Source organism: Actinomadura madurae, assembly GCF_900115095.1.
Lineage (GTDB): Bacteria > Actinomycetota > Actinomycetes > Streptosporangiales > Streptosporangiaceae > Spirillospora > Spirillospora madurae.
In genome coordinates this window covers 1-56,745 of sequence record NZ_FOVH01000025.1, presented here as the reverse complement: position 1 = coordinate 56,745, position 56,745 = coordinate 1, and the positions used below count along the sequence as shown (strand labels likewise).

At 69.9% G+C, this 56,745-nt stretch carries 52 protein-coding genes, 2 tRNA genes and 4 pseudogenes (1 of these 58 only partly in view); 22 read left to right on the top strand and 36 right to left on the bottom strand.

From position 1 onward, the window contains the following. Positions 1-241: the 5' end (the start) of a nitrilase family protein gene (locus BM339_RS42925; protein WP_075024566.1), read on the bottom strand. Its footprint begins 644 nt before the window's first position; the window shows 241 of its 885 coding nt (coding positions 1-241); it begins with the start codon at positions 239-241; its stop codon lies off the left edge, out of view. A 10-nt stretch (positions 242-251) separates the two neighbouring features. Beyond that, complete coding sequence (locus BM339_RS42920; RefSeq protein WP_075024565.1) at positions 252-1,613, bottom strand: amidase; 1,362 nt, start codon at positions 1,611-1,613, stop codon at positions 252-254. A gap of 166 nt (positions 1,614-1,779) precedes the next feature. Between BM339_RS42920 and BM339_RS42915 the strand changes: the two genes are divergently transcribed. The 3 genes from BM339_RS42915 to BM339_RS42905 all read left to right on the top strand — a co-directional run bounded on the left by BM339_RS42915 (position 1,780) and on the right by BM339_RS42905 (position 4,680). Beyond that, the gene (locus BM339_RS42915; RefSeq protein ID WP_075024564.1) at positions 1,780-2,832 is read left to right on the top strand and encodes a LacI family DNA-binding transcriptional regulator; all 1,053 of its coding nucleotides are present in this window, start codon (positions 1,780-1,782) and stop codon (positions 2,830-2,832) included. A gap of 92 nt (positions 2,833-2,924) precedes the next feature. Continuing rightward, the gene (locus tag BM339_RS42910; RefSeq protein ID WP_083598499.1) at positions 2,925-4,289 is read left to right on the top strand and encodes a glycoside hydrolase 5 family protein; all 1,365 of its coding nucleotides are present in this window, start codon (positions 2,925-2,927) and stop codon (positions 4,287-4,289) included. A 64-nt stretch (positions 4,290-4,353) separates the two neighbouring features. Then, positions 4,354-4,680, top strand: a complete 327-nt coding sequence (locus BM339_RS42905) for an antibiotic biosynthesis monooxygenase family protein (RefSeq protein WP_075024563.1) — start codon at positions 4,354-4,356, stop codon at positions 4,678-4,680. 100 nt (positions 4,681-4,780) lie between these two features. Here the strand turns inward: BM339_RS42905 and BM339_RS42900 are convergent, their stop codons facing one another. After that, positions 4,781-5,641, bottom strand: a complete 861-nt coding sequence (locus tag BM339_RS42900; protein WP_075024562.1) for a helix-turn-helix transcriptional regulator — start codon at positions 5,639-5,641, stop codon at positions 4,781-4,783. Positions 5,642-5,766: 125 nt separating this feature from the next. Here BM339_RS42900 and BM339_RS42895 point away from each other — a divergent pair, with 125 nt between their 5' ends. Next, positions 5,767-6,762, top strand: a complete 996-nt coding sequence (locus BM339_RS42895; RefSeq protein ID WP_075024561.1) for an aldo/keto reductase — start codon at positions 5,767-5,769, stop codon at positions 6,760-6,762. A 173-nt stretch (positions 6,763-6,935) separates the two neighbouring features. Here the strand turns inward: BM339_RS42895 and BM339_RS42890 are convergent, their stop codons facing one another. From BM339_RS42890 to BM339_RS42870, 5 genes are all read right to left on the bottom strand, one after another. Beyond that, on the bottom strand, positions 6,936-7,556 hold the full coding sequence (locus BM339_RS42890) for a TetR/AcrR family transcriptional regulator (RefSeq protein ID WP_021594118.1): 621 nt from the start codon (positions 7,554-7,556) through the stop codon (positions 6,936-6,938). 130 nt (positions 7,557-7,686) lie between these two features. Further along, the gene (locus BM339_RS42885; protein WP_075024560.1) at positions 7,687-9,663 is read right to left on the bottom strand and encodes an acetoacetate--CoA ligase; all 1,977 of its coding nucleotides are present in this window, start codon (positions 9,661-9,663) and stop codon (positions 7,687-7,689) included. Between the two features lie 94 nt (positions 9,664-9,757). Continuing rightward, positions 9,758-10,741 (bottom strand): cyclase family protein, encoded by a 984-nt coding sequence (locus tag BM339_RS42880; protein ID WP_083598497.1) that lies wholly within the window; start codon positions 10,739-10,741, stop codon positions 9,758-9,760. A gap of 2 nt (positions 10,742-10,743) precedes the next feature. Next, positions 10,744-12,159 carry an amidohydrolase family protein gene (locus tag BM339_RS42875; RefSeq protein ID WP_021594115.1) on the bottom strand — a complete coding sequence of 472 codons (1,416 nt, stop codon included), beginning with the start codon at positions 12,157-12,159 and terminating at the stop codon, positions 10,744-10,746. Between the two features lie 69 nt (positions 12,160-12,228). Continuing rightward, positions 12,229-13,032 carry an SDR family NAD(P)-dependent oxidoreductase gene (locus BM339_RS42870; RefSeq protein WP_083598496.1) on the bottom strand — a complete coding sequence of 268 codons (804 nt, stop codon included), beginning with the start codon at positions 13,030-13,032 and terminating at the stop codon, positions 12,229-12,231. Between the two features lie 135 nt (positions 13,033-13,167). Here BM339_RS42870 and BM339_RS42865 point away from each other — a divergent pair, with 135 nt between their 5' ends. After that, positions 13,168-14,052 carry an oxidoreductase gene (locus BM339_RS42865; protein ID WP_075024559.1) on the top strand — a complete coding sequence of 295 codons (885 nt, stop codon included), beginning with the start codon at positions 13,168-13,170 and terminating at the stop codon, positions 14,050-14,052. 205 nt (positions 14,053-14,257) lie between these two features. On the opposite strand, the gene BM339_RS42860 is transcribed toward BM339_RS42865, so the two are convergent. From BM339_RS42860 to BM339_RS42835, 6 genes are all read right to left on the bottom strand, one after another. Further along, positions 14,258-15,442: an MBL fold metallo-hydrolase gene (locus BM339_RS42860; RefSeq protein ID WP_024934680.1), complete on the bottom strand. Its 1,185-nt coding sequence runs from the start codon at positions 15,440-15,442 to the stop codon at positions 14,258-14,260. A 252-nt stretch (positions 15,443-15,694) separates the two neighbouring features. Continuing rightward, positions 15,695-16,180 (bottom strand): GNAT family N-acetyltransferase, encoded by a 486-nt coding sequence (locus BM339_RS42855; RefSeq protein ID WP_024934679.1) that lies wholly within the window; start codon positions 16,178-16,180, stop codon positions 15,695-15,697. A 59-nt stretch (positions 16,181-16,239) separates the two neighbouring features. Next, positions 16,240-16,989 (bottom strand): methyltransferase domain-containing protein, encoded by a 750-nt coding sequence (locus BM339_RS42850; protein ID WP_075024558.1) that lies wholly within the window; start codon positions 16,987-16,989, stop codon positions 16,240-16,242. Further along, a complete protein-coding gene (locus BM339_RS42845) occupies positions 16,989-17,339 on the bottom strand; it encodes an ArsR/SmtB family transcription factor (RefSeq protein WP_021594109.1) in 351 nt (116 codons plus the stop codon). The genes BM339_RS42850 and BM339_RS42845 overlap by 1 nt, the downstream gene beginning before the upstream one ends. Positions 17,340-17,398: 59 nt before the next feature. Next, positions 17,399-17,812, bottom strand: a complete 414-nt coding sequence (locus BM339_RS42840; RefSeq protein ID WP_075024557.1) for an arsenate reductase ArsC — start codon at positions 17,810-17,812, stop codon at positions 17,399-17,401. Between the two features lie 13 nt (positions 17,813-17,825). Continuing rightward, positions 17,826-18,206: an ArsR/SmtB family transcription factor gene (locus tag BM339_RS42835; RefSeq protein WP_075024556.1), complete on the bottom strand. Its 381-nt coding sequence runs from the start codon at positions 18,204-18,206 to the stop codon at positions 17,826-17,828. A gap of 138 nt (positions 18,207-18,344) precedes the next feature. Here BM339_RS42835 and BM339_RS42830 point away from each other — a divergent pair, with 138 nt between their 5' ends. Then, positions 18,345-18,821 carry an ArsI/CadI family heavy metal resistance metalloenzyme gene (locus BM339_RS42830; RefSeq protein WP_075024555.1) on the top strand — a complete coding sequence of 159 codons (477 nt, stop codon included), beginning with the start codon at positions 18,345-18,347 and terminating at the stop codon, positions 18,819-18,821. A 939-nt stretch (positions 18,822-19,760) separates the two neighbouring features. Next, entirely contained in the window at positions 19,761-19,928 is a 168-nt protein-coding gene (locus BM339_RS50425; protein WP_161790991.1) for a hypothetical protein, read from the top strand. A gap of 18 nt (positions 19,929-19,946) precedes the next feature. On the opposite strand, the gene BM339_RS42820 is transcribed toward BM339_RS50425, so the two are convergent. From BM339_RS42820 to BM339_RS50990, 4 genes and pseudogenes are all read right to left on the bottom strand, one after another. After that, positions 19,947-20,019: transfer RNA gene (locus BM339_RS42820), tRNA-Ala, on the bottom strand. 16 nt (positions 20,020-20,035) lie between these two features. Continuing rightward, entirely contained in the window at positions 20,036-20,209 is a 174-nt protein-coding gene (locus tag BM339_RS52080; RefSeq protein WP_256255797.1) for an HAD family hydrolase, read from the bottom strand. A 44-nt stretch (positions 20,210-20,253) separates the two neighbouring features. After that, positions 20,254-20,754 (bottom strand): annotated as a pseudogene (locus BM339_RS42815) (HAD family hydrolase); the annotation flags it as partial. Positions 20,755-20,776: 22 nt separating this feature from the next. Then, entirely contained in the window at positions 20,777-20,896 is a 120-nt protein-coding gene (locus tag BM339_RS50990) for a DLW-39 family protein (protein ID WP_021592723.1), read from the bottom strand. Positions 20,897-21,114: 218 nt separating this feature from the next. Between BM339_RS50990 and BM339_RS42810 the strand changes: the two genes are divergently transcribed. Together BM339_RS42810 and BM339_RS42805 are read left to right on the top strand one after the other, a co-directional pair. After that, complete coding sequence (locus BM339_RS42810) at positions 21,115-21,324, top strand: hypothetical protein (protein ID WP_021592722.1); 210 nt, start codon at positions 21,115-21,117, stop codon at positions 21,322-21,324. A gap of 17 nt (positions 21,325-21,341) precedes the next feature. After that, positions 21,342-22,133, top strand: coding sequence for an SDR family NAD(P)-dependent oxidoreductase (locus tag BM339_RS42805; RefSeq protein ID WP_075024553.1), 792 nt, complete (start codon positions 21,342-21,344; stop codon positions 22,131-22,133). Positions 22,134-22,179: 46 nt separating this feature from the next. On the opposite strand, the gene BM339_RS52075 is transcribed toward BM339_RS42805, so the two are convergent. Then, complete coding sequence (locus BM339_RS52075; RefSeq protein WP_256255796.1) at positions 22,180-22,374, bottom strand: hypothetical protein; 195 nt, start codon at positions 22,372-22,374, stop codon at positions 22,180-22,182. Between the two features lie 28 nt (positions 22,375-22,402). On the opposite strand from BM339_RS52075, the gene BM339_RS42800 reads away from it, so the two are divergent. After that, entirely contained in the window at positions 22,403-24,049 is a 1,647-nt protein-coding gene (locus BM339_RS42800) for a M64 family metallopeptidase (protein WP_256255795.1), read from the top strand. Positions 24,050-24,329: 280 nt separating this feature from the next. Here BM339_RS42800 and BM339_RS42795 read toward each other — a convergent pair whose 3' ends face one another. From BM339_RS42795 to BM339_RS42785, 3 genes are read right to left on the bottom strand one after another with little or no spacing between them, the layout of a single operon-like run. Next, positions 24,330-25,244: a DMT family transporter gene (locus BM339_RS42795; RefSeq protein WP_075024551.1), complete on the bottom strand. Its 915-nt coding sequence runs from the start codon at positions 25,242-25,244 to the stop codon at positions 24,330-24,332. A gap of 26 nt (positions 25,245-25,270) precedes the next feature. Continuing rightward, positions 25,271-26,179, bottom strand: a complete 909-nt coding sequence (locus tag BM339_RS42790) for a helix-turn-helix transcriptional regulator (RefSeq protein ID WP_021592718.1) — start codon at positions 26,177-26,179, stop codon at positions 25,271-25,273. Then, positions 26,136-26,369 carry a hypothetical protein gene (locus BM339_RS42785; protein ID WP_021592717.1) on the bottom strand — a complete coding sequence of 78 codons (234 nt, stop codon included), beginning with the start codon at positions 26,367-26,369 and terminating at the stop codon, positions 26,136-26,138. The genes BM339_RS42790 and BM339_RS42785 overlap by 44 nt, the downstream gene beginning before the upstream one ends. Before the next feature lie 733 nt (positions 26,370-27,102). Between BM339_RS42785 and BM339_RS42780 the strand changes: the two genes are divergently transcribed. Further along, a complete protein-coding gene (locus BM339_RS42780; RefSeq protein ID WP_075024550.1) occupies positions 27,103-27,453 on the top strand; it encodes a VOC family protein in 351 nt (116 codons plus the stop codon). A gap of 503 nt (positions 27,454-27,956) precedes the next feature. On the opposite strand, the gene BM339_RS42775 is transcribed toward BM339_RS42780, so the two are convergent. Further along, entirely contained in the window at positions 27,957-28,679 is a 723-nt protein-coding gene (locus BM339_RS42775; protein ID WP_075024549.1) for a bleomycin resistance protein, read from the bottom strand. Between the two features lie 2,435 nt (positions 28,680-31,114). Between BM339_RS42775 and BM339_RS42765 the strand changes: the two genes are divergently transcribed. Beyond that, positions 31,115-31,471, top strand: a complete 357-nt coding sequence (locus BM339_RS42765; protein ID WP_024934668.1) for a hypothetical protein — start codon at positions 31,115-31,117, stop codon at positions 31,469-31,471. Positions 31,472-33,533: 2,062 nt separating this feature from the next. On the opposite strand, the gene BM339_RS42755 is transcribed toward BM339_RS42765, so the two are convergent. Further along, entirely contained in the window at positions 33,534-33,926 is a 393-nt protein-coding gene (locus BM339_RS42755) for a VOC family protein (protein WP_024934666.1), read from the bottom strand. Between the two features lie 83 nt (positions 33,927-34,009). On the opposite strand from BM339_RS42755, the pseudogene BM339_RS52905 reads away from it, so the two are divergent. Continuing rightward, positions 34,010-34,282 (top strand): annotated as a pseudogene (locus BM339_RS52905) (hypothetical protein); the annotation flags it as partial. A gap of 301 nt (positions 34,283-34,583) precedes the next feature. After that, positions 34,584-34,874, top strand: a complete 291-nt coding sequence (locus BM339_RS52065; protein ID WP_075024546.1) for a hypothetical protein — start codon at positions 34,584-34,586, stop codon at positions 34,872-34,874. An 86-nt stretch (positions 34,875-34,960) separates the two neighbouring features. Here BM339_RS52065 and BM339_RS52060 read toward each other — a convergent pair whose 3' ends face one another. The 11 genes and pseudogenes from BM339_RS52060 to dnaA form a co-directional block, all read right to left on the bottom strand. After that, positions 34,961-36,103 (bottom strand): maleylpyruvate isomerase family mycothiol-dependent enzyme, encoded by a 1,143-nt coding sequence (locus BM339_RS52060; protein WP_083598495.1) that lies wholly within the window; start codon positions 36,101-36,103, stop codon positions 34,961-34,963. Between the two features lie 204 nt (positions 36,104-36,307). Then, a tRNA-Ile gene (locus BM339_RS42735) sits at positions 36,308-36,384 on the bottom strand. Positions 36,385-36,474: 90 nt separating this feature from the next. Continuing rightward, a pseudogene (locus BM339_RS52900) lies at positions 36,475-36,846 on the bottom strand (DUF3566 domain-containing protein); the annotation flags it as partial. Positions 36,847-37,584: 738 nt separating this feature from the next. Further along, positions 37,585-40,089 carry a DNA gyrase subunit A gene (gene gyrA, locus BM339_RS42725; RefSeq protein ID WP_021592703.1) on the bottom strand — a complete coding sequence of 835 codons (2,505 nt, stop codon included), beginning with the start codon at positions 40,087-40,089 and terminating at the stop codon, positions 37,585-37,587. A gap of 85 nt (positions 40,090-40,174) precedes the next feature. Further along, complete coding sequence (gyrB, locus tag BM339_RS42720) at positions 40,175-42,091, bottom strand: DNA topoisomerase (ATP-hydrolyzing) subunit B (RefSeq protein ID WP_425475849.1); 1,917 nt, start codon at positions 42,089-42,091, stop codon at positions 40,175-40,177. Positions 42,092-42,448: 357 nt separating this feature from the next. After that, a complete protein-coding gene (locus BM339_RS42715) occupies positions 42,449-42,961 on the bottom strand; it encodes a DciA family protein (RefSeq protein ID WP_244938810.1) in 513 nt (170 codons plus the stop codon). Beyond that, positions 42,958-44,100: a DNA replication/repair protein RecF gene (gene recF / locus BM339_RS42710; protein ID WP_021592700.1), complete on the bottom strand. Its 1,143-nt coding sequence runs from the start codon at positions 44,098-44,100 to the stop codon at positions 42,958-42,960. The genes BM339_RS42715 and recF overlap by 4 nt, the downstream gene beginning before the upstream one ends. A gap of 90 nt (positions 44,101-44,190) precedes the next feature. Further along, positions 44,191-44,397 (bottom strand): hypothetical protein, encoded by a 207-nt coding sequence (locus BM339_RS42705; protein ID WP_021592699.1) that lies wholly within the window; start codon positions 44,395-44,397, stop codon positions 44,191-44,193. Positions 44,398-44,478: 81 nt separating this feature from the next. Further along, positions 44,479-45,405, bottom strand: a pseudogene (gene gnd / locus BM339_RS42700) (phosphogluconate dehydrogenase (NAD(+)-dependent, decarboxylating)); the annotation flags it as partial. 106 nt (positions 45,406-45,511) lie between these two features. Then, positions 45,512-46,654 (bottom strand): DNA polymerase III subunit beta, encoded by a 1,143-nt coding sequence (gene dnaN / locus BM339_RS42695; protein WP_021592697.1) that lies wholly within the window; start codon positions 46,652-46,654, stop codon positions 45,512-45,514. 675 nt (positions 46,655-47,329) lie between these two features. Next, positions 47,330-49,369 carry a chromosomal replication initiator protein DnaA gene (dnaA, locus tag BM339_RS42690; RefSeq protein WP_021592696.1) on the bottom strand — a complete coding sequence of 680 codons (2,040 nt, stop codon included), beginning with the start codon at positions 49,367-49,369 and terminating at the stop codon, positions 47,330-47,332. Positions 49,370-49,959: 590 nt separating this feature from the next. Here dnaA and rpmH point away from each other — a divergent pair. From rpmH to BM339_RS42665, 5 genes are read left to right on the top strand one after another with little or no spacing between them, the layout of a single operon-like run. Then, on the top strand, positions 49,960-50,097 hold the full coding sequence (gene rpmH, locus BM339_RS42685; RefSeq protein WP_021592695.1) for a 50S ribosomal protein L34: 138 nt from the start codon (positions 49,960-49,962) through the stop codon (positions 50,095-50,097). Between the two features lie 33 nt (positions 50,098-50,130). Beyond that, on the top strand, positions 50,131-50,478 hold the full coding sequence (rnpA, locus tag BM339_RS42680; protein ID WP_235206353.1) for a ribonuclease P protein component: 348 nt from the start codon (positions 50,131-50,133) through the stop codon (positions 50,476-50,478). Further along, positions 50,475-50,885 (top strand): membrane protein insertion efficiency factor YidD, encoded by a 411-nt coding sequence (gene yidD, locus BM339_RS42675; protein WP_075024540.1) that lies wholly within the window; start codon positions 50,475-50,477, stop codon positions 50,883-50,885. Before rnpA ends, yidD begins: the two co-directional genes overlap by 4 nt. Further along, complete coding sequence (gene yidC / locus BM339_RS42670; protein WP_083598494.1) at positions 50,878-51,921, top strand: membrane protein insertase YidC; 1,044 nt, start codon at positions 50,878-50,880, stop codon at positions 51,919-51,921. Before yidD ends, yidC begins: the two co-directional genes overlap by 8 nt. A 37-nt stretch (positions 51,922-51,958) precedes the next feature. Then, on the top strand, positions 51,959-52,444 hold the full coding sequence (locus BM339_RS42665; RefSeq protein ID WP_024934663.1) for a Jag family protein: 486 nt from the start codon (positions 51,959-51,961) through the stop codon (positions 52,442-52,444). 564 nt (positions 52,445-53,008) lie between these two features. Here BM339_RS42665 and BM339_RS49300 read toward each other — a convergent pair. After that, the gene (locus BM339_RS49300) at positions 53,009-53,473 is read right to left on the bottom strand and encodes a DUF6458 family protein (protein ID WP_021592690.1); all 465 of its coding nucleotides are present in this window, start codon (positions 53,471-53,473) and stop codon (positions 53,009-53,011) included. 148 nt (positions 53,474-53,621) lie between these two features. Here BM339_RS49300 and rsmG point away from each other — a divergent pair, with 148 nt between their 5' ends. From rsmG to BM339_RS42645, 3 genes are all read left to right on the top strand, one after another. Continuing rightward, positions 53,622-54,338 (top strand): 16S rRNA (guanine(527)-N(7))-methyltransferase RsmG, encoded by a 717-nt coding sequence (gene rsmG / locus BM339_RS42655; protein ID WP_177287914.1) that lies wholly within the window; start codon positions 53,622-53,624, stop codon positions 54,336-54,338. Between the two features lie 347 nt (positions 54,339-54,685). Further along, positions 54,686-55,501: a ParA family protein gene (locus BM339_RS42650; protein ID WP_021592688.1), complete on the top strand. Its 816-nt coding sequence runs from the start codon at positions 54,686-54,688 to the stop codon at positions 55,499-55,501. Next, positions 55,498-56,490, top strand: coding sequence for a ParB/RepB/Spo0J family partition protein (locus BM339_RS42645; RefSeq protein ID WP_021592687.1), 993 nt, complete (start codon positions 55,498-55,500; stop codon positions 56,488-56,490). The genes BM339_RS42650 and BM339_RS42645 overlap by 4 nt, the downstream gene beginning before the upstream one ends. Positions 56,491-56,745 lie beyond the last annotated feature (255 nt).

The following is a 56,745-nucleotide window of genomic DNA, read 5'->3' as shown; positions in this document are numbered from 1 at the left end:
CCGTCCACGCCCGCGTGGTGGGCCCGTCCGGGACGGGCTCCGCGTGCGCGTAGGCCTCCTCGCGGGTGGCGAACCCGTAGCCGGTGGCGGCCAGCTCCGGGAGCACGATCAGCGTGGCTCCGCGGTCGGCGGCCTCGTTGATCAGTTCGAGGCTCCGCTGGACGTTCTTCTCCTTGTTCTCCAGGCCGACCTGGGGGTCGAACTGGACGGCGGCCGCGGTGACCGGGCTGACAGCGGACATGGGTGCTCCTTCAGGGCTGGGATGCGGTGGTGGTCGTCTGGTTCGCCTCGGACAGACGGCCGGCGACGGCGAGCAGCAGGCGCTCGGCGCCCGGCCTGGCGATCAGCTGGAGGCTGGTGGGCAGCCCGTCCACCGGTGCGGCGGGCAGGCTGATGGCGGGCAGCCCGAGCACGCTCCAGGGGCTGGTGAGGGACAGCAGTGCGGCTCGGACGTCGATCGGCGTTCCGTCCAGGGACAGGCTTCGGGCGTCCAGTGGCGGAGGGAGGATCGGGACGGTGGGCATGGCGAGGAGGTCATGGCCTTCCAGGAGCGCCGCCACCGCGACGTGGACCCGCTCCCGGATCGCCTGGGCCGCTTCGGCGTCCTCCTCGGTGATCCGCCCGGCGGCGCGCAGGCGGGCGAGAACCTCCTCTCCGTACAGCTCCGGCGCGGCGGCCAGCCGCCCGGCGTGGATCGTGTGGACCTCACGCCCCTGGATCACCTGGTAGGCCCAGCGCAGCCGCGCGATGCCAGGGACGGCCACGTCCCGCACGGGCAGCGGTTCCAGCAGAGCGCGAGCCGCCTCGGTCACCCGCGGGTCGGCCGGATGGAGCGCACTGGGCGCCACCCACCCGACACGACAGCCGGAGACGTCCGGCTCGAGGGCGTCCTCACCTGCTAGAACGTTCCAGAGCAGCAGGCAGTCCCCGGCCGTGCGCGCCATCGGGCCGACCGTGTCCAGGGAGGGCGCCACCGGGAAGACGCCGCCGGACGGCACGGCGCCGCGGGTGGGTTTGAGCCCGACGATCCCGCAGCAGGCGGCGGGGATGCGCACCGAGCCGCCGGTGTCGGTGCCCACCGCGAGCGGCACGATCCCGGCGGCCACCGCGGCGGCGGACCCGCTGCTGGAACCGCCGGAGACGCGTTCCCGCCGGTACGGGTTGCGGGTCGCCCCGTCCGCCGACCGGTCGCCGGTGGGGCCGAACGCGAACTCGTGCGTCGCCGCCTTCCCGACGATGATCGCGCCGCCCGCGCGCAGCCGGCGCACGCACTCCGCGTCGTGCTCGGGCACACGGCCGGCGTAGTGACGGGACCCCATGGCGGTGCGCAGGCCGGCGGTGTCCACGACGTCCTTGACCACGACCGGGATGCCGTGCAGGGGCCCGCGGTCCATCCCCGCGGACAGTTCGCGTCCCGCGCGCTCCGCCGCCGCCCGCGCACCGGGCGCGTCGACCGCGGCGAGCGCGTTGAGCCCCGGGTCGAGCCTGGCCGCCTCGGCCAGCGACCGCTCCACCAGATCGGCCGGGGACGTCGTCCCGGCGCGCAGCGCACCGGCCAGCCCCGTCACGGTGCGCCGGGCGAACCACCCCGCGCCCGGCGGCGGTCCGATCATGCCTGTCCCGCCGCGTCGACCCGTCCTGCCACGACTCGCCTCTTTCCCAAACGTTTGGGCGTTGACCTCTGGCTGACCCAAACGATTGGGTCAAACGTTTGGGTTGTATAAAAGGCACCAGAGGGTCGCCCTGTCAAGGGGTGGCGGCGACGGAGAGGCAGGACGGGTGGCCCGAACCGATCGGCAGCGGCCCGCGACACTGCGCACCATCGCGCAGGCGGCGGGCGTCGACGTCTCGACCGTCTCCCGGGTGCTCAACGGCTCCGCCGAGGACGCGCAGCGCGCCGCGTCCCGCGAGACCGCCGACGAGATCCGGCGGTGGGCGGCCCGGCTGAACTACCGGCCGAACCCGCACGCCACCAGCCTGCGCACCGCGCGCAGCAACCTCGTCGGCGTGCTGGTCCCCCGGCTGTCCGACCTGGTGCTCGCCACGATCTACGAGGGCGTCGAGGACGCCGCCGCCCGGCACGGCCTGACGACCTTCGTGATGAACAGCCACGACCGGCCGGAGCAGCAGCGGGTGCGCACCGAACTGGCGCTGTCCCGCCACGTCGACGGGCTGGTCTTCGGCGACGCGCACACCGACGCCGCGTTCCTGGACGAGATCGCCGAGCGCCGGATCCCGTTCGTGCTCGTCAGCCGGCACGCCGGCCGGCACCCCGCCGTCACCTGCGACGACCACCTCGGCGGCCGGCTGGTCGCCGAGCACCTCCTCGGCCTCGGCCACCGCCGGGTGGGCGTCATCGCCGGCGAGCCCTTCGCCAGCACCGGCGCCGACCGCACCGCCGGCTTCGTCGACCGCTACCGCGGCGCGGGCCTCCCGGTGCCCGGCTCCCACGTCGTCCACTCCCGGTTCGACGCCGCCGGCGGCCGCGACGCCGCCGAGACTCTCCTCCGCCTCGAACCCCGGCCCACGGCCATCTTCGCCGTGAACGACTTCTCGGCCATCGGCGCGCTGGGCGTCCTGCGCGACCACGGCCTCCGGCCCGGGAAGGACGTCGCCGTCGCCGGATACAACGACACCCCGCTGGCCGCGGAACTGCCCATCCCGCTGACCAGCGTCCGCTCGCCCATGCGGCAGATGGGCGCCCGGGCCCTCGACCTGCTCGTCGACCTGCTCGCCGGACGGTCGCCCGAATCCGAGCGGCTCCGCCCGCAACTGATCACCCGGGCGTCCACCGACCCCGCGAAGCTCTCCAAGATGATCGAGGAATTCTGACGCTTCGTGAAAACCGTGAAAGACCACTGGCCTGAAACGGGGAGCGTCCCTACGCTGCCGGGGTCGCAGACGAACCCTGGAGGGTCGCCCCCATGCCCGAGCTCCCCGCCACGACGTCGATCGACCGCAGAAAATTCTTCGGGGTGACCGCGGGAGCCGCCGCGGCGTCCACCCTGCTGACCTCGACCGCCGCGCACGCGGACGCACCGGCGCCCGGCCGCCACCGGCACCGCCGCGTCCGCTTCGGCGTGAACTACGTCCCGAGCAAGAACTGGTGGTTCTCCTGGTCGGACTGGGACCGGACGTCGATCGCGGCCGACCTCGACGACATCGCCTCCCTCGGGATGGACCACATCCGCATCATGCTGGTCTGGTCGGAACTGCAGCCGAACTCCACCTACGCCCGCGGCGAGCACCTCGACCGTCTCGAAGAGCTCCTCGACCTCGCCGACCGCCGCCACCTCGACGTCGAGGTGACCGTCTTCAACGGCGCGGTCAGCGGCGTCCTGTTCGTCCCGCCGTACCTCATCAGCAACAGCGACGGCACGGTCCGGAACGTCTTCACCGACCCGGAAATGATCGAGCGGGAGCAATGGCTCCTCGCGCAGATCGCCGAACGCATCGGCCGGCACCGCAGGTTCATGGGATTCGACCTGTCCAACGAGATCCACTGGTTCGGCAAACCGCTGGGCATGGCGGTCACTCCGGCCCAGGGCGACGCCTGGCACACCGCCCTCTTCGACACCTGCGAGAAGGTCGCGCCGGGCAAGATCCACGTCTCCGGAATCGACCACTGGCCGTGGCAGAACAACGACTACTGGAGCCGTCACGGCCTCGCGACCTCCGGAACGATGACCGCCAACCACACCTGGGCGGGCTGGACGCAGGTCATCCAGCGCTACGGATCGCTCTCCACGTCGTCCACGCACTATTCCGAGTTCTTCGTCGAACTCATCAATGCCTTCCACACCGACCTGAAGCGAAAAGTATGGATCGAGGAGACCGGCGTCTCCACGGTCTGGATGGACGCGGCCGACATCCCGCCCTGGACCGAAAGGTCGATCCGCGCCATGGCCGACTGCCCGGACCTCTTCGGCATCACCTGGTGGGACTCGCACGACCTCAATGCGAAGCTCAGCGGCTACGTCAATCTCGAATACGATCTCGGCCTGTTCACCAACGACCGGAAACTGAAGCCGATCGGCAAGACCATCCGCAAACTCATCGCCGAGTACGACGCACGCCCACCCGCCCCCGCCCCGCGCGAGACCGCCCTCGTCCTGCCCGACGACATGATCCCGGCGGCCGACTTCACCACGTTCTTCGATCCGTTCATGAACCTTGTCGACCAGGGGAAACGCCCGTCCGTCGTCCTGCAAAGCCGCAGCGACGACACCGCCTACCTGGAGGCCCGCGGCATCACCCACCTGATCACCCTCGACCAGTTGCGAACGTGAACCCGCATTTGGGGCCAGGGCTGGTACGGTCAACGCCGGGTGGCCCTGACGACCGGGAGCCAGAATGATCGCCCGAATATGGCGCGCAACCGCGACCCCCGAGGGGGCGGAGTCCTACCGGGAGCACTTCGCCGACGCCGTGCTCCCAGCGCTCCGCCACCTTGACGGCCACCGAGGCGCCTACCTGCTCCGCCGGGACGCAGACGGCCAGGTAGAGCTGGAAGTCATGACCCTGTGGGACTCCCTGGATGCCATAAAGGCCTTCGCCGGAGCCGACATGTCAACAGCCGTCGTAGAGCCAGAGGCACAGGCCGCCCTCCTGACCTACGACAGAACAGTCACCCACCAAACGGTCGCGCTAAGCACCCTCGAAGAACCGGAGACCACCTAGCAAGCCCGGCCCGGACAGACCACCGATCCCGACCAGCGGCCAGGAGAACCGCCCACGGCCAGCGCTTGGGAGACGGGCGGACGCGCGTTGGGCGCGCCATTCACTGCGCGGAGGTGCTGCCGGTTTCCGCGCGGAACTCTTCGATGCCGAGGACTCGCAGCAGGTCCAGCCTCTCGCGGGTCTCGGCGTCCGCCGGGGTGAGCACCAGCAACTGCTGACGCTGGTCCGGCGTGATCAGGGTCTCGCAGTCCATCAGCAACCGCCCCACCCGCGGATGCAGGATGGTCTTGCGGTCGGCCCGCCGGACCGCCACCTCGTGCTCGGCCCACAGCCGGCGGAAGTCGGCACTCGCGTCCTGCAACCGGTCGACCAGCCCGGCCACCACGGGATCACCGGACCGGCGCCCGGCGACGGCGCGCAGATCGGCCACGATCTGGCGTCCGTAATGCTCCTGCTCCTCGGGCGGGCAGGCGGCGCGCGCGGCAGCCTCGGTGAACCAGCGGTACACGGTGTACCGCCGGTCGCCGGAAAAGACCGTGTGGTCACCCGCCAGCAGGGCGGACATCCGGTTCTGCGCGAGGACCTCCCCCAGGTCGGACAGCACCATGGCCGGAGTGTCGCCGAGCAGGTCGAGCATGCGCACCAGACCGGCACGGGCCAGGCGGGCCACATCCTCGGCCGGCGGTGGCCGGTGCCCGGCCAGATGGAACAGGTGGTCGCGCTCATCATTGGTCAGCCGCAACGCCCGGGCCAGCGCACCGAGCAGCTGGGTGGACGGTTGGCTGCTGCGGCCCTGTTCGAGGCGCACCACATAGTCTACCGACATGCCGGCGAGCATCGCCACCTCTTCCCGGCGCAGGCCGGCGGTGCGGCGGCGGGGACCGTCGGCCAGTCCCACCTCGGCCGGGCGGATCGCCTTGCGGCGGCGGCGCAGGAAGTCGGCGAGCTGCTCACGTTCCATGACTCCATGGTCCCTCCGGTCGCCGGGCATATACAGGGAGCGGCTCTCCCACGATGAACGCTCCGCTTTCGCACGTCCCGTCCGGAACGCAGGGTGGAACGCGACATCGAGAAGAGGAGAACCTCATGCGGACAAGAACCTTGGGCCGTACCGGACCGACCGTCTCCATGCTCGGCCTGGGGGCGATGGGCATGTCAGGCGCCTACGGCGAGGCCGACCGCACGGAGAGCATCGCCACCGTGCACGCCGCCCTCGACGCCGGCGTGACGCTGATCGACACGGGCGACTTCTACGGCATGGGCCACAACGAGCTGCTCCTGGCCGAGGCGCTCCGCGGCCGGAACCGGGACGACTACAAGCTCAGCGTGAAGTTCGGCATGCTGCGCGGCCCCGGACCCGACTTCGGCGGGCAGGACGGCCGTCCCGAAGCGGTGAAGAACTTCCTGGCCTACTCGCTGACGCGGCTGGGCACCGACCACATCGACATCTACCGTCCCGCCCGGCTGGACCCGGCGGTGCCGATCGAGGAGACGGTCGGCGCGATCAAGGAGATGATCGACGCCGGATACGTGCGGCACCTCGGCCTCTCGGAGGTCGACGCGGCGACGATCCGCCGCGCGCACGCCGTCCACCCCGTCGCCGACCTGCAGATCGAGTACTCGCTGATCTCCCGCGCCGTGGAGGCCGACGTCCTGCCCACGCTGCGGGAGCTCGGCATCGGCCTGACCGCGTACGGCGTCCTCGGCCGCGGCCTCATCTCCGGGCACTGGTCTGCCGGCCGCACCTCCGGCCCCGGAGACAGCCGGGGCTTCAGCCCGCGGTTCTCCGGCGGCAACGTCGAGCACAACCTCGCCCTCGTGGACGCCCTGCGCCGGGTCGCCGAAGCAAAGGGATGCACCGTCGCCCAACTGGTCATCGCCTGGGTGGCCGCGCAAGGCGAGGACGTCGTCCCGCTGGTCGGCGCCCGCACCCGCGAGCGCCTGACCGAAGCCCTGCCCGCGGCGGAACTGGCCCTCACCGCAGACGACCTCGCCGAAATCGAGAAGGCCGTCCCGCCAGGCGCCGCCCGAGGCGACCGCTACCCGCCCGCCTTCATGCCCGACCTGGGCGTAGGCAACTGACAGGGACGAAGGCGAGCACCTCCCGGCACCCCAGCCACCGCATCCGGCTCCTCGCGGGACGTGTGCCGGCCGCAGCCGGGAGGCGCTCACCCTGCACGCGGCATCGGGACGTCACGGCACGAGTCTTGTGGACAGCGTCGAGGAGGTCGACAGATGCAGCGATCACGGACGGCTCACGGCAGCATGCGGAGCCAGATGCCGATGCAGACGTCGCTGGTGTGCCTCAAGGCGTCCTCGCCGCCCTCGCCCGCCGAGGCGTAGTAGAAGTTGCGCTCGGTCATCCAGCACAGCGCCCGCGCCACGTCCTCGGCCGACCCCGGTCCCTCCGCGGAGAGCCCGCCGCTCAGCATCACCTCGGTCGTCACGGTGATATAGCGCTCGACCGTCTCGGTCCACATGGCGCCGATCTCGGGGATCACCGCGCCCAACTCCACCGCGGCTCGCATCACCACGCCGTGCTGGATCCAGTGGCGCTCGGTGTTGTGGACCGCGCGGACGATGCGCTCGGCCGGCTCGGTGCCGGTGTCGGCCGCGGTGGACGCGGCATCGTTCGCGACCTGCTCCACCGTACGGCGGACCAGCGCGGTCAGGACATCCTGCTTTGAGGCGAAGTAGAAGTAGAGGGCGTTGCGGGTGATCCCGGCGCCGCGGGCGATCGACTCGACGGTCATCCTGTCGAGCGTCTGGGTCCCGAGCTGCTCCTCGGCCGCATCGAGGATGGCCTGTTCGCGCAGGTCGCCCTTGCGAGGCGCCTCGCGCCGGCGCCGGCGGCTGGCTGCGTCTGCGCTCGTCATTCCAAGAATGCTAGTCGGCGTGATCCGGACCCGTGGCGACGCACCGGCGACTGCTCGGCGAGGCGCCCAGGGGAGACCGCCGTGCGCACCAGCGGCAAACCCTGCCGGTGAGTTGCTCCAGCCGCGCGTGTCACGCTCGCGCATCCTTTCCGCCGTCGGTACGCCTGGCGCGGGCGATCGCTGCGTAGTGCTCGATGACAGCGGGGTTCTCCAGGCTGCCGGCGCCGGCCGCCCGCTCGACCGGCAAGCCTTGGAAGAGCCGCTTGACGGGCACCTCGACGCGCTTGCCGGTGCGGGTGCGTGGGACGCCCGGCACGGCCAGGATGTCGTCGGGCACGTGCCGCCGGCTGGCGTTGCCGGCGATGGCCTCGCGGATCGTACGGCGCAGCTCGTCGTCCAGTTCGGCGCCGTCGACCAGATGCACGAACAGCGGCATCCAGTAGCCGCCATCGTCCTGCTCGACGCCGATCATCAGGCAGTCGACCACCTCGGGCAGCGGTTCCACGGCTGCGTAGACGTCCGCCGTGCCCATCCGGACACCGCCGCGGTTGAGGGTGGAGTCCGAGCGGCCCGAGACCACGGCGGAGCCGCGCTCGGTGATCTCGACCCAGTCGCCGTGGCGCCACACGCCTGGGTAGGTGGAGAAGTAGGCGTCGCCGTAGCGGCTCCCGTCGGGGTCGTCCCAGAAGCACAGCGGCATCGACGGCATCGGCGCGGTCACCACCAGCTCGCCGTCCCGGCCGGTGACCGGTCGGCCCGCCTCGTCCCAGGACGCGACGGCCACGCCGAGCATCGGGCCGGAGAGCTCACCGGCCCACACCGGGTGCATCGGGGTCGCGCCGAGGAATCCGGTGGCGACATCGGTGCCGCCGGTCGAGGAGACCAACTGCGCGCCGGTGCCGACGGCGTCGTAGACCCACCGGGCCGTGCCGGCCGGCAGCGGCGAGCCGGTCGACCCGATGAACCGGACCCGCGACAGGTCGTGCCGCTCTCCCGGCCGGAGCCCCTGGACGGCGCACGCGGTGAGATAGCCCGCGCTGGTGCCGAAGTGCGTGAGGCCCCACTGCTGCGCCAGCTCCCACTGCCGGTCCAAGTCGGGGTGGGTCGGGCTGCCGTCGTACAAGACGGCGGTCGCCCCACCGAGCAACGAGCAGACGACGATGTTCCACATCATCCAAGCCGTGGAGGTGTACCAGTAGAAGACGTCGCCAGGCCGGACGTCGGTCTGCAGCAGCATGTTCTTGTATTGCTCGAGCAGCATGCCGCCGTGACCGTGGACGATTCCCTTGGGGATGCCTGTGGTTCCAGAGGAGAACAGGATCCACAGCGGGTGGTCGAAGGGCAGCGGGGCGTACTTCGGCTCTTCCTCGCCGGCGACGAGGTCGGCCCACGGGACCACGGTGCGGCCCTCCGGAGCCTCGGGGACCCGTCCGGGATGCAGGTGGTCGACCCAGACGCAGGTCTCCACGGTCGGCAGCTCGCCGAGGATCTCCATCGCGGCGGCGGTCCGGTCGTGCCGCTTCCCGCCGAAGTGGTGGCCGTCGACCGCGATCAGCACCTTGGGCCGGGTCTGGGCGAGCCGGTCGAGGACGCTGCGCACGCCGAAGTCGGGTGCGCACACCGTCCACACCGCGCCGACGGACGCGGCGGCGAGGAAGGCGACCACGGCGTGCTGGGTGTTCGGCAGGTACGCCGCGACGCGGTCACCGGGCTCGACGCCGAGGCGCCGTAGCGCGGCGGCCAGCGACCCGACCTGACGGCTCAGCTCGGCACCGGTCAGCCGGGCCGACCTGTCGTCCTCGGTGTGCGCGGCCAGCGCCACCCGGTCGCCGTCGAGGGCGGCCAGCAGGTGCTCGGCGAAGTTGACGCGCACCCCCGGGAACCAGACCGCCCCCGGCATCGAGTCGTCGGCCAGCGCCTGCTCGGCGGAGAGCCCTCCGGCGACGCCGAAGAACTCGGCGACGTCGGCCCAGAACGTGCCCAGGTGCTCGATCGACCATCGCCACAGGTCGTCGTACCCGGCGAAGCGGATACCGTGCCTGGCCTCCAGCCAGGCCGTGAACTGCCCGAGCCGGGTATCCGAGCGGTCGTCAGGTGGTGACCACAGCGGAGCCGGGGCGTCCTGCCCGCGGGGCGGCGAATGCTCGTGGGTCGGTGAGGTCGCGTCGGCGGAGATGTCGCTGTCCCCCTCGAATCGTCCGTCACTTGATCGCTACCGCGCTGACCGGTGAGCCGGCCGCTCCCGTCAGCGGCAGCGGTGACGCGCTCAGCATGAACTCGTAGGCTCCGTCCTCGGCGCAGTCGCGGGCGAGGGTGTCGAGGTCGAACATCTCCCCGAACGCGATCCCGGCGTGGACGAGGCAGACGACGTGAAGCGGCTGGAAGACCCCGATCTCGTTCGGCCGGACCTCGACGCCCCAGGTGTCGGTGGCGACCGCGGCGATTTCCCGGGCGTGCAGCCAGGGGGCGGTGTGCAGCGAGAGCCCCGGTGCCGGGCCGCCGGCGTAGTCGCCCCACTTCTCCCGACGCGCTGCGAGGAAGCCGGTGCGGACCAGGAGCGCGTCGCCGGGCTCGACGGTGAGCCCGTGCTCGGCGAGGAAGGACTCGATGTCCTCCGTGGTGACGGCGTGGCCCGGTTCGAGGGACTCGACGCCCAGCATCGCCGGTACATCGACCAGCAGACCGCGGGTGACGATCCGACCGGTGTAGTTCTGCACCCCGTTGGCCGCCGCCCCCGACGAGGTCGACTCCGCGGCCGAGCGGCCGTTCCACATCCGGCCGTCCCAGAAGATGTGCGAGAGCGAATCCCACTGGGTGCCGGCCTGGTTGTCCATGACGAGTATGTCGTCGGAGTAGCCGAACCCCTTCGGGGTGCCGCCGCCTGGGAGAAAGTCCTGGGTCCCGGCCAGGTAGTCCAGGCCGGTCGCGGTGGCGACCAGCCGCGGGTTGGACCGCAGCACGCCGTCCTGCGGGCCGCTCCCGTCGTAGGGAAGGGTCAGCGAGATGGTCCTGCCGGCCCGGACCGCGCCCGCCCCCCGGCGCACGGCGGCGGCGTCGATGAAGTTGACCGCGCCGACCTGGTCGTCCTCGCCCCAGCGGCCCCAGTTGGTGCACTGCTTGATGTAGCGCTGGAGCAGCGCCAGGTCTTCGGCCGGCGCCGGCGCCTTTCCTGCGAAATCGACCATGATCAGCCGGCCAGGTTGGCGAGGGCCAGCGCGGTCACGTCGTCGAAGCCCTCGGTCGGGGTGGCCGGGAACCGCTCGCCTGCGGCGCGGACACGTTCGAGCACCCGCGCGGCGGACTCGTCGGCCTCGGCCAGGAGCTTCGGCAGGTCGTGCCCGACGAGCACGCCGTCGCGCTTGACGAATTCGCCGTCGACCAGCACGTGGCGCACGTCGCTCGGGGTCGTCTGGTAGATCAGCGTGCCCGGACCGTCGATGACCGGGTGCTGGCCTATGCCGGGGCCCCCGACCACCATGAGATCGGCCTTCTTCCCCACCGCGATGGTGCCGACCTGGTCGCCGAGGCCGCAGGCCTCCGCCCCGTTCGTCGTCGCCCACTCCAGGGCGTCGAGCGCAGTGGCGGTGACCTTCTCGACGTCCTTGCCCGCCAGGTTGAGGTGCTCGGTCTCGGCCCAGCGCTTGAAGGCCAGGCCGAACCGCGCCTGCGTGATCACGTCTCCGCTGTTGAGCGAGACCACGTCGCAGGACAGCGTCGGCTTCACGCCGAACTCGGCGCACTTCTGGAAGACCGGCCGGCCCATGCCCATGTTGGTCTCGGTCTCGACCGAGATCGACACCTTGGAGCCGGCGCCGGCGAGCCGGCGCCACTGCTCGTCGCTGAGGGTGTTGCAGTGGATGTGCACCATGTCCGGGCCGAGCAGCCCGGCGTCGGCGATCTCGTCGAATCCGGACGGCATCTGCCAGACGCACGCCATGTGCGTGGCGATCAGGGCATCGTGCGCGCGGCCGATCTCGATCTCCCTGCGAGTGTGGGAAAACGGAACCAGGCCGAGTTCGTTGAGGGCGACCCCGAGGGTGACCCGGCCCGTCCCGGTGAAGTACGTCGCGGCGATGCGCTCGAAGTCCCTGACCCGCTCGGAATGGTCGGCGAAGTGCGGCGGCGCGAACGGGCTGCTCTCGAAGAAGCCGTAGCAGAACCTGGCCCGCACTCCGGAATCCAGCAGTCCGGTGACCGCCGCGTCGGAGTGCTCAGGGGTGTTGTTGCAGTGCGAGAAGTCGAGGATCGTCGTCACACCTGCGTTGAGGGCCTCCAGGGCGCCGAGCTTGTTGCCCAGGTGCACGTCGGCCGCGGTGTACGCGGGGGAGACCGCGAGCCGGATCCCGTAGAAGTAGTCGGCCAGCGACCAGTCGGCGCAGATCGCGCGCGCCTGGGTCTGCCAGGTGTGACGGTGGGTGTCGACCATCCCCGGTGCGACGACGTGGCCGGTGACGTCGAGGACCTCGGCGTCGGTCACGTCCAGCTCCGGTCCGACGGCGATGATGGTGCCGTCCTCGATGAGGACGTCACCTTGCGGGAGAACCCCGGTGGCGGGGTCCATGGTGACGAGCTGGGCTCCGCGCAGGAGCAGGCGTGTGGTCATGGCGTGGTCTTCCGTTCTTTGCTGTCGGAGTTGTCTGTGTTCGTCGTTCGTGGTCGTGCGGGGGACGGCTCAGATGAGGATCAGCCCGCCGTCGAGGGTGAGTCCCTGGCCGGTGAGGCCGGCGGCGGCGGGTGACGCGACGTAGGCGACCAGCTCGGCGACCTCGTCGACGCCGAGCAGGCGCCCCTGGGGGACGCGAGAGACCAGGCCGGCGAGTACGGCCTCCTCGGTCGTCCCGAGCACCGAGGCCCACTGCGGCAGGGCCTGGGCGACCATCTCGGTGTCGACGAAGCCGGGGCAGACCGCGTTCACGGTGACGCTGTCCCCGGCGGTCTCCAGGGCCAGGCAGCGGACGAGCCCGAGCAGTGCGTGCTTGCTGGCGTTGTAGGGGCTCTGGAACCGGCTGCCGTACTTGGCGGCGGTCGAGGCGACGGCGACGATCCGGCCCCAGCCGCGCTCGCGCATCGGGCCGAGCACCGCGCGCGCGAAGCGGACCGCGCCGATCACGTTGATCTCGTAGAGGCGGCGCCATTCGGCCTCGTCGATGCACTCGAACCGTCCCGCGGCACCCTGCCCGGTGGCGTAGACGAGCACGTCGACCGGCCCGAACTCCTCACCGACCCGGTCCACGACCCGGGCGACGTCACCGGCGACGGTCACGTCGCCGGGGTACGCCGCGCATTCGGCGCCGCCGGCGCGCAGGGCCGCGGCCGACCGCTCAAGGGAGTCCGCCGACCGGGCGGTCAGGGCCACCCGGGCGCCGCGCCCGGCGAGCCGGGTCGCCACCTTCGCCCCGATGCCACGGCTGGCACCGACGACCAGGGCGCAGCGCCCCGACAGGGTGAGCGAGCGGTCCTCGGACAGGTCTGGCATCAAGATCCTCCCGTGACGTCCGGTCGTGAGGAGCGTTACACGTGACACACTTTTTGTCTACGCAGCATCGATTTTTTTTGTCGTAACGTCGAAAAACTCTTCCGGGGCGGCCCCCTCCGGCCCTACCCTCGGCCCATGAGCGAGAACGCAGCCACCGCCGAGCCCGCCGTCCGACCGAAGACATTCCTGATCACAGGCGTGAGCGCCGGGCTCGGCCGGGCGCTGGCAAGCGCCGCGCTCGAGGCCGGCCACACGGTGGTCGGCACCGTTCGCAGGGCGGAGGACGCGGTCGCGTTCGAGGCCCTCGCGCCCGGCCGGGCCGTAGCGCGGGTCCTCGACGTCACCGACCACGACGCCGTGCTCACCGTGCTCGGCGCCGTCGAGGAGGACGTCGCGCCGGTGGACGTCGTGGTGGCGAACGCCGGCTACGGGCATGAGGGGGTGTTCGAGGAGTCCCCGATGAGCGCGCTGCGCGCGCAGTTCGACGCCAACGTCTTCGGCGCGGTCGCCACGATCAAGGCCGTCCTGCCCTCGATGCGCCGGCGCCGGGCGGGCCGTGTCATCGGGATCACCTCGATGGCCGGGCTCATGACGGTCCCGGGCCTGACCTTCTACCACGGGAGCAAGTACGCCCTTGAGGGCATCCTGGAGTCCCTCGGCAAGGAGGTCGCCCAGTTCGGGGTGTACGTGACCGCGGTCGCTCCCGGCTCGTTCCGGACCGACTGGGCCGGCCGTTCGATGGATCGCGCCGAGCGGTCGATCAGCGACTACGACGAGCTGTTCGGACCCATCCGCGAGGCGCGCCTGAAGGCGAGCGGCAACCAGCTCGGCGACCCGGCCAAGGCCGCCGCGGCGATCCTCGCCGTCGTCGAGTCGGAGCAGCCGCCGGCACACCTGCTCCTGGGCTCGGACGCACTGCGGCTGGTGCGGTCGGGGCGCGCCGCCCTGGACGCGGACATCGCGGCCTGGGAGCAGCTCAGCATCTCGACCGACCTGCCCGGAGGTGCGCAGATCGGCTGAGCGCACCGACCGCCGCCCGCCTGCCTGGAGACGGCCGACCCCAACGCGCAGGCGGGCGCCGCGCCGCCTCCGAGAATCGCCCGGCGCGACATCATGCCGGTCGCCGCCGCCCCGGCGTCAACTCGAGCCCACCGGCCGAAACCCAATGATGCACTCAGTGGTGCGTTGCGACGCCCTCAAGCGCTCGGGCATGCGAGCGTCGCCTTCACGGCCGACCGATGCCGAGCCGCATCAGGTCTTTTCCCACGATGAGGCGGCCGGAGTAGCCGCGCTGCGCGAGCCGCCAGCGAGACGCCGCGTTCGTGCTCGGTATGAGGTGGCTCAGCACCAGGTTCTTCGCGGCCGCGGGCTCGGCCACGTCTCGGCCCACCTGCTCGATCGTGGTGTGGGAGCTGAGCAGATGCTCTCGCGCCGGCCCGGCGATGTCGTCGGGCAGCGAGGCCGTCACCGCCTCGACGAATTTCGGATCGATGACCTCGTGGACGAGGAAGTCGCATCCTTGGGCGAGATCGATCAGGTTCTCGCTGACCGTGGTATCTCCCGAGATGACGACGGACCCGTCCGGGGTGTCGAAGCGGTAGCCGAACGCGGGCGCGGTCGGGTGGTGGTCGACCAGCGTTGCCGTGACGCGCACATCACCGTCGTCCCAGACGTGCAGCGGTCCGGCGAGCCGGGGAGGCCTGCCTTCGGCGTCGACGTCCCAGACACCGGCCAGGTCGATGTCGTGCACGTCGAAAAGACTCTCTGGCGCTGCCAGGTTGTTGTCGCGCGCGCGGTCGTTGAAGTCTTGGGCGAACGCCCTGCTGAGGTAGCTGGTCATGCCGGTGATACCCGGCGTGGGGTCTTCAGCGTGAACCACTGGCGGCGCTGGCCGTCCCGGGGGGAACACTCGGGGCAACGTACCTCGGTCCCCGGGCCCGAACACTTGTACTTTGGGCAGCATGCGGCCGAATGCGTTCGTCGTGCCGGTTGCGTAGACGCCAGGCCAGTCCGTGACATGATCGCTGTGCAGGTGCGTGAAGAAGACCCCGCTCACCCGCGCCAGCGATGACGAGACCTCGGCGTCAAGGCCCAGGCCGCTCTGCGAGAGTTGGATAAGGGATCCGGCGCCGAGGTCGACGAGGTAGACCCGGTCCTCGTACACCACCGCAGTCGAGACGCCGGCCGGGCCACCGGCAAGCCGACCAGGCCCACCGGCGGTGCCCAGAAGGACAAGTCTGGTGCGGTGACGGCGAGCGGCCGAACCTTTCCTCTCCGGCCCCGCCGCGGCCGCAGGCGAACCGGCCGCTATGAGCCCACCGGCGGCCGCAGCCGCGCTCAGCGACTTGAGGAATCGCCGCCGATCGGCCTCCGGCATCTGGTTCGCCGCGGATCTCAGGACATCGCACATCGTCTCGCTACTCCTTCGTCGTTCGGAGGACGGGTGCGGTGGAAGCAGCGTCCGGTGGCAAGCGCATGCGCGTATTGTTCGACGTGAGAAGGTCGGCGCACATAGAGCGATTCCGATGAGTGGCACGGGAGATGTCCGTCGCGCCTCCGCCGGCAGTCGGCCGGAGAGCCGCTTGATCGTCCCCTGGTGACCGCCCTAGTGGCCCGCCGCCCAGGTTGCCGCGCCTGGTCCCGGTGACGCTGGTGCCTGGCGCTAGAGAACGGTAGGGCTGCGGCGTTCGAGGAGGACGACGTCGCGCCACCTGCCGTGGAGACGGCCCAGTCTTTGACGGGTGCCCACTGTGCGGAAGCCTGCTTTGGCATGCAGGCGGAGGCTGGGGGTGTTTTCGGGGAAGATGCCGGTTTGGATGGTCCAGATGTCGTCGGCTTCGGTGGCGGCGATGAACGCGGTCAGCAGTGCGGCGCCGATGCCCAGCCCGCGGGCGTGCGGAGAGACGTAGATGCTGTGCTCCACCACCCCGGCATAGCAGCATCGATCTGAGACGGGGCTGGCTGCGATCCAGCCGAGCACGTTGTGGTTCGGGTCTGTGGCGTGGTCGGTCGCGACATAGCGATATTGGTCGAGCTTGGCGGAGTCGAACGCTTGCCAGGTGGGGGCGGTCGTCTCGAAGCTGGCGTGTCCGGTGTCCAGGCCGTGCTGGTAGATCGTCAGGACCTGGTCGGCGTCCTGGGGCTGCATGGCCCGGATGGCGATCCCGGGCTGATCGTGGTGATGGGATGGCATGGCGCGTTCGGGAGCTAGCCGGTGGGCTTGGTGGCCTGGACGATGGCGGCGTGTAGCCCGTCGCCGCTGTCGGCGGTTGCGGTGATGGTGATGCCGGTGAATCCGGCGGCGTGCAGCTCGCGACGGTACTCCTGGGCGGTGAGGGTGGAGGCGGCGCAGCCGAGGCGGTTCTCTGCGGCGGTGCGCTCGTCGGGATCAAGGCCGGATTCGGCGATGATGTCGCTGACCCCCAGTCGGCCGCCGGGGAGCAGGACGCGGAAGGCTTCGGCGAGCACGCGGGCCTTGTCGGCGGCGAGGTTGATGACGCAGTTGGAGATGACCACGTCCACGCTGGCCTCGGGAAGCGGAATGTCTTCGATGTGGCCGCGCAGGAAATGGGCGTTGCGGGCTCCGGCCTGCGTGGCGTTGGCACGGGCGAGGGCGAGCATGTCGTCGCTGGCGTCCAGCCCGTAGGCGGTTCCGGTCGAGCCGACGCGACGGGCCGACAGCAGCACGTCCAGTCCGCCGCCTGAGCCCAGGTCCAGGACGGTTTCTCCGGGACGCAGTTCGGCGACGGCGAGGGGGTTGCCGCATCCGAGACTCGCGCGTAGAGCGGCCTCCGGCACCTGGTCCTCAGCGGAATAGGCGGCGGCGTCGGTGCAGGCGTCGCTGCATTTGTTGCCGTCTTCTGGGGTGCCGCCGGCCAGGGCGAGCCGAGCTAGGCCGGAGTACCGCGCGACGATGGCTTCGGTTGTGGGGGCGCCACCGGGGCTGGGGTCGGCCATCAGGTGTCTCCTTCGGGTGGGCAGGTCGGCGCGACCGGTGCGGCCCGTCCCATGACCAGGTCGGCGGCGGTGGGGAAGCACTCCACGCACGCCGCATTGATCCGGTAGAAGCGGGAGGTCCCGTGCTGGTCGACCAGGACGAACCGGACCCGAGCCAGCACCTTGAGATGGGCGGACACCGTCGACTGCCCGACGTGAACGGCGTCAACGATCTCGCCGACGTTCATCGGCCGTCCCTGCCGTGCGAGTAGGGACACGATCTGGACGCGGGTCGGGTCGGCCAGTGCCTTGAACCAGGACGCGTACTCGGTGGCGGTCGGCCGGTCGAGCGGCCCTTTCTCCTCATTCATCGTTCATCGACGATAGACGATAAACAGCGCATGCGGAAGGAGGCGACAGGCGCCGGCCGTCAGGCGCCGGCGGGCAGGAGTTCGGCGAGCAGGGCGCGGACGCGGGTGTCGATCTCGTCGCGGATGGGACGGATCTTCTCGACGGGCCGGCCGGCGGGGTCGGGAAGCTGCCAGTCGAGATACCGCGTGCCAGGGAAGGCAGGGCAGGCGTCGCCGCAGCCCATGGTGATGACCACGTCGGCGGCCTGGACGGCTTCGCCGGTGAGCGGCTTGGGGAACTCCTTGGACAAGTCCAGGCCGAGTTCGGCCATCACTGCGCGGACGGCGGGGTTGATCTCGTCTGCGGGTGCGGACCCGGCTGACCGGACGCGGACCCGTCCGGCGGCGTGGTGATCGAGCAGGGCGGCGGCCATCTGGGAGCGTCCAGCGTTATGAACGCACACGAACAGCACCTCGGGCACGACGGCGGTCATCACAGGCGCCCGGTCAGGAGACAGCGGCTGCGGCGACGCGCGGCCCGAGGATCGTCGACAGCCGTTCCAGGACGCCGGGGTTGAGCCAGTAGTAAACCCACGTCCCGCGCCGCTCCGAGTCGATCAACCCGGCCTGCTTGAGCACTTTCAGGTGATGGCTGATCGTGGGCGCCGTGAGGTCGAACGCGGCGGTCAGGTCGCATACGCACACCTCTCCACCCTCGTGGCAGGCGATCAAGGACAGCAGTCGCAATCGGACGGGGTCGGCGATCGCCTTGAACAACGGCGCCAGTTCGGCCGCCTCGTTCTCGCTCAACGGCTCGCAGACCAGGGGCGCACAGCACGCCCCCTCGGCGTCGACGGGGCCCAAGATCGGCAACGGCTGCTTAGACATGCCTCTAATTTGACATCCATCTATGCACGGATGCAAACTCGATCCATCGGCTGCTTAGACGAACATCTAAACAGCCTTCACCTGGGCACCCGCCGACCGACGACCGGCCGACACCGCCCACGACACGAGGAGGAACCCATGTCCCGCGTCCAGCTCGCATTGCGCGTGTCCGACCTGGAAGGCTCGATCGCCTTCTACTCCAAGCTCTTTGGCACGGAGCCGGCCAAACTCCGGCCCGGCTACGCCAACTTCGCCGTCGTCGAGCCGCCGCTCAAGCTCGTCCTGATCGAGGGCGAGGACGGGGAGCCGACCCGCATGGATCACCTCGGCGTCGAGGTCGAGGACTCCGGGCTCGTCACCGACGCGACCAAGCGCCTGACGGACGCCGGACTCGTGACCCTGGAGGAGAACGACACCTCGTGCTGCTACGCGCTGCAGGACAAGGTCTGGGTCCACGGTCCCGGCGGCGAGCCGTGGGAGGTCTACACGGTCAAGGCCGACGCGGACACTCTCGCCAAGGCCGAAGAGTCCGCGTGCTGCACAACCCAAGCCGGAGACCGGACCACCGAAACGACCACGGCAGTCGCAGCCACAGCCAGCGCGACCTGCTGCTGACCACCGCCACCCAATTGCGCCCGCACCGCAGGCACCGTGACTCTCCGGCAGGGCGTCGGCCCTCTGTTCCGAAAGCACCTGCGGGCGCACGTCGCCAAGCACGCTACGACGCTCGTCTCTGCGGAGCCGAACAAGCGGGGGCAGCTTTCCGGCGAACGCCCGTGAGCTCTGGCCGTCGAGACCGTCGCGCGTCCGAACCTGCACTCCACGACCTGCGGCACACCGGCAAAACGCCGCACTGCGGGGAAGCCTGCGCGACCTCACGGACCGATTGGAGCAGAAAGCGTCGGGCAGCGATGACCGACCACCACTCGACGTCCGAGCCGAGCCGCAGGCGATCCCCCGCTGCGCTCGACGAAAGGAGCGGAGCGGGCAGCGACGGCAGGGAGAATGACGGCGGTCTCGCCAGTGGCACACACTCGTCCCGCTGGCGTAATGTCCCGAACGCCCCCATCCGGAGTCGGATGGGGGCGTTTCCGCAGGTGGGCCCTAGGGGATTCGCCCCCAGACCTGCGTAGGCTGCTCGGAGCGGCTACAAAATGACGGAGGGCCTGTGACTCTCGCTAGAAGGGGATGCCGGCGCATCGTCGTCGACGGGGCCGAGTATCGGTGGAAAGTGCGCGGCCGCCCGACCTACTGCCAGGGGCTGGGCTGGTCCCCGCTGACCTTTGCTGTGGAAGCCGCAGAGTCACCCGGCGCGCTGCTCGTCGTCTCGCTGCCATGTGCGCATCCCAGCAACTGGGTGAGCCTGCCATCCGGCGTGGTCCTGCCCCGGACGGTTTCGAGGGCGATCCACTCAGCGCTGCTCAACGGTTGGATGCCGACACGGCCAGGCCCAACGTTCACGCTCACCTTGAGCGGGGAACACCCCCGCCGCGATCGCAAGGGCAACGCTTCCTGAGCTCGAGGAACGCATGGGCCGCCAGCCACCACGCGGCGATGATCTACCTGCGCGCGACGGACGAGCGGCACCGCGAGATCGCGGGCACCCTGAGCGCGATGGCCAAGGCCGAACCCAAGGGCCGAAGGCGTTCGGGCACGCGACGGGCACGGAAGCGAAAGAAGATTCGTGAAAGACGAGAGCCCAGGCCGGAACTTCACTTCTGACCGGGGCTTCTTGGTGGGTGGAGCCTAGGGGATTCGAACCCCTGACACCCGGCTTGCAAAGCCGGTGCTCTACCAACTGAGCTAAGGCCCCTCGCGGCGGGACAAGCCTACCCGGGGTGGTCGGCGGTCGTGGAATCGGTGGTGGGGAGGATGAGGTCGGGGAGGGACGCGACGCTGGGGAGGACGTGGGTGGCGCCGGCGTCGAGGAGGCGGTCGTGGTCGTGGGCGCCGGTGAGGACGCCCGCGACGATGGACGCGCCGGAGCGGCGGCCGGTGAGCATGTTATGTCGTTGGCGGTGTCGCCGCAGACGGCGATGTGGCGGACGTCGTCCACGCCGAGGCGGAGGGCCGCGGTCAGGACGAGGTCGGGCCACGGGCGGCCGCGGGGGACGTCGGCGGGGCAGAGCGTCAGGTCGACGCGGTCCCACCAGTCCAGGGCGTCGAGGATGCGGGCCTGGGTGCTGCGGCCGAAGCCGGTGAGCAGGCACACGCGCACGCCGGCGCCGCGGATGCGTCGCAGGGCCTCATCGGCGCCGGGTACGGGTTTGAGGCCGTGCCGGTCGACGAGCTGGTCGTAGGAACGCTCGAACGCCAGGTTCGCGGCCTGGGCGCGGGGTTCGTCGAAGAGCGCGCGGAAGATGGCGATCTTCGAGCCGCCGCGGGCGTCGCGGAAGTGGGCGAGGGCACGGTCGTAGGCCGCCGTGCCGGAGACGATCCCCAGGGTGGCGATCGCCTCGGCGAAGGCGGATTCGACCGTGTCGCCGTCCGCGACGGTGGTCCCGGCGAGATCGAGGCAGGCGACGGTGATCGGCTCTGCTTCGCTCACGCCGGGGCCGGTCGCCGGCGGATCAGTTGTCGGACGACGTGGCCTCGGTCCACAGGTCCAGCTCGGCGCGGTCCTGCTGGAGCTTGCGCCAGACAGCGAAGCCACCGAGTGCGACAACGGCGAGGACGAGCAGCTTCTTCACGGTGGGACCCCTTCACCTCGACTATCAAGTCAAACCCGGGAAATGCGGAACGATGTCTGCTTCCCCCGGCTCTCCGCAGCCTAGCAACCGATGCCGGGCGATCATCACCCACTCGCCGTCATCGGACCGGACGTCCAAAGAAGCTGTCACGTTTTCGCCATCTCGCCGGGACGCCCGGACGGTCGCATAATCCGTGGTGACGACCTTCGGGAGTGCCGATGGCAGAGGATGACTTCCGGCGTTGGGAACGCGAGTTCGACATGGGTGTGCCGGACGAGCGGGCGACGGGAGGCCGCGGGCTGGTGCTCGCCGCGGGCGCGACCGCGACGGGATGCGCCGCCATGATCGCGCTGGGTGAGGTGGTCCTCGGCGTCGCGGGATTGGTGCTGTCGTCGGTGATCCTGCTGCTGTGGCGCATCGGGATGTGATCCGCCATCATCGCGGCATGGATCTGCGCGGAGCGAACGTCCTGGTGACCGGCGCGACCGGCGGTATCGGCCAGGCCCTGGCGAAAGCGCTGGCCGATCGCGATGGCCGGCTCGTCCTGACGGGCCGCCGGGCGGACGTCCTGGAGCCGCTCGCGGAACAGCTCGGCGCCCGCGCGATCGTCGCCGACCTGGCCGATCGTGCCGCGGCCGAGGGGCTGCTGGACGAGGCCGGGCGTGTGGACGTACTGGTGGCGAACGCGGCGCTGCCCGCGTCCGGGCTGCTGGCGGAGTACTCGATCGCTCAGATCGACCGGGTACTGGACGTGAACCTGCGGGCGCCCGTCGTGATGGCGAAACTCGCGGCCGACCAAATGGCCGATCGTGGCCGCGGGCATCTGGTGTTCGTGTCGTCGCTGTCCGGCAAGGCGGCGTCCGGGAACGCGTCGTTGTACAACGCGACGAAGTTCGGGATGCGGGGATTCGCGCTGGCGCTGCGGGAGGATCTGCATCCGCACGGCATCGGCGTTTCGACAGTCTTCCCCGGGTTCATCCGGGACGCCGGGATGTTCGCCGAGGCGGGCGTGACCCTGCCCAAGGGCATCGGGACGCGCACGCCCCGGGACGTGGCGCGGGCTACCGTCCGGGCCATCGAGCGGAACATCGCGGAGATCGATGTGGCGCCGCTGGGGCTGCGGCTCGGCGCCCGGATCGGCGGGGTCGCGCCCGTCCTGTCCGCGGCGGTGCAGCGGCGTGCGGGCGGGCACCGGGTCGCGCGGGACCTCGCGAACGGGCAGCGCGACAAGCGGTAGCGACAAATCCGGATCTTCCGGCGATAATCCGGGCGTGCCCGCTTGATCAGCGGGCCGAGCCGGCGCAGCGCCGGGCCGCATCCCGCCCGCCGCGTGCGCCTCCGCGCGAGGAGGGTCTGCGCATGTGGACGGGCAGGACGATCGTGATCGGGACGGCGGCCGCGGCCGTCCTGTCGATGGCGGCGGCTCCCGCACGGGCGGCCGATCCGGCGGACGCGCAGGTGGTCCCGGTCCAGGTCACCGGTGATCCCGCCAAGCGGTTCAACCTGGTGGTGCTGGGGGACGGCTACACGGCGGCGGACATGCCGAAGTTCCGCACCCACCTCGCCGAGCACCTGAACGACCTGTGGACGATCGAGCCGTTCAAGTCGTATCGCAGCTACATCAACGTGTACGCGGTCGAGATCCCCTCTGGCGAGTCGGGCGTGAGCTGCGACCCGGCACTGTCCTCGCCGCGCCGGAACACTCCGCTGAGCATGGCGTTCTGGAGCGGCTGCCGGGACGACGGCATTCAGCGCCTCCTCGTCATGGACGACAACGCGGCCAAGACGTACGCGGACCTCGTCCAGGGAACGACAACGCAGAACCGGCAGATTCTCGGGCTTGCCAACAGCGACACCTACGGCGGTGCAGGTGGGGCGTATGCGACGGCGTCCGGCGGGAACGCGATGTCCGCTCTCATCGCTCCACACGAACTCGGCCATTCTCTGGGCGGGCTGGACGACGAGTACGACTACTACCAACGGGGCGTGCCCGGCGGGACGTACAGCGGTCCTGAGCCCGAATCCATCCACCACACGCTGTTGACAGAGCGCGAGATGAAGGCGCAGAAGGCGAAATGGTGGCGGTGGCTCGGTGAACGGAGCGAGGCCGGCGGCACCATCGGACGGTACGAGGGCGGGCTCTACTCCAGTAAGGGCGTGTGGAGGCCGAGCCAGCACTCGATGATGAAATCGCTCGGCTATTACTTCGACCAGGTCGCGCGTGAACGGATGACCCAACGGGTGTCAGCCAAGGTGAATCTGGTCCAGGCGCACACGCCGACGGACGCCCCTGTCGGCGACGACCGTGTTCTCTGGGTGGAGACGATGCACCCGTCCGGCCACAAACTGTCCGTTTCCTGGACGGTCGACGGTAAGAAGGTGGCGCGGGGTGCGAACCTCGATCTGTCGAAGCTGCACCTTAAGAAGGGCACGCACACGGTCAGAGTCACGGTCACCGACCCGACCAATTTCGTCCGGGACCCGGACATCAGGTCGTCGGCGGCTCTCACCCAGGTTCGTACTTGGACGGTCGATACTCGCCTGAGCACGCCGCCCACCACCGTGCCCGTCGACTTCAGTTCGTCCACGCCGATCGACAAGCCCGTTGGAGGCGAGTCCGTCGTGTATGTGGAAACCACCCACCCTGACCAGAGCGTGCCGAAGGTGCGCTGGGAGCTCGATGGGCGACCTGTGCGCGGCGGTGACCGGGACGTCGATCTCGGACGGTTCCGCCTGGCCAAGGGCACCCACACGCTGGTCGCACGCACCGGAACCAAGAGCCTCACCTGGACGATCGACGCGCAGAAGCCGACGGTGACCTACGAGCTGTCCAAAGCGGCCCAGAGCACGGTTCGCCCTGGACGCACGCCCGAGTACGTCTTCGACGGCCCCTTCACCATGCGGCTCACTGGTTCGGACGACCGCGCAGGTGTCGTCGTCTCCGAGTTCCGCGTGGACGGTGACGGTTGGTTCAACTACTTCGGCTGGCCGACCGACTCTTCCGCTCCCTGGCTCTTCACCGAGAACGGCACGGTCATCGACAGCCTGACCTACGGCAAGCTGGGCAAGGGCCGGCACACCATCGAGTACCGCGCGATCGACCCGGCCGGCAACACGGCCAACCCCGGCAAGTTCATCGCCACACTCCGCTGACCCCCCACGCGTACGTCGTCCCCCAAGCACCTCGAATCCGATCGAGGACGCCCGACTCCGCGCCCGCCCCCACCTCGCCGCGGTAGTCGAGCACGGCGGCGCCTGGACTCCGACACCCACTGGCAGGACCGCCCGACCATCCCCAAGAAGCAGCCGCCGCCGTACGCCAGCACAGCCCCCGGCCGGTACAGGGGTTCCCTGGCAGCCGGGTGCCGCTTCGCCACACTGCCCCCACCCAGCCAGGCCCGCCCGCGGCCCTGTTCCCGTTCCGGGGCGGGGGTTATCGGCCGGTGGCTGGTTCAGGGGTGGGGGTGTCGTCGCGTAGCGGGGGTGGGGCGGTTGGGGAGCGTCGGACCGTCGCGAAGATGGAGCCGCCGAGGATCAGCATGAAGGACGCGATGATCGTCCCGGTGAGGGGCTCGCCGAGGAAAACGACCCCGGCGGCCACCGCGACGGCCGGGTTCACGTAGGTGAACACCATGCCCCGGGACGTGCCGACCTCCCGGATCAGCTCGAAGAAGACGATGAACGCCAGCGCCGTGCACACCAGGCCGAGCGCGATCAGCGCCGCCACGACGCGTCCGCTCGGCATGGTCTCCGGCCGCGTCGCGATCGCCGGGCCGGAGTAGACGAGCGCGGCGATCGCCAGCGAGAACGCGGCCATGTGCAGGCTCGGGAGCTCGTGCAGCCGCCGGGTGGCGATCATCGGGGCGATCGAGTACCCGAGCGCGACCAGCATGACCTCGCCGATCGCCCAGGCGCTGCCGCCGCCGAGATGCGGCCCCGCCAGCACGCCGACGCCGGCCAGCCCGACCAGCAGCCCGGCCCAGCGCACCGGCCCCAGCCGCTCCGCGTCGCCGGTGAGCCGCGCGAGCACCACCCCGATGATCGGGACGGCGGCGATCAGCAGGCCGGTCATGGAGCTGGTCAGCCGGTTCTCCGCGTCCGACACCAGCGCCCACGGGCCGAGGATCTCCACCGCGGTGAACGCCAGCAGCGGAAGCCAGTGCCGGCGGACCACGTCGAGTTGCCCCGACCTGATCACCAGCGGCAGCAGGACGAGCGCGCCGAGCGCCGTCCGCGCGAACACCACCGTGGGGACCGAGACGCTCTCGACCGCCACCTTGATCAACAGATAAGGGATGCCCCACAGCACGCTCATCAGCGCGAACAGCACCCAGCCACGGCGACTCAACCCGACCTCCGATCCCGCTCGGACGTTCAGGATGCGGGGCGCCGGGACATGCTGTCTTGAACGGAGTTGCGGTAAATGCCCGGTGTGACGCCCACCACGCGGCGGAACCAGCGGGTGAGATGCGCCTGGTCGGCGAACCCGACGAGCGTCGCCGCGTCGGCTGGTCTGTGCCCCGCGTCCAGCAGCGTCCGCGCGCGAGCCACCCGATGCTGGGCGAGCCATGCGTACGGCGGCATGCCCGTCGCGTCCCGGAAGGCGCGCAGCAGCTGGTAGCGCGAGAGGTCCAGGTCGGCGGCGACCTCGGCGAGGGTCGGTGGGGCGATCATCTCGTCGGAGAGCCGCGCCGCCACGACCTGCGCGATGCGTGCCGCTTCGGCCCTGCGGTGGCCGGGAGGCGCCTTGGGACGCGACGTCGCGTGCCGCCGGACCAGGGCGCCGAGCATCCCGAGCAGCCGCGACTCGCCTTCGAGCGGGTCTTCCCCGGCCCTCAGCGCACGGTGGGCCAGCCGGAGGGCCTCACCGAGCCGCGGATCGTCGATGATCGGTTCCCGGAAGTGCGGCGCCGCCTCGGCCCCGGCGGTCGTCGCCGCCCCCAGCAGGTCGGCTCCGGGATAAAGGCAGAGGTAGGCGAACCCTTCGGGATGCGCCGGGCCACCGGTGTGCGCCTCGCCGGGCTCGACCACCACGAGGCTGCCGGCCCCCGAGTAGACCTTCTCGCCCCGGTACCGCATTGTTTCCAGGCCGTCGACGGTCACGCCGATGGCGTACTCGTCGTGGGCGTGCAGCGCGTAGTGCCGGCGTCCGATCCGGGCCGTCAGCAGGTCGAGCGGTGCCCCCTGAATGCCGCCGACCCGCGTCCACAGCGTCCGGTCGCTCCGCCGCGGACCGGTGTCACGCGGAGAAGACGTGCCGAAGCCGCCAGCGGTCCTCGTCACGGCCCAACTCCACGACGGCCACGCCTTCCGCGCCGGTGACCCGCATCCGGTAGACCCTGCCCTCCTGGGCCGTCCCGTAGGTCTTCAGCACCTCGTCCACCGCGTAGCGCGCCCCTCGCCACTCGTACGCGGTGAGCCGCCCCGCCCTGTCGTGCTCCGTGCGAACCGGCTCGTTCAGCAACTGCCCCATGGCGGGAGCGTAGCACGCATTCGAACTGGTGTTCGCAGGTGAGGGCGCCTTTCACCTCCCGCTCGACCCGGCCTCGAACCCACGAAACCCGCGGCCCCGTCGACGGTTTCGCCCCCTCCGGCCTTCCGCCGCAGAGCCGAATCAAGCGCGTCATACACAAACCAACAGACAACACCTGCCCTCTCATCCTTCGCTCCGAGCCAAACCGATCAACGCCCCCATGTACATCTACGGCACCGTCGGCTTGCGGACCGCCTTGGCCCGCCGCCATCACCCCTCGACGCCGCCCCCTGCGCATCGCACAGGACTGCGCCCACCCAGGCGCCGCGCTCCGGGATGGCGGCGGGCCGGGTCGTCTATGCGATCCGCGTGCAGCGAGCACCTCGCGACCCGGCGACCTCGTCGCCGACTCCGCCCCCACGCCGCGCTATCAGCCGCTGTCTCTGCCGGACCACCGGACGCGGCTGGGGGCGGCCTCGACCGGGGATCTGACCGAGCACACCCGCAGCGTGTTCGCGCTCGTGTTCGCGCTCGCGCTCGCGCTCGCGCTCGCGTTCGCGGTCGCGTTCGCGCTCGCGTTCGCGGTCGCGGTCGCGTTCGCGGTCGGCGTCGATCGAGGGCGACGTTGACCACGGTCGCGTCGACCGCGAAGAACCGCAGCACGAGTGCGGGCGACGTGGGCTGACGACGGGGGTGGGGAAGGAAGGATCGCGGGTGGCTGAAGGGAGAAATCGTGATCAATGGTGCGCATGTCATTCTCTACAGCAACGATGCCGAGGCGGATCGCGCGTTCATCCGGGACGTCCTGGAATTTCCGGGGGTCGATGCGGGTCACGGGTGGCTGATCTTCAAGCTGCCGCCGGCGGAAGTCGCCGTGCACCCCGTCGAGGGGCCGCCGCGCCACGAGTTCTGCCTCATGTGCGACGACATCCGGGCCACGCTGGACGAGCTCGCCGACAAGGGTGTCAAGGTGGCCGCGCCCATCAGCGAGCAGGGGTGGGGACTGCTCGCGGCGATCGAACTGCCGAGCGGGGCGGAGTTGCCGATCTATCAGCCGCAGCATCCGCTGGCGAAGGACCTGTAGGGCACGTAATCCACAGGCTGTGGACAACCTTCGCACACACCTCCTTCCTCGTCGGACTAGGCGATCCAGAGGTCGCGTCCACAAGCGGATCCCCAGAACAGCCGGGGTTTCCACGGTGCTGACGAGACATCGGGCGCCGTTGTGTCCATCATGCCGAGGGCGCCGCATGCGTCCACAGAATCCACAACCTGTGGATAACTCTCGTGCACAACCTGGGTACGACGGCCCGACTCCGCGTCCACCATTCTTCCCCAGCTCACCCCCAACCGGGGGCCAGGTTATCCACGTCGTGGAAAAGCCTCTGACCTGCGACTAGGCCACTCCTGAGCGGTGCGCCCCACAACCCGTTCACAGCCTGTGGGCGGATTCCCTCCACAACCTCACCGGGTCGGTGGACAGCGTTGCCCACAGCAATCCCCAGCCGCGTCCCCAACGGAGGCACGGTTGGCGTCGCCTCGGATGCCCGGCGCGAGGCCTGTGGTTTCGGCCGCTCCGCCCCCGCCTCACTCGGCTGATTCGCCTGCCTGCTCCGACGCGCCTTCCAGGTCGGCCAGGCGGTTGAGGTCGTCCATCAGGCCCGATGGATCGGGGAGATCTACCGCGCGGGCCTGCGCCACGAGTGCGCGTGCGCGCGACCAGTCCTCCAGTTGGACGGCCGCGTCCGCGCGCAGGACGAGGGCCTTCAGGCGTTCGGCCGGCGTCAGCGGCTCGGCAGAGGCCAGCAGGTGATCAAGGATCTTGGTGGCGGCCCGATGATCTCCCTTCGAGTCGCCCAGTAGCGCGGCCATGTGGAGGGCCTTGGCGACCGGTTCTTTCGGGACCGGCGCGTAGCGCTGGTCGTCCGAGATGGGCTGGCCGACGCGGAGCTGGAGGCCGTCCGGGTCGCTGATCAGGAACTGCCGGACGCCGTACGACATGTCCCGCACGGCACTCAGCCGGGGAAGCCCGCGCGTGGGAATCCGGCCGAGTGCCTGCCGCAACCCGCCCCGGAACGCCTCGTACAGTGCGTCGACGTCCGTTGTGGTGACGTAGCACATGTTCATGGACGCCGCCGGCTCGTGCTTCTTCCAGCCGAAGAACTGCAGCTCGATGTCACCGCGGCGAACCGCCACGTACGGGTTCGGACGAAGCTGCCAGCTGGTCTGCTCGAAGCCGAGCGCCCGGTAGAACTCCCAGGTCGCCTCGATGGAACGGCACGGATAAATCGGGATCGCCTTCTCAGCCATCCCCGGAGCGTAGGCAGCTTTAGGTATGTAGTCAAGTTTGATTAGATGCGCCTCGCGCTCGGCGGCGTCCGCACGGCGTGGCGCAGGCGCGTGCTCGCCAAGGCGCGCTGAGCGATCCCGCCGCGCGAGAGCCGGCGCCGCCGCTGGCAACGGATGCGCGTATCTGACTGAACAGGGCCCTGGGTACTCGCGATCGTCACGATTCGGAGGAGGCGGCGGTTCTTCCACCACGGGCCGCCACGCGCCCCCGCCTTCGGACTGGCGAAGTTCGTCACCAGCCTCAGCCTGACACCCCCCTCCACCCCCGCCGCCCCCGGACCGGCATCCGCCCCGTTCACCTGCCCTGTCCCGCCCCAGGCGCTGCTCGGTTCCAGCCCCGCCGCTGAGTACATATCCGGGTCTCGGCGACTCTGAGACCGGCTGGCCAGGTCGGAAGCATGCTGTCGACTTCGATGAGCCCGTCATGCCCCGAGGGGCTTCTGGCCCGTGGCCGGGTGCCTTCTGCGTCGTCCTCGTGCACGTTGAGGCCGACCAGCATCGAGACACCCCAGAGCGTCCGACAGGGGAACGATTCGCGGCTTGTGTAAGGGCATGCGGCCGACTGTGGCGGGGTTGCTTTGCGGTGGGCGCGAATCCACAGGCAGACGCACTATTCCGCAGCCCGTCATGGCCCCCGGCGCGCCGTCCCAACTTGTTCAGCGTGTGACGCCCATCTGTGAGTTGCCGCGCCGCCAACTCACCGCCCAGTCCGGCCGAACGTCCGGATCGTCCCTTCCCGACGCGAGGTGTTCGTCACCACGAATGGGCGATGCCGTCCAGCACGCCACGAGGCCGTTCGCCACCTAGACGGGAGTGAACGCGTCGTTCCAGGGCGCACGAACCGGGGAGGTGAAGGATGATGTGAGCGTGATCGCGCGACCAGCGCGGCAGCGATCAACGGGTACAACGATCATGGGCGGAGCGGAGGCGTGGGAATGTCCGCCCCCCGGGGCCCATCCTCCGCCTAGTCGCCTCCGTCGCGAGTTATCCACAGGCTGTGGACAGGGGGCCCATGGACTTCAGCGAGAACATCGCCGCCAGGCCGTCGAGGACGCTTTCTAGACCGCCCGCCCACCACATCTCGCCGCACTCCCAGCCGCCCCGCACCAGCTGCCCACCTGCCCTGCGCCCACCAGGAACAACATGTGATCACGTGCTCAGCGCAGCCAGCACCACCACCGAGCCAACTGCGGCTCACCCGACGCTGCGTACACGCCGCCGTGATCACTATGCTCTCCCTCGGCACTCCGCCCGCCCAGCGGGGTGCACGGGTGGGTCGCCGAACCTTGCCATGCCTGCACAACCTGGTGGGGTGGGAGGTTGGGGGCGCCGCCAGGAGTGAGGTGTAGGTCGCCGCAAGGCGGCGGTGCTGCGGCAGCCGGGAGTCGGTCGACCAGGACGAGCCCGCATCATCAGGTCGCCGGCGCGCATTGCCGACGAGCTCGGACGAGGCCAAGCCCGCACCGACCCGTGGTGCGGCGGGAACGCAGCCCAAGCGGATCAGGTCGAGGGCGGGGAGGTCTTGGCCGTGCCCGTCCACCGACCTCCCGAGGACGCTGGATCCGCTCATCCGTCGCCCGCACCCGTTCGTGCGCGAGGCGCAACCCCGCCACAGTCGGCCGCATGCACCTACGCACGCCACGCAATCGTTCCCCTGCCGGACGTTCCGGGGGCTTGATGTTGGCCGGCCCTCAACGTGCACGAGAACGACGCAAGAGGCGCCGCCCAGGGCCTCTGACCCATCGGGTCGCCCCGCACGCTCGGAGACACCATCGATCCGGGCCGCGAGCGACAACACGTGGGGCTGGGTCGGTTAGCGCCAGCTCGGGCGCGCCCGAGTCACCGGGCGAGACACCGCGGGTGATCCCCCGCGGCGGGCGGCCCGCGGGACGGGCGGGTTGTCCCCGGCCCGCACACCGCCGACCGCAGGGCCCTCTTACGTGCGGCGCGGGCGTCCCACCGCCGTCCCCAGACGGCCCGCGCCCGCAGTTTCCACACCGACGCCCAAGGACGATTGCCGTTTCCATCCGTCGCGCTAGGCGCTGACCGATCCGCGCAGACAACCCATGGGATGCCTCCGGCCGCGGCTGGATGTCACACCACATCTCTCGTCCGTCTCACGGCACAACCCGTCTGAGACAGGGCTGCGCGGGCCGGTTACCTGCCCAGGGTCGCTCAGCTCGCCTCCTACACTGCGTCTGCCGCCGGCGACCAGGCTCTGCGCGCGGACGAACGGCAAGGAGGTCAGGTGGCAGACGGCGAGCGGCCCCGCAGAATCTGCTCGATGCCCGAACCGTGAGCCCCCCTTCCGCCACCGTCGTCGACCTGCTTTCTGAGCCGAGAACCGCCGGCAAATGCCCTGGCTCTGGGACGCCCGTCCCGGGCAGACTTTGCGGATGCCCACCCGCACCCTCTGGCGTCCGGTCGGCCCGACCGAATTGGAACTCCTGCGCGCCTCGGACTGGCGGTCGTGGCCGCCGCGCCTTCCGGATCAGCCGATCTTTTACCCCGTCCTCAACGAGGAGTACGCGATCAAGATCGCACGCGACTGGAACGTGCCCGCCCACGGCTCCGGTTACGTGACACGATTCGAGGTGGACGCCGCCTTCGCCGCTCGCTATCCGGTCCGCCAGGTCGGCGGCCGAACCATCCTGGAACTGTGGGTGCCCGCGGAGGAACTTCAGGAGTTCAACGAGCACATCGTCGGCCGCATCGAAGTGATCCACGACTTTCACACCGAGCCTCCGGCCTGACGATTCGAGTTATCCACAACCTGTGGAGAAACCCCCCGCTCCTATGGATAACCCTCTGTGATCTGTCCACACAAGGCGCCCTCTGTGGGCGTCCGAACGCATGACACTCCCGAGGGCGTGGAGACGCCGAATGCCCTTCCTGCCTGATGGGACGCGGCGAGGCTGACCCGGAGCCTCCTCGACTTCCGCAGCGTTCGAGTGGTCATCCCGATGGCCAGGGAGCAACGGTCTCCCAACCTCGGGAACGCCCCCCGCGCCATCGAACATGTCAGCGCGCTGAACACCTCCGGCTATTCGTTGTGGTGGCCCGGACAACCCCGGATCAGGTGATCTCGCACCTCTCATTCCGTCCTACGAGCGGACCAACGGCCTGACAAGGCCTGGCCCGACCTGTGCGCCCGCTAACCACACAGATGCCGAACGCTCTGTACCCACCACGGCGGCCCACGCCTCTACGACGCACCGAGTCCCGCTACTCGACCGGATCCGAGCAAGCCTTGAAAGCCGCCGCCGCAAGATCAACGAGGATCGGACGAAAGTACCCACCTGGCCGACGACTGCATTCCGTGCAGGCGGGCCCCGATGGGCCGACAGCACGCAACGGCCGACCGCCCGTCGTAATCCGCGACCCGTCGTAATCCCCGGCGTCCACCCGAAGCCGGGATCATGAAAGGCCGCTGAGCGGGACCGGCGGCACGGCGACCACGGCCGCACAGCGGCACGTCAGCACAGCGACCACGACGGCACGGCCAGCTTCACCGGGGCGAACTGGGCCACCTCCGCCAGGCAGCCGACGGCGGGGACGTCGTTGTCGCCCACCGGCCTCGTTGGGGGGCCCGGCCACGCACGGCGGCCAGCCTGATTGACTCATGCGCCGACCTCAGCGGGCGGCGCCCTCCTGCGCTCGCCGCCCTTGAGAAGGCGCCCGCAGAGCCCCCGGAGCGCCTCCTTCGCTGCCGCGCCCCCGCCCGGCCGCGAAGCGCACTAGCGTCTCGGCGCGGCAGATTCGGGTCGGTGGCCCGGTCGCATGGCCAGCACCTTGCCTTGTGGCGCAGCTGGGCGAGACTTCGCGGTGCTCTCCGGTGCCCGTACCGCCGACGGCGCCCTTCCAGGACGGCAAAGCGTGCGCGTGCGGCCTCGCCGCAGACGATGACCGACCTGGTCAGCAGGCTACGAAATGCAGCCCGAACGCCGCGTCGGCGAAGAAGCCTGTGGATGCGCGACGCGATACGCGAGCCGCGCATCGGGAGTTGCCCCAAGTCAAGGAATGCGCTCAGCTCGATCATGTCTTGGCTGGTGCGCCGGCTCTCCGTGCCCCACACCCGCTGCCCGGCCCGTGAATCAGCGGTTCTTGCCGCGACGGCGCCCTTCGGCCGTCCACGACAAGTCCGTCCCGCTGTGCCCCTGGGAGCCCCTGTCCCACGCCCGCATGTCACGACGGTTTTCGCGTGCTTCGGACATCATCGCCGCACCGTCTCGGAACCGATGCCCCCGCTTGCGGAGACGTCGGTCGTAAATTGCCCCGAACAAGAGCAACAGAGCGACAAAGCCGAGAATCACCATCCACCACATGCAGTGATACTCCTAGATCAAGCTCAACCCGAGAAGGAACAACTGCACAGAACTTCGGATCACCGCAAGGGGGCGGCCAACGCGGCGGGCGCCCGCCGGCACGGCGCCCTGGACCCACGTCGCCGCACATCGGACGGCCTGTCGAACCTGGAGCCCTGCGCAGCGGCCCCGTCGGCTCTCGCGTGAATGGGCCGGTGATGCGTCCGTCTGCAGACGCCGGCGGATGTGGCGGGTTGATCACCTGCGAGGTGAAGGTGGACTCCACCGTTGTGCGGACGCACCAGCACGCCGCCGGCGCCGGGAAGAGGGGCCGTGCAAGCCGAGCCGCCCGGAGAGGTGACCCGGGAGCCGCACGATCAAGCGCTGAGGGTTTCGGTGCGGGTGATCGACCAAACACCATCCGGCCTATGAGCAAGGGCAAGAGCCGTTGTAGCTGGTGGCCAGCGCCGGGCGGCGCGGGGACGCTCCGCAGTTGCGTGTCGGTTGTTCATCAAGCGGGACCGAGCAGGTCCCATCGGTTGCCGGCTATGTCGAGGAACACGGCGACTTGCCCGTAGGCCTCTGTGCGTGGCGCGGTGACGAAGTTGACTCCGGCGGCCGTCATGCGTTCATAGGCGGCATCGAAATCGTCCGTTTGGAGAAAGAACCCGACACGACCGGCCACCTGGTTCCCGACGGCACCGGCTTGACGCTCACCGTCCGCACGGGCCAGCAGGATGCCGGTCTCGGTGCCCGGCGGCCGGACGACGACCCAGCGTTTCGGACGGCCGTCGTTGGTCAGTGATGGCGAGTCCTCGACCAGGTCGAATCCTAATGCGGTGGTGAAGAACTCGATGGCTTGGTCGTAGTCGTCCACAACGATCGTGATCAGTGTCAGTCGCACTGCATGAGAGTAGCGGCGCCCGCCGAGGCTCACGGCCCACGCAGCGGCACGCCCCCGGCCCGACCGACGTCTATTGAGCCAGCGTGGCTCGCTCACCGCCTGCACCACTGGAAGCGCCGCTGCGAGTACTGCAAGGAGGCCTACCACCTCTACCGCGCCCAGCGTCGAGCCACAGGCAGGGACAGCCCGCGCTCGCCGGGCGTACGGCAGTCCGACGGCCACATCCCGGCCGACTGGTTCCGCAAGCAGATCTGGAACCCGGCCAGCAAGACCGCCGGGCTGTGCCACGTCACCCGCACCACTTGCGTCACGCCCACGCTTCCTGGCTCCTGGCCAGCGGCGCAGACCTCCGGGTCGTCCAAGAACGCCTGGGCCATGCCTCGATGGCCACGACCGATCAGTACCTCCACACCCTCCCCAACGCCGACGAGCCCCCTCGCCGCCCTCAACAAGATCTGCGGACCTCAGATCAACGAGGCCTGGACACCTCCGAGTTGGACACTCTCAAGGCCGAGAACGAACGCCTCCGAGCCGCCCTTGCCGACGTGGCCCTGGCGCTCCGCCCCGACTCCGGTCCCGCTTGGACACGGCCTGACCGCAGGCCCCACCCCAGCGGAGTCAGAGACCGGGCTAGCGTCGGTTCCGGCCGAACTCGCGTTGTGGGTCGATGCCCTGGAGCTCGTCTCGGACTACTGCCCGGAGTTGTTCGCGGAGTTCGGCGGCGGCGTCGTGGAGCCCGGCGCCGAAGGCGACGTTCCAGTCCTCGCACAGTTGCGACACACGTCCACTTCCGAACGCCTGGACCCCGATCAGCACGTCTATCGTCCAGTCGATGCGCTTGCCCCAGGGCCATTGTTCGTCGAACTGTCGGAGCTTGTCCTGGTCGTCCCGCGCCTCATAGTCGGCCCGCTGGTCACCAAGTCGACCCAGCGCAGGAGGATGAAGTAGGCGTCCCTGCGTTCGTGGCGCCCGTGACGACAGGTGCGACCCACTCCGACGGTCGGGGGTTCGCAAGTCACTTGCGGGCCTCCGGGTCAGATGACCGTCCTAGCCACCTCGATCACGATCACGGTGGTGACCTGGACGGCGATGTTGATCGCTCTGCAGGTCCACCACGGCCACTGACACGGCCGCGGAATGTGTGCCAACCGACCACCTCCAGGGTTGGCCGACCGGGCTCCCTGCCGTCCCCGCCGGAGCGCTGCCGGCTGGGCTCTGTGGTGAGTCCACACTTCCGCGGGCGGCGCTAGCCGATCGACGCCGGCTCGTCCGGCAGATGGATGAACGAGCGCCGCTCGGGACGGCGTTCCGCTGTCCGTTCCGCGTGAAAGTGATGAGTGGCCGCCGCTCTGAGCAGGCGCCCGCAAGGTAGGTCTGAAGGGAGCTCGTTGGAGTTGTTCAGACTGGCATTGCAGTTTCGGTTGATCTTGGCTGGGGTGCCAGTAGAGGAACGGCGGGGTGGGCAGGACCTTGCCGCTGTCGAGGGTGAGGTCGGTGCCCGCTGAGCGTCCCATGAGCCAGGCGAGCAGGGATGCTTGGCGACCTCGAATCATGGGTGAGTCGTTGCCGGCGGATATGTCATACCGAACGTCGGTGTTGGTGGCGTGGAGCCGCATGGGGGGCGCATTCTCGCGGCGGTTGAGGGCTGTGGTGACGACGTCGAGTTCGTCGGCGACGAAGTCGGCGGGCCAGTCGTCAGGTGTGAAGCCGACCTGTAGATCGACGTGGTGGACGAGCACTTCGCAGAGTCGTGCGTCGGCGATCCTGGCGGCGGGATGCCGTTGCCCGGCAGTCCACTGGACCATATGTCGCCAGGCCTCGGCGGGCATCAGCGAGTACTCGGCCGCGAATTGGTCGGCGCTGGCGCGAACGTCTGCGATCAGTTCGGTGGTGCTTCGGTCGGCGCCCGCTTCGATCTGGGCTGCCCGCGCCGTCAGGCTCGGGTATTCCTGCGCGGGCTCTCCTGTCCGTGCCCAGTTCAGCAGCCGCGTGCCGCCTTCGGCGTTGCGGGCCAGATGGGTCAGTACGTGGCCTCGTGTCCAGCCCGGCAGTAGGGACGGGAGGCGCATGTCATCGTCGCTGAGGCCGTCAGTGGTGGTGATCAGGTGCTCGGTCGCGGTGGTGATCCGGTCCAGGAGCACAGCAGGTTCAAAGCCCGATTCCAGATCTGGAGCCATGCACTCATAGTCGACCTGTCGGCGGTGTCGGAGGCGCCGTCGGGCCTCGCCGGGTCCTGGAGGAACAGGGGCAGGGACGGTCGGGGGTCTCGGGGGATCGGGTCGTGCCCCGTGGGGGCTCGGAGTCCGAGTGCCGTGGGAGTGCCAGACGATCAAAAGACCGGTTCCGATCTACGCGGAACCGGTCTCTGACCTGCGTTGGGCTGGTGGGCCTAGGTGGACTTGAACCACCGGCCTCATCCTTATCAGGGATGCGCTCTAACCGACTGAGCTATAGGCCCGGAGTGTGCCGCCACCCTGGCGGCGCAACGAGAGGTTACCCCATCTGGGCGGACAACCGGAAATCGTTTCGGGGCGGCGGCGGGTGGGGGTTACTCGGCCTCCTTGAGGGTGACCTCGACGCCGCCGACGAGGTCGGCGGCGAGGTTGTAGATGACGGAGCCGACCGTGGAGAGGGCGGTGATGAGCAGGACGTTCAGGGCGCCGACGAGGACGGTGTAGCCGAAGACGCGGAAGAAGGAGAACCAGTTGCCGGCGTCGACGCTGCTGCTGGTCTCGCCCTGCTCCTTGGTGAGGCTGTTGATCGTGTCGCTGATGGCGTCGAAGACGCCGAGGCCGGACAGGATCGCGTACAGGACGATGACGGCGACGAGTAGGACGACGAAGCAGACCAGCGACATGACGAAGCTGAACTTCATCACCGACCAGGGCTCCAGGCGGGAGAGCTGGAGCTGGGCCTTGCGGGCGGGCTTGCCGTTGGCGGCCTTCGCGGCCGCGCTGTTCGCCGGGGCGACGGAGGTGGACGGCCGGTCCTTCAGGACGGTGCCGGCGAAGCCGCGGAGGCCGCCGCCGGAGTTCGAGCCCGAGGACGCGTTGCCCGAGTCGGCGCCCGCCGATTTGAACGGCTTGGCGGGCTTGTCCGTACGTCCTGTCGAGACCGATCCGGACGGCTCGGCGGGTTTGGCCCAGCCCGCCGGGCCGGAGGCGGACGCCGCCGGTGTGGAGGCCGCGGGACTCGCGGCCGGCTTGCCGGTGGCAGGCGGGGCCGGTGAGGAGGGTGTGGACTCGGCCTTCGGCTTGCCGTCCTTGGGCGGTTCCGCGGTGTCCTTGACCGGGGCGATCTCCGGCGTGTCCGGTTCGTCACCGAGGTGGGCGAGGTCGGTCCTGGTCTCCTCGGCCCCCGAACCGGACTTGTCGGACTCGATGTCGACGGTCGTCTCGTCCCTGCTGGACTTGGCGGACGCGGCGGCGACCGTCCGGCCCGGCTTCGCGGCCGGTTTGCCGCCGGAGGGTTTCGCCCCCGGTTCGGACCCGCCCGGCTTGGCGGCCGCGGGCTTGCCGGCGGACGGCTTCCGCTTCGAGGCGGCCTGCTTGGCGGGTGCCTCGTCCTTCTTGCCCGTGCCGGGCCCGTCCTGGTCGTTGCCGGGCTCGGTGCTCACGTGTCCTCCTGGCCTAGCGGCTCGGTGACGATGCAGGATGCGTCACTCACCGTCGGTCCCTTCCGCGTCGTCCGAGTCCTCCATGGACTCTACGTTCCTCGCGATGGCCACCACGCTGTCCCCGTCCGCGAGGTTCATCAGGCGGACGCCCATGGTCTGCCTGCCGGACTGCTTGATCTCGGCGGCGGTCGTCCTGATCACGCCACCGTTCGACGTCATCGCGAACACCTCGTCGTCCGGGCCCACCATCAAGGCCCCTACCAACATGCCCCGCGATTCCACGATCTTAGCGGTGAGGACCCCCTTACCCCCACGCCCTTGGAGGGGGTATTGGTCCACGCGGGTGCGCTTGGCGTAGCCGCCTTCGGTGGCCACCAGGACGTCGTCCGAGGTGTCGGTCACGACCAGCATGTTGAGGACCTCCTGGTCCTCCTCGAACCGCATGCCGATCACGCCGGACGTGGCGCGCCCCATCGGCCGCAGCGACTCGTCGTCGGCGCGGAACCGGATCGCCTGGGCGCCGGTGGAGACCATGAGCAGGTTGTCGTCGGACGAGACGAGCCGCGCCGCGATCACCTCGTCGTCGTCGACCAGGTTGATCGCGATGATGCCGCCGGTGCGGGGCGAGTCGAAGTCGCGCAGGGCGGTCTTCTTGACGCGGCCCTTCTTCGTGCCGAGGACGAGGTAGGGGGCGACCTCGTAGTCGCGCAGGTCCATGACCTGGGCGATGTGCTCGTCCGGCTGGAAGGCCAGCAGGTTCGCGACGTGCTGGCCGCGCGAGTCGCGTCCGGCGTCGGGCAGTTCGTACGCCTTGGCCCGGTAGACGCGGCCCTTGTTGGTGAAGAACAGGATCCAGTGGTGCGTCGTGGTGACGAAGAACTGGTCGACGATGTCGTCCTGCTTCAGCTGCGCGCCGCGGACGCCCTTGCCGCCGCGCCGCTGCGCCCGGTACAGGTCGGTCTTGGTGCGCTTGGCGTAGCCGCCGCGGGTGATCGTGACGACGACGTCCTCTTCGGCGATGAGGTCCTCGTACGACACGTCCCCGTCGAACGGGATGATCTCGGTGCGCCGCTCGTCGCCGTACTTCTCGACGATGGGGGCGAGCTCGTCGCCGACGATCCGCCGCTGCCGCTCGGGCGAGCCGAGGATGTCGTTGTAGTCGGCGATCTCCGCCATGAGCTTGTCGTACTCGTCGGTGATCTGCTGGCGCTCCAGGGCGGCGAGCTTGCGCAGCTGCATGTCGAGGATGGCCTGCGCCTGGATCTCGTCGATCTCCAGCAGCGACATCAGGCCCTGCTGCGCCTCGGACGCCGACGGCGACCGCCGGATCAGCGCGATGACCTCGTCGATCCGGTCGAGGGCCTTCAGCAGGGCGCGCAGGATGTGGGCGCGCTCCTCGGCCTTGCGGAGCAGGAACCGGGTGCGGCGGACGATGACGTCGATCTGGTGCGCGACCCAGTGCCGGACGAACTGGTCGATGCGCAGGGTGCGCGGCACGCCGTCGACCAGCGCGAGCATGTTCGCGCCGAACGTCTCCTGCAGCTGGGTGTGCTTGTACAGGTTGTTCAGGACGACCTTGGCGACGGCGTCCCGCTTGAGGACGATGACGAGGCGCTGCCCCGTCCGGCCGGAGGTCTCGTCGCGGACGTCGGCGATGCCGTCGAGCTTGCCGTCCTTCACCCCGTCGGCGATCTTGAGGGCGAGGTTGTCCGGGTTGACCTGGTACGGCAGTTCGGTGACGACGAGGCAGGTGCGGCCCTGGATCTCCTCGACCTCGACGACGGCGCGCATGGTGATCGAGCCGCGGCCGGTGCGGTAGGCCTCCTCGATGCCCTTGCGGCCGACGATGAGGCCGGCGGTCGGGAAGTCGGGGCCCTTGACCCGCTCGATCAGCGCTTCGAGCAGCTCCTCGTCGGATGCGCCGTAGTTGTCCAGGTACCAGCGGACGCCGTCGACGACCTCGCGCAGGTTGTGCGGCGGGATGTTCGTCGCCATCCCCACCGCGATGCCGGCGGACCCGTTGACCAGCAGGTTCGGGTACCGGGACGGCAGGACGTCCGGCTCCTGCGAGCGGCCGTCGTAGTTGGGGGAGAAGTCGACGGTCTCCTTGTCGATGTCGCGCAGCAGCTCCATCGCCAGCGGCGCCATGCGGCACTCGGTGTACCGCATGGCCGCGGCGGGGTCGTTGCCGCGCGAGCCGAAGTTGCCGTTGGGGTCGACCAGCGGGTACCGCATCGACCAGTGCTGCGCGAGCCGGACGAGCGCGTCGTAGATGGCGGAGTCGCCGTGCGGGTGGTAGTTCCCCATGACGTCGCCGACGACGCGGGCGCACTTGAAGTAGCCGCGGTCGGGACGGTAGCCGCCGTCGTACATCGCGTACAGGACGCGGCGGTGCACGGGTTTGAGGCCGTCACGCACCTCTGGCAGCGCGCGCGCGACGATGACCGACATCGCGTAGTCGAGATAGCTCTTCTGCATCTCGACCTGGATGTCGACCGGTTCGATGCGCTCGCCCGGGTGTCCGCCCTCTGCGGTCACGTCCGTCACTCTCAAGACCTCTTCTGCTCGGTGGGAACGAAGTACTTCCGCCTGCGGGAGTCAGGCCGCTGGGAGCCCGGCCCAGACGGGTACCTCAGATGTCGAGGAAGCGCACGTCCTTGGCGTTGCGCTGGATGAACTCCCGGCGGGGCTCGACCTCCTCGCCCATGAGCACGCTGAACAGCTCGTCCGCCTGCGCGGCGTCGTCCAGCTGGACCTGCAGCAGGACCCGGTTGTCGGGGTCCATGGTGGTGTCCCACAGCTCGTTGGCGTTCATCTCGCCGAGGCCCTTGAAGCGCTGCACCAGGTCGCGGGGGCGGGGGTCGCGCTTCCCGGCGGCGATGCCGGCCTCGATGATCGCGTCGCGCTCGGCGTCGGAGAAGGCGTAGTCGGCCTCGTTGCCCCGGGCGTCCCACTTGATCTTGTAGAGCGGGGGCTGGGACAGGTAGACGTGCCCGGCCTCGATCAGCGGCTTCATGAACCGGAACAGCAGCGTCATCAGCAGCGTGTTGATGTGGTGGCCGTCCACGTCGGCGTCCGACATCAGGATGATCTTGTGGTAGCGGAGCCTGGTGATGTCGAACTCGTCGTGCACGCCGGTGCCGAGCGCCGTGATGATCGCCTGCACCTCGTTGTTCTTGAGGATCTTGTCGATCCGGGCCTTCTCCACGTTGAGGATCTTGCCGCGGATCGGGAGGATCGCCTGGAAGTGCGGGTTGCGGCCGCCCTTCGCGGAGCCGCCCGCGGAGTCGCCCTCGACGATGTACAGCTCGGACTTGGCGGGGTCGGTGGACTGGCAGTCCGACAGCTTGCCGGGCAGCGACGTCGACTCCAGCAGGCTCTTGCGGCGGGTCAGGTCGCGCGCCTGCCGCGCCGCGACCCGCGCCCGCGCCGCCTGCGACGCCTTGTTGATGATCTCCTTGGCCTCGCCGGGGTTCTCCTCGAACCAGTCGCGCAGGTAGACGTTGCAGGCCCGCTGCACGAACGACTTGGCCTCGGTGTTGCCGAGCTTGGTCTTGGTCTGCCCCTCGAACTGCGGGTCGGCCAGCTTGATCGAGATGATCGCGGTGAGGCCCTCGCGGACGTCCTCACCGGTGAGGTTGTCGTCCTTCTCGCGCAGCAGCCCCTTGTCGCGGGCGTACCGGTTGACGATCGTGGTCAGCGCCGCGCGGAAGCCCTCCTCGTGGGTGCCGCCCTCCGCCGTGTTGATCGTGTTGGCGAAGGTGTGCACGGACTCGGCGTACGACGAGTTCCACTGCATCGCGATCTCGACCGACATGCCCGTCGTGTCGTCGTTGAAGTAGACGACCGACTCGTGCGCGGCGTCCTTGCGCGCGTTGAGGTAGCGGACGAAGTCCTCGATACCGCCCTCGTAGTGGTACCGGACGACGTGCGGCTCGCCGTTGATGTGGTCGGGACGCTCGTCCCGCAGCGTGATGGACAGGCCGCGGTTGAGGAACGCCATCTCCTGCATGCGGCGGGAGAGGGTCTCGAAGTTCCACTCGGTCGTCTCGAAGATGTCGGGGTCCGGCCAGAACCGGATGAGGGTCCCGGTGTCGGTGGTCTCCTCGCCCTTCTGGAGCTCGATCTCGGGGCCCTGCCACGTGTAGGACTGACGCCACACGTGGCCGTCGGTGCGGACCACAGCCTCCAGCCGGGTGGACAGCGCGTTCACCACGGCCGAGCCCACCCCGTGCAGGCCGCCCGAGACCGCGTAGGACTTGCCGTCGAACTTGCCGCCCGCGTGCAGCGTGGTCAACACCAGCTCGATGGCCGGACGTTTCTCCACCGGGTGCTCGCCGACCGGGATGCCGCGGCCGTTGTCGTCCACGCTGACGCCGCCGTCGGCCATCAGGGTGACCACGATGTTGTCGGCGTAGCCGGCCAGGGCCTCGTCGACCGCGTTGTCCACGATCTCGTAGACGAGGTGGTGCAGGCCGCGCTCACCGGTCGAGCCGATGTACATGCCCGGGCGCTTCCGAACCGCCTCAAGCCCTTCAAGGACAGTGATCGAACTAGCGTCGTACGCCAAAGGAGATCCTCCTGCCGGGGATGTCCGCCGCTCCGCGCCCGAGGGAGGCGCGGTGTGCCCCGTAACACACATGAGGGCACCCGGTTGTGCTCTGTTCGTTGTGGTCAGAGCCCCGGGCGCCCCAAGGCGGCGCTGCATCCTGAACCCACATTCATTCTACCGGGTCGGCCGACGAAACGTGGCACTCCCGAGCGCTGTGTGCGCGTGTGGCGGCCGAGTGGGCCTGGAGCCACATCCCCCCCATTGGCCCCGGGGGGTTCTCTGGCCTACGTGGCGCTCGCCGCTGAACTGGGCGACTCACCCGCCGAACAGATGTTCCCACCCGCCACTCCCGCCTCAGCGGGCGCGCCACGCGCCCGTCCGGCGCGGCCCGGACGCCGGGCCCACCACCTTCACCCGCCGGACGGTGCCGTGGCCGAGCTCCTCGTTCAGCCGCCGGACGAGCGTGGACGACAGCAGGCGGAGCTGCGTCGCCCACGTCGTCGAGTCGGCGGCGACGGTCAGCTCGCCGTCCTCGAAGCGGTCCGGGCGGGTGTGCTCGGCCAGTTCGGCGCCCACGATGTTCGCCCAGTTGCCGAACACGCCGCCGACGGCCGCCCGCTGCTCCCACCCGCGGGACGCCAGCAGGTCGCGGATCGCACTGCCGAAGAGCTTCGGGTCGCCGCCGCGTCCGGGCTCCCGTACGCGGACGACCCGCCCGCCGCCCTTGCGCTTCTGGCCGGGGAGCGTGCCGCGCTTCAGGGCGTCCGCCTTCGCCTGGGCGAGCGCCTCACGTGCCAGCTCGATCCCCGACTTGGCGGGAACCGCGCCGTCTCCGGCGGAGTTGTCCACATCCTGTGGATCGTTCACGCGCTCGCCCCCTTGTGGTCCCGGACGATCTGGCCGTCGAAGACGGTATACGAGGCCCCTGTCAATTCGGCGGGGACGTCGGCGGGGACGGCCGCCGTGATGAGCACCTGCTCCGCCGGCGCGACCATCTCGGCCAGCCGACTCCGCCGCCCCGTGTCGAGCTCGGCGAACACGTCGTCCAGGATCAGCACCGGGTCGTCGCCGTCCGCGCGGAGCAGGTCGAACGCCGCCAGCCGCAGGCCGAGCGCGAACGACCACGACTCGCCGTGGCTGGCGTAGCCGCGCGCCGGAAGCTCCCCCAGGCGCAGGACCAGCTCGTCCCGGTGCGGGCCGACGAGGCTCACGCCGCGCTCAAGCTCCTGCTTCCGGGACTCGCCGACCGCCGCGAGCATCTGCTCGGCCAGTTGTCCACGGTCTGTGGACAACTCCACGTCACCGAGCGAACTCCTGTAGACGACGTCGACCGCGCCACTGTGCGGCGCGAGCGCCTCGTAGGCCCGCGTGATCAGCGGACGGAGCGCGGCGACGAGATCCAGCCTCGCGGCGAGAAGCTCCGATCCCGTACGCGCCAGATGCGAATCCCACACGTCCAGCGTCGCCAGTACCTCGGGACCGGGGGAGCGCCTGTGCGCGGCCGCCGACTTCAACAGGGCGTTGCGCTGCTTCAGGACGCGGTCGTAGTCCGAACGCACGCCGGCGAACCGCGGAGCCCGCGCGGTCAGCAGCTCGTCCATGAACCGGCGCCGCTCCCCCGGATCGCCCTTCACGAGCGCGAGGTCCTCCGGCGCGAACAGCACGGTCCGCAGCATCCCCAGGATCTCGCGCGGCCTGGGGACGGGGGACCGGTTGAGCCGCGCCCGGTTCGCCTTGCCCGGGTTGATCTCGAGCTCGATCAGCGCCCTGCGGTCGTCCTTCACCACCCCGGCCCGGACGATCGCGCGCGGCGCCCCGTGCCGGACGAGCGGCGCGTCCGTCGCGGCCCGGTGGCTGCCGTGCGAGGCGACGTACCCGACGGCCTCGACCAGGTTCGTCTTGCCCTGGCCGTTCGGCCCCACGAACGCCGTGACCCCCGGCTCCAGCGCGACCTCGGCGGCCGGATAGGACCGGAAGTCCTGCAACGAAAGGTGGGCGACATGCACGACACCCGAGCGTAGAGCCTCCCGCCCGCCCCGGCGCACCCCCGGAGCCGCACGACCGGACCGGGGCCGAGAGCGGGGCGCCGCCCCGCCTCAGTCCGTCCGCCAGTACCCGGCCTGGCCGCCTTCCCCTTCATCGGGCAGGTCCAGCATCTTCCGTATCCGCGCCTGCCGCTCGGCGTCGCTCTCCTCCGACCGGATCGACGCCCGGTAGCTCTGCCACCGGACGAGGCCCACGCTGCCGACGATCACCAGCCAGGTGGCGACCAGGAAGCCTCCCAGGTAGAGCAACCCGCTCATCGCATCCCCTTGGCAGCCGCCCGAACCGGTATCGGTCCGTCGAAGCTACCCAGGAGCCCGGCCGGCGATCAAGAGCCGTCGTCAGACCTTCGGGGGGTTGACGTCGGCGCCGGGGGAGTCGCCGTCGCCGACGGACTCGACGGCGTGGCCGCCGAACTGCTTGCGGAGGGCGGCGACGACGCGCATGGCGGGGGAGTCGTCCTGGCGGGAGGCGAAGCGGGCGAACAGGGAGGCGCTGATGGCGGGCAGCGGGACGGCGTGCTCCACGGCGGCCTGGACGGTCCAGCGGCCCTCGCCGGAGTCGTTCGCGTAGCCGCGCAGGTCGTCCAGCTCGGGGTCGTTGGCGAGGGCGCGGTTCAGCAGGTCGAGCAGCCAGGAGCGGATGACCGTCCCCTCCTGCCAGCTCAGGAACGTCTCCGGCACCTTGGTGACGAGCGGGCTCGCCTCGATCAGCTCGTAGCCCTCGCCGAACGCCTGCATCATCGCGTACTCGATGCCGTTGTGGACCATCTTCACGAAGTGGCCGGCCCCGACCTTGCCGGAGTGGACGAAGCCGAACTCCCCCTCCGGCTTGAGCGTCTCGAAGATCGGCATCAGCCGCTTCACGTTGTCGTCATCGCCGCCGACCATGAGCGCGTAGCCGTTCTCCAGCCCCCACACCCCGCCGCTCACACCGCAGTCGACGAACCCGATGCCCTTGGCGGCCAGCTCCTCGCCGTGCCGCTGGTCGTCCACATAGTGTGAATTACCGCCGTCGACGACGAGGTCTCCGGGCTGCAGGACCTCCCCCAGCCTGTGGACGGTGTCCGCGGTCGGCTTGCCCGCGGGCACCATCACCCACACGGCGCGCGGCGCGGACAGCCGTTCGACGAGTTCCTCGACCGAGCCGACGTCGGTCACCTCCGGGTCGCGGTCATAGCCGACGACCGTGTGGCCGCCGCGGCGCAGCCGCTCGGCCATGTTGCCGCCCATCTTGCCGAGGCCGATGATCCCGAGCTCCATGAAACGCTCACTCTCCCCTGTGCGTAACCGCCTGTGCGTAACCGCGGGGGCGCGGCTCCCCCGCGGTCCATCGTCCCCGGCGCGTCCCGGGGCATGCCCCCGGGCATGATCCTTATCCGGACAGCCGGACGGGCATGATCAGGTAACGGTAGTTCGGGTTCTCCCCGTCCTGCGGCGGCTTGCCGGTCAGGACGGCCGGCTTCGTCGGCGTCGTGAACGACAGCCGCGCGACGTCCGAGCCGATCGCGGAGAGCCCGTCCAGGAGGAACGCGGGGTTGAACGCGATGTCGATGTCCTCGCCCTCCAGGGACGCCTCCAGGGCCTCCACGGCCTGCGCCTCGTCCCCGGTGCCCGCCTCCAGCACGACCTCGCCCTGGCTGAACGAGAGCCGGACGGGCGTGTTCCGCTCGGCGACCAGCGAGACGCGCTTCACGGCCTCGATGAACTGGGCCGTCTGGACCTCGGCGAGGCCCGCGTACTCGCTCGGCAGCAGCGACCGGTACTTCACGAAGTCGCCGTCCAGCAGACGGGACGTGGTGCGGCGGCCGCCGCCCTCGAAGCCGATCATGCCCTCGCCGGTGCCGCCCGTCCCGGCGAGCGCGATCGACACCTCCGCGCCCGCCGTCAGCGACTTGGCGGTGTCGGCGAGCGTCCGGGCGGGGACGAGCGCGACGGCGGAGAAATCGGGCCGCTCCGGCTTCCAGTGCAGCTCGCGGACCGCGAGGCGGTAGCGGTCCGTGGACGCCAGCGTGACCGTCTCACCCTCGATCTCCACCCGGACGCCGGTCAGCATGGGGATCGTGTCGTCCTTGCCCGCGGCGATCGCCACCTGGGAGACGGCGGCCGCGAACTCGTCGCTGCCCACCGACCCCGCGGCCGGCGGCATCTCCGGCAGCGTCGGGTAGTCCTCCACAGGCATGGTGAGAAGTGTGAACTTCGCGCTGCCACAGCGGAGCATCACCTTCGCGCCGTCCGTCGTCACCTCCACAGGGTGGGGAGGAAGGCTGCGGGAGATCTCGGCGAGGAGCCGTCCGGACACCAGCGCCGTCCCGGCCTCCTCCACATCGATGTCCGTGGACACCTGTGCCGAGACCTCGTAGTCGAACGCGGACAGCTTCAGGCGGTCGCCGATGTCCTCACCCCCGGCCACGATGTGCATGCCCGCGAGGACCGGCACCGGGGGACGGACGGGGAGCGTGCGCGCGGTCCAGGCGACGGCGTCGGCCAGGGCGTCTCTGTCGATGCGGAACTTCAAAGGGACCCGCCTCCTGCAGGTGTCGGACAAGGGTGAGCTGATCTTGGCTGGGCCGGGGCGCTCGGGGCGCGTTGTCCCCAGGCCCTGACTTGAGGTGGATCTTTTCTTGGATAGAGAAGTAGTGCAGTACCAGTAATAGGGGCGGTGGATAGTGTGGACAGAGGCCATCGTCGCAGGTGAGAGTGCGTTTCTCTGTCCACGGGTGCTGTGCATGGGACGTGGACGGCGCGGCGGCGCCTGGGGACGGCGAAATCATCCCCACAGGTCGTCCTCATGTCATCCCCCGGTTATCCACGAGTTCTCCACGGGTCTTCCGCCGGTTCGCCGCCCGTTGGCCGCCGCTGGGGACAGAGGGACGCGGATCCGCGGGTTCGCTTCCGGACCGTCCCCAGGCCGTCCCCAGCTCGTCCACCGGTTTTCCCCAGCGGGGCGGGGGCCCGTGCACAGCGGGTCCACATCCGTCCACTCTTCATCCTCAGCTTCTCCAAGGGTTGCCCACAGGGTTATCCGCGAAAATCCCCAGAGTTTTCCACAACTTGTGAGTAGCGGCGGGGGTCTTCGGGGGAGGCGTGCACTTTGTCGGTTCTTTGCCCTGAACCGGCTGTGGACGACGCGGCCGGCGCCGGTCCACAGGGCTGACGCCGGTCTGTCCACAGTGTGTACGACCGGGCGCGGTCAGCGCTTGCGGGCCTGGTGCTTGATGCGCCCCGTGAGCTCCGTGACCTGGTTGTATATGGCGCGACGCTCGGCCATCAGCGACCGGATCTTGCGTTCGGCGTGCATGACCGTGGTGTGGTCCCGTCCGCCGAACTGCTGCCCGATCTTGGGGAGGGACAGGTCCGTCAGCTCCCGGCACAGGTACATCGCGATCTGCCGGGCGGTGACGAGCATCCGCGACCGGGACGGCCCGCACAGGTCCTCGATCGTCGTGCCGAAGTACTCCACCGTCTGCGCCATGATCATCGCAGCGGTGATCTCGGGGCCGGAGTCGTTCGGGATGAGGTCCTTCAGCACGATCTCGGCGAGCTTCATGTCGACCGACTGCCGGTTCAGGCTCGCGAACGCCGTCACCCGGATCAGCGCGCCCTCCAGCTCGCGGATGTTCGTCGCGATCTGCGAGGCGATGAACTCCAGCACGTCGGGCGGCGCGGCGAGGCCCTCCTGCCGCGCCTTCTTCTGCAGGATCGCGATCCGCGTCTCCAGCTCGGGCGGCTGGACGTCGGTCGTCAGGCCCCACTCGAACCGGTTGCGGAGCCGGTCCTCCAGCGTCACCAGCTCCTTGGGCGGACGGTCGCTGGAGATCACGATCTGCTTGCTCGCGTTGTGCAGCGTATTGAAGGTGTGGAAGAACTCCTCCTGCGTCTGCTCCTTGCCCTCAAGGAACTGGATGTCGTCGACGAGGAGGATGTCCACATCCCGGTAGCGGCGGCGGAACCCGTCGGCCTTGCCGTCCCGGATCGAGTTGATGAAGTCGTTCGTGAACTCCTCGGAGCTCACATAGCGGACGCGCGCCCCGTTGAAGAGGCTTTGCGCGTAATGGCCGATGGCGTGCAACAGGTGCGTCTTGCCGAGCCCGGAGTCGCCATAGACGAACAGCGGGTTGTAGGCCTTCGCCGGCTGCTCCGCCACCGCGACCGCCGCGGCGTGCGCGAACCTGTTGGACGAGCCGATGACGAACGTCTCGAATGTGTACTTCGGGTTCAGTCGCGCGTGCTCGGACGCACCGGCGGGCTGCGGGGCCGGTGCGGGGGCAGGCGCTCTCGGGTCGGAGCCCCTGGGGTCGGAGCCCTCCTCGTCCCGGAACGCACCCTCGCCCCGGTAGGGCTCCTCACCGCGGTACTGCTGCTCGCCGCCGGGGTAGGACGGTTCCCCGTTCTGGAACGTGTCCTCCACGTGCCCGAGCGGCGGGTCGAGGGGGGCTTCGCGGCCCTGCTGCTCCGCGTGGCCGCCGGGACGCAGCGGGCCGAGCGTGCGGTCGTTCAGATGGGAGTGCGGCGGCCGTCCTGGAGGCTCGCCGCCGAAACCCTCCTGCCCCCCGTAACTCGGGTAGCCGCGTCCTTCGAACGGCGCTGGGCCGCGACCGCCGGGCCCCGCGCCGTACGCGGGCGGACGGGAGGGCGGCGGATACGTTCCACGGTCCTCGTCCTGGGCCTGTGGATAACCTCCGGGCGAACCGGGGTTGTGGGTAACTCCCGTCTGGGGCCGGTAACCCTGGTCGCCGTACGGCTGCTCCGGATAGGGGCGCTCGGGGCGCTCTGTATAGGAGGAGGGCTCGCCGTACTGCTGCTCCCCGTAGGACTGGTCCGTGAACGGACGCTCCCGGTCGCGATCGTCGTGCGGCCGTTCCCCGTAGGGCTCGCCATAAGAAGGTGCGGGCTCGTGCATGCCGAGCCCCGCGCCCGGCCCCGGAATCGGCGCGGAAAGCGGCTCGCCCGCCCCCGGACGAGAGCCCCCGGGAGGCTCCGGCTGGACGGTCACCGCGACGCGGATCTCCCTGCCCAGCTCGCGGGACAGCGCCTGCGTGATGAGGTTGCGGAGGCGGGTCTCCAGCGCGTCCTTGGCGAACTCGTTCGGCGCGGCGAGCAGCGCCGTCCCCTCCACGAGCGCCAGCGGGCGGACCATCGGAAGCCAGGCGCGATAGCTCGGCGACAGATCGCTCTCGGAAAGCGCCGTGAGGGTGCGGGCCCAGACCGATCCGAGATCCTGACCGTCCATGCGCAACGTCCCCTCCCGACAACTCCGCCGAACGGAGTACCTGACTGCCCGGCTTTCCCGCGGGATGCGGCACGCCTCGCAGGGCACTGCCGCGACGCGGAAGACTTACTCTCTCACGAGTTGTCCACAGAGTTGTCCACATGCTGTGCATAGGCATGGGGCACCCTGTGCAAAACCCGCGAGACGGGTTCCGGGGAACAAAGGTCGACAAGGTCCCGGCCGTCGTCCGGCCGGTGCGGGGTGGTTCTCGAACGGGGGCTTGAAAGGGCTGAACGCCGACATCAGATCGTCGATCTCGTCGAAGAAGCGTCGGCTCGCCCGGACGACCTTAACCCCTGCCGGTCCCACTCGCAACACCGTCCCCACGCTCACCGCCCGCCCGGCGGCGGCCGCCTCCGTTTGACCGGCCACCCCGCCAGCCCGTAACGTGCTGAGGTCGAGTCGCATCGACGGAGATGCCGCGTGCCCGCCGGCAGCCCCACAGGAAGCTCGGGTGGGCCCCCGCTGCGGGGGACCGGACGCGGCCCTCGGTGCGAGACACCGGCGCTTCACCACCTTCAAGCCGAACGACCGCAGCACTGGAGCCTCAAGTGAGCAAGCGTACTTTCCAGCCGAACAACCGCCGCCGCCACAAGAAGCACGGCTTCCGGCTGCGCATGCGCACGCGCGCGGGCCGCGCCATCCTGTCGAGCCGGCGCGGCAAGGGCCGCGCCCGCATCGCGGTCTGACCGACCCTCACTGTGCTGCCGTCCGGTAACCGGATGCGGCGGCGGGACGACTTCACGTTGGCCGTCCGGCGCGGTCGCCGCGCCGGACGGCCAACTGCCGTGGTCCACCTGCTACGCCCGGACGAGGCCCCGGCAGCGGCCGAGCCGCCGCTGGTCGGGTTCATCGTGGCGCGCACCGTCGGCAACGCCGTCGTCCGAAACGCGGTCCGGCGCCGGCTCCGCCACCTGATGCGGCCGCACCTCGACCGGCTCCCAGCGGGTAGCCTGCTCGTAGTGCGCGCCAACCCCCGCGCGGGAGAGGCGCGCCCAGACGAACTGGCCGCGGATCTGGAGTCGGCACTCGACCGGCTGCTGCGGCCCGCGTCCAAGGGGCGAAGATGAGGAGTCGGCAGGGGACGCAGGTCCCCGCGCAGCACCAGGCGGGCCGTCCAGGTCCCGCCGCGGCCGTGCTGATCCTTCTCGTCCGCGCCTACCGCCGCTTCTTGAGTCCCCTGCTCGGGCAGCAGTGCCGCTTCCAGCCCAGCTGCAGCGCGTACGGCCTGGAGTCGCTCCAGGTGCACGGGGCGCTGCGCGGCACATGGCTGACGGCCCGCCGGATCGCGCGATGCCACCCCTTCAATCCTGGGGGGTACGACCCGGTGCCGCCGAAGAAGACCTCTCGCACGAACCCCTCCGGGGCGTCCGGAGGAGCCGGCCCCCGGACGCGATCCGCGGCGGCCCCCCCGAACTCCGGCCGCGCGGAGAGCGGCCCCGCCCTAGCAGAGCCCAAGGAGCTGCCCGGTGCTTGACTGGTTGTACGAGATCGTCACTCAGCTGATCGTGTGGATTCACACGGGGCTGAGCACCGTCGTCCCCAAGGACAGTGGATGGGCCTGGGGCGGTTCGATCATCCTGCTGACCGTCCTGCTGCGGCTGGTCATGGTCCCGCTCTTCGTGAAGCAGATCCACGCCTCGCGCAAGATGCAGGAGCTGAACCCCAAGGTCCAGGCGCTGCGCAAGAAGTACAAGAACGACAAGCAGCGCCTCAACCAGGAGGTCATGAAGCTCTACCAGGAGAACGGCGCCAACCCGCTGTCGGGCTGCCTGCCGCTCCTGGTGCAGATGCCCGTCTTCATCGGCCTCTTCCAGGCGCTGAAGAACATCTCCGACGCCAAGCCCGGCGAGAGCGTCTTCGGGATGTCGGCCGACCTCGTGGCGAGCGCGCAGCACGCCAGCATCTTCGGCGCGCACATCCCCGACACGTTCCTCAACGCCTGGGGATCGGACCCCAAGTCGTGGACCGCGATCGCCATCACCGGCATCGCCGTGGTGATCAGCTCGTGCACGACGTTCTTCACCGTCCGGGCCAGCATGAAGCGCCAGCCCGTCACCGACGACGCCAACCCGATGATGCAGGCGCAGAAGATGATGGTCTTCATGGCGCCGCTGTTCGGCCTGTTCGGCCTCGGCTTCCCGCTGGGCGTCCTCATGTACTGGGTCACGTCCAACAGCTGGACGCTGGCGCAGCAGCACTACATCTACAAGAAGTACCCGCCGCTCAGCACGGACGACAGCGCGGCCACGGCCAAGGCCGGCGGGACGAAGACGGGCGGCACGAAGACCGGCGGCGCGAAGACCGGCGGCGCCAAGGCGGGCGGGACGAAAACGGGCGGTGCTAAGGCGTCTGCGGCCAAGAACGGCCAGGCGTCGTCCGGCATCAAGGCCAGGCTGAAGAAGGAGCCGGAACCGGAACCGGAACCCGAGCCCGAGACGAAGCCGAAGGTCGTGCGCAACCAGCCGACCCGCAAGTCGCGCAGCAAGCGCAGCGGCACCCAGAAGCGCTAGTTTGAACTCCGAGCACGTGGCCGAGAAGGAGACCCCGTTGAGCCAGACCGACACGACCGAGGTCGACGTCCAGGCGCTCGAGCAGGAGGGCGAGATCGCCGCCGACTACATCGAGGGCCTGCTGGACATCGGTGACTACGACGGCGACATCGACATGGACGTCGAGGGCGAGCGCGCGATCGTCGCCGTCGTGGGCGCTTCCCTGGACGAGTTGGTCGGCAAGCGCGGCGAGGTCCTGGAGGCCCTGCAGGAGCTGACCCGGCTGGCCGTCCACCGCCAGACGGGCAACCGGACCCGCCTGATGCTCGACATCGGCGGCTACCGCGAGCGCCGCCGCGCCGAGCTGACCAAGCTCGGCACCGACGTCGCCGACGAGGTCAGGCAGGGCGGCGAGCCGAAGCCCCTCGCCCCGATGACCCCGTTCGAACGCAAGATCGTCCACGACGCGGTGGCCGCCGCCGGCCTCCGCAGCGAATCCGAGGGCGAGGAACCCGACCGCTACGTAGTCGTCTACCCCGCCTGACGCTCCCCGGCTCGTCCCCAAGAGCCGCCCACAACCCGACCGGCCCCGGTGCAGCCCCGCACCGGGGCCGCTCCCGTCCTGGAGGCAGCCGTGAAACCAACGGACACTGCGGTGTGGCGGTAGGTGCGGCAGGGGCGTGGGCCGGTCATGCGCGGGCGGACCGCCACCTCATGCCCGGCCCAAAGCTGCCGAAAATCGGCATTCGCCGCGCGCAACCGGTCGACGAGCCCCGACCCTCGCAAGGTCACCGGACCGACGGCCAACGACCGCGCGGAGATCGGCCACGGGCTGAGGGAGTGCTTCCGCTCCTCATGCGGGCCGACGACACGCGTGGCGAGTCGGTCCGAAGCAGCAGGAAGTACTCGACGAGCGGGGGGCTGCCGAGGTGAGCCGGGGCCGGTGGGCACATAGACGTGCGCGATCGGGGATCCGCCCAGGCGTCGTCGACCACAACCTGTGGACAACTCTGGAAAGGGGAGGGCCCCGCGCCCTGGCCGACGCGGGGCCCCGAAGCCCGGTGTGCACCGCCGCCCAACGCACACCGGGCGGGTCCGATGCTCGGCGTTACCGCCGTGCGGTCCGCCGCCACCTGCGACGCTGCGAAATGCGGTCACCGGAGTCCACGACGGACGGGCTGTTCTCCTCGGCCGGATTCTGAGCGTGCGCGGGATCCTGCGAGTACGCCGGGTCCTGCGCGACGTGGCCGTGCGGCGCCGCTTCGTCCACAGGATGTTCGATCACACGTTCGACCCGCTCGCTCGGGCGGTTCAGGGGCGGCGGGTCCTCGATGATGTGCTCTTCCCGGATGACCGTCCCGGGCTCGTCCCCGTAGGCGGGGTCCGCGCCGACGACCCGCCCGGCACGGCGCCGCGGGCGCGTGTACTTGACGGTGAAGCCCATGCTCACCAGCCCCACCAGGATCAGGATCCAGCCGACCATGTGAATGTCGAGGCCGCTGAGGTCGACGCGGATGGCGAACGCGAGGATCGCGCCGAGAGCGATGAATGCGAGGCTGACTCCGATTCCCATGTGTCGGAGCTCCTTCCGGGGGGACGGTCGGGCGACACACCCCCTCTACCCGGCGCTCGCCGAATATGCGGAGGGGTCATGTGGTTCTCGCCATAACGCAAGGGTCGTCCAACCTCGCGCGCCCGACTTATCCACAGGGACGTTGCGCATGCACGACCCCACCGGTTTTTGTGGAACGATTCGTCTGGTGGGGATTGCACGTGAGGTTTTCGGTGACGCGCTGCCGGTCGCGGAGCGCTACGCGGCGTTCCTCGCAGAGACCGGGGTCGAACGCGGCCTCATCGGGCCGCGCGAGGTCGACCGGCTGTGGGAGCGCCATCTGCTCAACTGCGCGGTGGTCTCCGAGGCGATCCCGCAGGACGCGGAGGTCGTCGACATCGGCTCGGGCGCGGGCCTCCCCGGAATCGTGCTCGCGATCGTCCGGCCCGACCTGCGGATCACCCTGCTGGAACCGCTCCTGCGACGCACCACGTTCCTGACCGAATGCGTCGAGATGCTCGACCTGCGCAACGTCGCTGTACGACGCGCTCGGGCCGAGGACGTGACCGAAGAGTTCTCGGTGGACGTGGCGACGGCGCGGGCGGTCGCACCCCTGGAACGCCTGGCGAAATGGGCGCTTCCGCTACTGCGTCCGGACGGTGAGCTGCTCGCGCTCAAGGGCGAACGGGCGGCGGCCGAGCTGGACGACGCGGCGCCCGTCCTGAAGCGGTTCGGGGTGCGCTCCACGGAACTGCTTCAAGTCGGGCGCGGTATGGTCGATCCGCCGACAACACTCGTCCGTGTGGTCGCCGGCCGAGGAGAGGTTGTCGGGCGACGACAGCGCGCCCCCCGGCGTGCCAAAGGGTCGAGGAAGAGGTCTTCATGAGCACGGGACCAGGACTGGGCCGGCCTGACCGCGCCGATGAATCCCCCGACGAACAGCCGTCCGGCCTGGGCGGACCCGGCGAAGCCGAAGGGGCGCAGCCGCCCGCCACCGGCGAGCCGCAGGGAGACCCCGGCACGCCGGCGGGCACCATGCCCTCCGGACACGCGATGTGGGGAAACACGACGTCCGGTACCGCGGAGAACGTCGGCTATGTTCCGACGAACACCGGCGCGAAGCCGCCGCCGAGTCCGCGCAAGGGACCAGATCAGGGGGAGTCAGAACTCGTGCGAGAGGCGCTCAGGGACGCCAAGGTTTCACATGAAACAACCGTCACCGCGCTCAAGGCGATGTCGGGCCGCAGGGAACGGGAGTGGCCGCGCCCGGACAAGTGCCGGATCATCACCATCGCCAACCAGAAGGGCGGGGTGGGCAAGACCACCAGTTCGGTGAACCTGGCCGCGTCGCTCGCCATGCATGGTGCGCAGGTGCTCGTGGTCGACCTCGACCCCCAGGGCAACGCGTCCACCGCCCTCGGTGTCGAGCACCACGCGGAAGTCCCTTCCATCTACGACGTGCTGATCGAGGACATGGCACTGGGCGACATCGTCGTCCCGGCTCCGGAGATCCCGAACCTGTACTGCGCGCCCGCGACCCTCAACCTCGCCGGCGCGGAGATCGAACTCGTCTCCAAGGTGGCCCGCGAGTCACGCCTCCGCCGCGCGATCGACGCCTACGACACCGAGAAGTTCGACTACGTGCTGATCGACTGCCCGCCGTCGCTCGGCCTGCTCACGGTGAACGCCCTCGTCGGCGGCGACGAGCTGCTCATCCCGATCCAGTGCGAGTACTACGCGCTGGAGGGCCTCGGGCAGCTGATCCGGACGGTCGATCTCGTCAAGGCGCACCTCAACCAGAGGCTGAGGGTGTCGACGATCCTTCTCACGATGTACGACGCCCGGACGCGGCTCGCCGCCCAGGTGGCCGACGATGTCCGCAATCACTTCGGGGACGTCGTCCTCAACACGGTGATCCCCCGCAGTGTCCGGGTCTCGGAGGCGCCCAGCTACGGGCAGTCCGTCATGACCTACGACCCCGGTTCGAGCGGCGCCCTCGCCTACAGCGAGGCCGCCTCGGAAATGGCCCACGGAGGAGCTGTTCAGTGAGCCAGCAGCGACGCGGACTGGGTAAGGGACTTGGCGCCCTCATTCCCACCGCCCCGCCCCCGCCGACGCCCGCCGAGCCGGGCAGCGCAGGCGAGCCGGGTTTCCCCGGCGGCACCGTGCCGAACGGCACGGCCGCCCCCGATCCGGCCCTCCAGCCGGTCGCCGGCGCCCATTTCGCGGAGCTGCCCGTTCGCTCCATCACGGTCAACCCCCGCCAGCCACGCGAGCACTTCGACGAGCAGGCCCTGGAGGAGCTCGCCGAGTCGATCAGCATCGTCGGCCTCCTGCAGCCGATCGTCGTCCGCCGATCGACGTCGGAGGAGCACGACTACGAGCTGATCATGGGCGAGCGCCGGTGGCGCGCGTCCCAGCAGGCCGGGCTGGACGTCATCCCGGCGATCGTCCGTGACACCGGCGACAACGAACTCCTCCGTGACGCGCTGATGGAGAATCTCCACCGGCAGCAGCTCAACCCGCTGGAAGAGGCCGCCGCATACCAGCAGCTGCTCCAGGACTTCGGTGCGACGCACGAGCAACTCGCCGGACGGATCGGCCGGTCGCGCCCGCACATCAGCAACACGCTCCGCCTGCTGAACCTGCCGCCCGCGGTGCAGCGCCGGGTGGCGGCCGGCGTGCTGTCCGCCGGTCATGCCCGCGCCCTGCTGTCTCTGGACAGCGTCGAGGCGCAGGAGCATCTGGCGCAGCGGATCGTCCAGGAGGGGCTGTCCGTCCGCGCCCTCGAAGAGATGATCGCGCTCCGCGAGGTCGAGGACGAGCCGAAGGCTCCGCGGCAGGGACGCCGGAAGAAGCCGGTCGCCCCCGGCCTCCAGCAACTGGCCGACCGCCTCTCCGACCGCTATGACACAAAGGTCCGCGTCGACATGGGCCGCAACAAGGGCAAGATCGTGGTCGAGTTCGCCACCCTGGAAGACCTGGACCGCATCATCAAGTCCATGGCCCCCGACGAGGACGGCGCAGACGACTCCTAACGCCCACCCCACCCGCGCCCCGGAAGCCCTCACCTCCGGGGCGCTTCTGTTTAAGCCCGCTCCCCCGCCGTTCCCCGTGAAACCCCGACGGCTCACCACACGCACCCCCGGTTTCACGTGAAACAGCGCTTGAGTCAACGGCCACCACGCGATAGGCCTTGCCGTAGAGCCGTAGAGCCGTAGAGCCGTAGAGCCGTAGAGCCGTAGAGCCGTAGAGCCGTAGAGCCGTAGAGCCGTAGAGCCGTAGAGCCGTAG

Excerpts from the sequence above, each read along its gene's own strand:
- BM339_RS52080 (WP_256255797.1), bottom strand. The coding sequence starts at position 20,209 with ATGCTCACCGGCCGCCGCTCCGGCGCGTCCATCGTCGCGGGCGTCCTC.
- BM339_RS42705 (WP_021592699.1), bottom strand. The coding sequence starts at position 44,397 with ATGAGCGGGTTGCTCTACCTGGGAGGCTTCCTGGTCGCCACCTGGCTG.
- BM339_RS42805 (WP_075024553.1), top strand. The coding sequence starts at position 21,342 with ATGGATCTGCGCGGAGCGAACGTCCTGGTGACCGGCGCGACCGGCGGT.
- BM339_RS42785 (WP_021592717.1), bottom strand. The coding sequence starts at position 26,369 with ATGGGGCAGTTGCTGAACGAGCCGGTTCGCACGGAGCACGACAGGGCG.
- rnpA (WP_235206353.1), top strand. The coding sequence starts at position 50,131 with ATGCGGCGGCGGGACGACTTCACGTTGGCCGTCCGGCGCGGTCGCCGC.
- BM339_RS42835 (WP_075024556.1), bottom strand. The coding sequence starts at position 18,206 with ATGTCTAAGCAGCCGTTGCCGATCTTGGGCCCCGTCGACGCCGAGGGG.
- BM339_RS42910 (WP_083598499.1), top strand. The coding sequence starts at position 2,925 with ATGCCCGAGCTCCCCGCCACGACGTCGATCGACCGCAGAAAATTCTTC.
- BM339_RS42830 (WP_075024555.1), top strand. The coding sequence starts at position 18,345 with ATGTCCCGCGTCCAGCTCGCATTGCGCGTGTCCGACCTGGAAGGCTCG.
- BM339_RS42810 (WP_021592722.1), top strand. The coding sequence starts at position 21,115 with ATGGCAGAGGATGACTTCCGGCGTTGGGAACGCGAGTTCGACATGGGT.
- BM339_RS42855 (WP_024934679.1), bottom strand. The coding sequence starts at position 16,180 with ATGCAGCCCCAGGACGCCGACCAGGTCCTGACGATCTACCAGCACGGC.
- BM339_RS42890 (WP_021594118.1), bottom strand. The coding sequence starts at position 7,556 with ATGACGAGCGCAGACGCAGCCAGCCGCCGGCGCCGGCGCGAGGCGCCT.
- BM339_RS42860 (WP_024934680.1), bottom strand. The coding sequence starts at position 15,442 with ATGTGCGATGTCCTGAGATCCGCGGCGAACCAGATGCCGGAGGCCGAT.
- BM339_RS42905 (WP_075024563.1), top strand. The coding sequence starts at position 4,354 with ATGATCGCCCGAATATGGCGCGCAACCGCGACCCCCGAGGGGGCGGAG.
- BM339_RS42845 (WP_021594109.1), bottom strand. The coding sequence starts at position 17,339 with ATGAATGAGGAGAAAGGGCCGCTCGACCGGCCGACCGCCACCGAGTAC.
- dnaA (WP_021592696.1), bottom strand. The coding sequence starts at position 49,369 with ATGGACGGTCAGGATCTCGGATCGGTCTGGGCCCGCACCCTCACGGCG.
- BM339_RS42900 (WP_075024562.1), bottom strand. The coding sequence starts at position 5,641 with ATGGAACGTGAGCAGCTCGCCGACTTCCTGCGCCGCCGCCGCAAGGCG.
- yidD (WP_075024540.1), top strand. The coding sequence starts at position 50,475 with ATGAGGAGTCGGCAGGGGACGCAGGTCCCCGCGCAGCACCAGGCGGGC.
- BM339_RS42775 (WP_075024549.1), bottom strand. The coding sequence starts at position 28,679 with ATGGCTGAGAAGGCGATCCCGATTTATCCGTGCCGTTCCATCGAGGCG.
- BM339_RS42875 (WP_021594115.1), bottom strand. The coding sequence starts at position 12,159 with ATGACCACACGCCTGCTCCTGCGCGGAGCCCAGCTCGTCACCATGGAC.
- BM339_RS42880 (WP_083598497.1), bottom strand. The coding sequence starts at position 10,741 with ATGGTCGATTTCGCAGGAAAGGCGCCGGCGCCGGCCGAAGACCTGGCG.
- BM339_RS42870 (WP_083598496.1), bottom strand. The coding sequence starts at position 13,032 with ATGCCAGACCTGTCCGAGGACCGCTCGCTCACCCTGTCGGGGCGCTGC.
- BM339_RS42850 (WP_075024558.1), bottom strand. The coding sequence starts at position 16,989 with ATGGCCGACCCCAGCCCCGGTGGCGCCCCCACAACCGAAGCCATCGTC.
- BM339_RS42865 (WP_075024559.1), top strand. The coding sequence starts at position 13,168 with ATGAGCGAGAACGCAGCCACCGCCGAGCCCGCCGTCCGACCGAAGACA.
- BM339_RS42895 (WP_075024561.1), top strand. The coding sequence starts at position 5,767 with ATGCGGACAAGAACCTTGGGCCGTACCGGACCGACCGTCTCCATGCTC.
- BM339_RS42920 (WP_075024565.1), bottom strand. The coding sequence starts at position 1,613 with ATGATCGGACCGCCGCCGGGCGCGGGGTGGTTCGCCCGGCGCACCGTG.
- BM339_RS42765 (WP_024934668.1), top strand. The coding sequence starts at position 31,115 with ATGCCCACCCGCACCCTCTGGCGTCCGGTCGGCCCGACCGAATTGGAA.
- BM339_RS52060 (WP_083598495.1), bottom strand. The coding sequence starts at position 36,103 with ATGGCTCCAGATCTGGAATCGGGCTTTGAACCTGCTGTGCTCCTGGAC.
- BM339_RS49300 (WP_021592690.1), bottom strand. The coding sequence starts at position 53,473 with ATGGGAATCGGAGTCAGCCTCGCATTCATCGCTCTCGGCGCGATCCTC.
- BM339_RS42650 (WP_021592688.1), top strand. The coding sequence starts at position 54,686 with ATGTCGGGCCGCAGGGAACGGGAGTGGCCGCGCCCGGACAAGTGCCGG.
- BM339_RS42840 (WP_075024557.1), bottom strand. The coding sequence starts at position 17,812 with ATGACCGCCGTCGTGCCCGAGGTGCTGTTCGTGTGCGTTCATAACGCT.
- BM339_RS50425 (WP_161790991.1), top strand. The coding sequence starts at position 19,761 with ATGATCTACCTGCGCGCGACGGACGAGCGGCACCGCGAGATCGCGGGC.
- rsmG (WP_177287914.1), top strand. The coding sequence starts at position 53,622 with ATGCACGACCCCACCGGTTTTTGTGGAACGATTCGTCTGGTGGGGATT.